Below are 57,671 nucleotides of genomic sequence, written 5' to 3' on the forward strand. Positions count from 1 at the left end.
TTTTAAAAATAACCTTTCGCATCCAATAAAAGTCTCCGCAAGGTATATCAAGTATATCCTTAATACTAAATTCTTCAAAAAGAATAGGTAATTCACAAATAATAATTTGTGTTTGCTTTAAATTTGATCCACTACCAGAAAATGAATCCTTATCTCCCCAAGAATTATTTTTATATATCTGAGTAAATATCTTCCTATGGCTTATTAATTTTAGTCTTAAAATCAAGTATTTTTCTCGTATAAAAACAAAGATATTATAAAATAATGCTATATTTTTAAATATTTTTTTAATTTCTCTGGTATTAGAATTCATATCCAATTCCCTTTGATTAGTTAAATCATAAAAATCTAACTTTTTTAATAAAATTTGTCTGCGCATTAATCTTACAAAAACAATATAATATGAATCTTATTATTTGTCAATTAATTACTTTTTTTTATCTATTACAGGGTTAAATAATTTCTAGTAAACTCTTGAGCTATATCTACATTTTAAAGACTTATAAATTTTTTTAAAAAATATAAAAATATTTTGTTTTTCTGAGAGAATAATTATCAACAAATTTAAAAAATTAAGTATACTTTTATTGTTCATAAAAACTTTATAATGATAGTTTAGTCTTGTCTTTCTAATCATCTCGTTAGAAATAGCTAGATTATTAATATTTTTATTTTTTTCCACGACATATAGTATTTCATTCATTTTATTTTTATCACTAATTTGCTGAGTTTCCTGTCTAGGATGAACTCTATACCGACATATTCTTTTATTAATATGAATATTTTTCCCAAAACTAAAAAATCTTAAAATAAAATCAAAATCCTCTGCATATTTTAGATATTTATTAAATCCACAAGTTTTTTTTATACATTTTGTACTAAATACATGCCCACTCCATGGGCCTAAAAATCCATTAATTTTATAACATTTCTCTAAATCTATTCCCTCTGTATATAATTCAAGTGCATTATTTTCTTTCCAAGGCTGTTCATTATCAGGATAGAGTTCCGAATTTTCATTAATTAATAAAGCTAAAGAACTAGTAAAAGCAATAAATTCATTTTGGGTAAATGCATTTAATGAAGTTAAAGCAAAATCCGATTCCCAAAGATCATCTGCATCGAGCCACGCAACATATTCCGAATTTATTTTTTCAATACTAAAATTTCTTGCTTCTCCCAGAGAACAAGGAAAAGGCGTTTTCCAATAGGTAATATTATTATATTTTTTCACTATATTTTCTGTATTATCCGTACTATGATTATCAATAACAATTATTTGTACTTTTACAGTTTGCATAAGTACGGAGTTTATTGTTTCTTCAATATATTTTTCACCATTTCTTACATTTATAATACAAGTCAATTGATTATCAAAATTATTAGCATCTCTCATTTAAAATTAACCTAAAATAAATTTTTTAAGAGTTTCTATTACGAAAATCGTATCATCTATTTGCATAGATGGATGAAATGGAAGTGAAATAAGACGTAGTCCAAGTTCTTCTGAATTTGGCAGAGAATAACAACTTCGAAATAAAGTATGTGTGTGATTGGGGACATAGTGAAATCCACATTCTATACCTTCTTGTTTTAAAGCTTGCATTATATTTTTTCGATCTATTTTAGGGGGCAATAAACAGCTAAATATATGCAAGCAATCTGTTTTTTTTATATTCTGAGTTAAATAAAAAATATCATTCAAATTATTTTCTTTTATTGCAATTATATAAGCAAGAGAAAGCTCATTTTTCTTTGCAAAAAAAGAAGGAAGTTTTACGAGTTGAGTAGAACCAATGGCAGCATTTATGTTTGACATATGATAACGATATCCTAATGAAGTCACGTCATATTCCCACGCCCGTTGTCCTTTATATCTAAGTTCAACATCTTTTTCGATACCAAGGGAACGCATGACTCTTAATTTATGTGCAAGAACTTTATCTTTGGTAAGAACTGCACCTCCTTCTCCACACGTAATATTTTTTATTCCATCAAATGAAAAACAAATGATATCTCCAGAAGCTCCAAACTGAACACCATCTTGATTTAAAGACCCAAAAGCATGTGCGTCATCTTCGATCACGCGCAAATTATATTTACTTGCAATTTCGTATGTTAAATTTCGATTAAAATCAGTTCCTGAGTATGCTACAGGCATAATAGCGACTGTCTTTTTAGTTATTCTTTTTTGCAGATCTTCGCAATCCAGGTGACAGTCTGGAAAAGTGACATCACAGGAAACAGGAATTAAACCAGCTGCACATATTGCAGAATAAGATGCAACAAAGGTAATTGAAGGAACAATGACTTCAGAGCCTTTGGGAAATGCAAGTGATTCTAAGGCAATATGTAAAGCAGCCGTGCCCGTATTCACACAAATAACTTCATATTCTGAATTTAAAAAGTTTTTAATTTCTTGTTCAAATTTTTCAACATAAGAACCAAGACCAAAATGGGTGCTTTCAAAAAAAACTTTTTTTAGGGATTCAATTTCATAATTATCAACACATGCCATAGATAGTCTAAGCATTTACACCTCAATTCATTTAAATATTAAAACCATTTATAAGGAATGCTTTCATCACTTTCAGATTTTCTAACGACTTCATTAGGGTCATGTGGCATATCAGTACAATTCGCTATTAGAGATTCACAGGCTCCAATTCCTTGGAAACCGTACCAAATAAGGGGGGGTACAGTGACTAAATAAAAATGTTCTATTCCTAAATAAATTTCGTCAATCAATCCATAACTAAATGAATTTTTTCTATCATCAAAGCACACAAGTTTAATTTTGCCAACAGGAACAGCTAAATTTTGTGTCATGAATAAATGTTTTTTCCAGGCTTTAGTCGCATTTTCTTTTATTGTGGAAAAATATACTTCACCAAATTTTGAGAAATGACTAGTATCGCAACGCAACATGTGCATTACCATTCCTCTTTGATCAGAAATTTTTTTTAATGGGTGTATTTTAATATCAAAAATATTTGTTTTTAATATTACATTATTTACGACTTTTTTCCCTTCATCTTGTCCAAATTCTTTTTCTTTCACTTGATATCTCACAGTATTGTTCAATTTGTTTTTTCGTAAACTCTTCAATATTATATTGATTACTATAATAATTTTTATACCAACTTGAAGTAAAGAGAGCTGTTTCATTGAAACTCAAAGTCGGTAGCCAACCAAGTCTATTATAAGCTTTGTCACAACAGAGCTTTAATAATGAAGCTTCTTTTAAATTCATAGAATGATCACTTTTTACAGTTTCTAAAGAAGCATTCTCCCAATCTCTCTGTAATAAATTTATTAGTACTTCAACAAAATAATTCACTTCTGAAGAAGGGCCAAAGTTAAAAGCTTCACCATGAGTTCCCTCTTTTTTGGAAAAGAGATTTGCACCTAACCATAAATAACCACTTAAAGGTTCAAGCACGTGCTGCCAAGGTCTGGTTGAGTTTGGATTTCTAATAGACACTGACCGAAGTTGACTCCATGCACGCATACAGTCTGGCACAATTCTATCTTTGGCCCAATCACCTCCTCCAATAACATTTCCTGCTCGTGTCGTGGAAAAAAATGGAATATTCAAATCTGAAGAATTATAAAAAGATCTTACATATGAAGAAAATGCAATTTCAGCACATGCTTTTGAAGCACTGTAAGGATCTTTCCCACCAAGTTTATCACTTTCTCTATAGCCAAATTCCCATTCCACATTGTCATAGCATTTATCACTTGTTATAAACACCCCAGCTCTTACTGAAGGAATTGCTAAAATTGCGTCTAATATATTTACCATACCCATTAAATTAACTTGGAATGTATTCCTAGGATGATTATAGGATTCACTTACTATAGGTTGGGCTGCAAGATGAAAGACAATATCTGGTTGAAATTCATTTAATGCACTTTTTAAAACATTGTACTCAAGAATATCCGCTTGAAAATCAATTTTAATTTTTTCTTTTAAATTTAAAATTTCATATAAGCTCGGTTGTGAAGGAATGTATAAAGAATAACCTGCAACATCAGCGCCCAATTCAAGAAGCCATTGCGTAAGCCATGCTCCTTTAAATCCTGTATGGCCTGTGACAAAGACTTTCTTGTCTTTATAAGTATTTAAAAATAAATTATTATAAATTAACATTTTTCATTCCAAACTTTCCATTTAGCTGTATTTGATGCCCACAATTCTTCAAGAAGATTTTTATCGCGAATCGTATCCATACATTGCCAAAAACCATCATGTTGATAACCCATTAACTCTCCATCTGAAGCTAGTTTCTCTAAAGGTTTTCCTTCAAGAACAGTTAAATCATTTTCAAGATAATTAAAAATACTTGGTTCCATTACAAAATAGCCACCATTCACCCAACCATCCCCTGTTTGAGGCTTTTCGTGAAAATCAACAATCTGGTTCCCTTGAAATACAATATTTCCAAATCTTGCAGGAGGCCGGACAGAAGTCACTGAAACATATTTCCCATGATTTTTATGAAAATTAAGCAATTCATTTAAATTAACATTTGCAACACCATCTCCATAGGTCATCATAAATGTACCATGCGGCTCAATATAGCTTTGTAATCTTTTTAATCTTCCGCCTGTCATTGAAGCATCACCTGTATCAATAAGATCTATTTTCCAATTTTTTTCACTAGAACGCAAATAACTGACTTGTCCTGAAGAGAGATTAACTGAAATATCGCTATTCAAAGCATAAAAATTTAAAAAGTATTCCTTTATATATTCACTTTTATAACCTAATGCTAAAACGAACTCATTAAAACCTTGGGCTGAATAAATGTTCATAATATGCCACAAAATTGGTTTGCCGCCAATTGTCACCATTGGTTTGGGTTTTAAATAAGTTTCTTCACTTAAGCGAGTTCCTAGGCCACCACATAAAATCACAACTTTCATAAAGACACCTTTTTTATATATTTTAAGCTATAAATCTATTAAAAAACTACTTTTTCCCTATTAAAAAACCAATTGAATTATTAGTTTGTATTTTATTATTAAGATCTTTACTTCTATATAATATATTTAAAAAATTAGCATCTATAATTCCATACTCTTTTAAAGTGAATCCAGACTTCTTCCAGAAAAATATTTTTTCATCTAATGTTCTAAGGACTCCCCAATAAATAGCATCTTTAGGGTGTTTTCTTTTTAGACCAATGATTCGTAGAAAATCGCCCACATAATTTTTTAGATTTTTTTTTGTGAAATCTGGAGTCGACTCTATACTTATTAAATAGCCATTAGTATTTAATAAATTATACAATGATGACAAAAATTTTTGATATTCTTTCTTTTGGGTAAAAGTATACTCAATAAAACCTAAATAAACAATATCATACTTTTCCATTATCATTAAATCAGTTATATTTCCTTCTATTGTTCTTATATTTAAGTTTCTTTGTTTTACTTTTTCTTTTATGAAATCTAGCGATTCACTTTGTATCTCATGTAAAGTTATATTATAGCCTTTTTCTATAAACGGTAATTCAACTATTCCTAAACCACACCCTATAGAAATTATACTTAGTTTCTTTGCTTCTATATTTAATTCATTAGCTACATCATTTATAATTGATTCAAGCATTGTTGAAGTATTTCTTTTTAAATTTTTCCATTCATCATTTACATTAAAGCTTTTTTCTTTTAGTTTATTGTAAAATTTCTTATAAAATAGTGAATTCGGTAAACCATTTTTATTAAGAGTAGCTTTATCCTTGGCGATTTCCAATAGATTAATACCATTCCATTCTGTCTGATACGAATTTTTTGCCATAACTTTCCTCAAAAAATCTCTCTTTTGTATTAAATCTATTATAACATTTTAATACTCAATTTCTAAATTTCAGCAATTACCGTAACCGGAGAACCATCTGCCCCTTCTATTAATAATGGAGCAATAATAACAGATTTTGGTGAAGAAATAAGAGCACTTAACTTCATATCTTCGATAATAAGAAGAGGCTCACCTTCGTAATTTGAATTGAGAAAAGCTTTATGTGCCTCTCCGCCAATTTCTTTGTTAGAAAAGCTAGTTAATGAAATAAAATCGAAACCTATGGCTTTAAGATTCTTTCGATTTTTTCTTAACCATATTCCTACTTCCGGCAAGACTCCTGGATTGTTTTCCCAATAAATATCTTCATTTCTAAATTTCTCAAATGAGGTTTTAATAAAAACAATATCACATTTTTCAGGTATGTGCTTTTCAAGATCTTTAATATTTATAAAATAACCAGGTGCACATTCTAATTCTATTAAAACTGGTTTCTGAAAAATCCAATCTTTTGCTGAATAAGTTTCTAATTTTTTGCCACTCTCGTCAAAATGAAATGGAAAATCAACATGAGTACCGATATGATTGCTAAACTCCCAGTATTGACTATTAGAGGATTGGCAACAAGATATTTTTGAAACGTCTCTTTTAATAAAAGGAGATCTTTTACCATATGAAGGTGTTTTTTCATTTAAAAAATGTGATAAAAAAATGTAGTTTGACAAAGCTTTCCTTTCTAAATTTCCACTAAATAAACCATTCACTTTGAAAAGTATCAACACTATAGTTTTTTTCGAGTCCTTCAATTGCCGCCATTCCCATTGCCCAAATAGCTTCCATAGAACTACCCCCTATATGTGGTGTTGCAAAAAAATTGGGTAAATGTAGAAGTTCGGATTCATAAAAGGGTTCCTGTGCAAAAACATCAAAACCAGCAGCTAATAACTTTTTACTGAGAAGCATTTCTTTCAAATAGGCTTCATCCACAAGATTTCCTCTAGAAGTATTTATAAAAATGGAAGTTTTTTTCATTAAATTCAATTTTTTTGCATCAATAAAATTATGATTTTTTTCCGAATATGGAATATGTAGTGAAATTATATCCGAACAAGTCAACAACTCTTCTAGTGAAACGAAGCGAGCATTATTTACTTTATTTTTTAGTTCATCCAATATATCATAACAAATGATATCACAATCAAAGGGTTTTAATAATTTAATTAAATCCTGCCCAATGCATCCACAACCAATAATCCCAAAAACTTTTCCTGTAAGCTGATAACCAACTATTTGTTGCCAATTCATACTTTTAAGAATTATGTTTGCTTCATAAGATTTTCTAATAAGTAAGAGAGCAAATGACAAAGCTAACTCAGCTACCGAACGTCTGTTGACTCCTTTTATCCAGCCTAAATTGATGTTGAATTTAGCCAAAGAGTGGAAATCTAAATTATTTAATCCAACTCCATATTTTGAAATTACTTTTAAATCTGGAAGTTTAGATAAAACATAATCATCTATTCTTTCAAGAGCAATAATTGCTTTATCGTGGCCGTTTAAAAAATTTATTAAATCAGTGCCGCATAAAGATTTTCCTTCATCGTTAAATTTTATATCTTTATATTTTTTTAGTATTTCAACTCTTAGCAATTCATTTCTTGAAAAAGATCGAGAAGCAACAGCTATTTTATTTATCACATTCATTTAAGCTTTTAACCTTAACTCTTGATATAAAAATTCTCTGCAAATATTTTTAAAAGCAGAATTATTATCGACACTTGTTTTAACTGGTATTCCATCATGTCCTGGCAAAATAAAAATAAAAGACGACTTTGTATTTTTCTTATCTTTTGATAAAGAATCAAAAAAAACCTCCTCATTGAAACAAACATTTGCTATAACTGGAATATTTTTTCTAAGAATGTGCTGCATATTTTTATATATAAATCCATTATTTAAAGAAATTTTCATTGAAATATAGTTAGCAAAATGACACCCCATTGACACAGCTATACCATGGGGCACTGCATAATTAGTCGCAGACTCAATTGCATGTCCAAAGCTATGACCATAATTTAATACAAGCCTTTGATCTTTATCAAACTCATCAATTTCTATTAACTTTTTTTTCATTATTAGCGATTTTTGAATATATTTCAAAAGCAACTCTTTTGATAGAAAAAGTGAATCAAAATCTACTTCAAGATTTTTAAATTCATCTTGTCCATAAATAGCATGAATTTTTATAATTTCTCCCAGACCAGATCTTAAGTCTAAATCACTTAAAGTATCTAAAAATAGCGCTGAAATATATAAACAATTTGGCGGATAAAAATTACCGACAATGTTTTTAATTCCCATACAATTTATTGAAGTTTTTGAGCCTATACAAGAGTCCGCTTGTGATAAAAGTGTTGTTGGGAAAAAAGTCCATTTTAAACCTCTAAAAATAATTGAAGAAAGAAATGCTGAAATATCTTGTACAATCCCACCTCCAATTGCTACAATATTAGTTTCCCTTTTTACATTAGAGCGAATACAATGCTCAATATAAAAAGGAAATTTTTCGAGTGATTTTGAGATCTCTGTTGGATTTATTAATAAATAAGATTGCTTATTATTTATTATAAAATAAAATTTATCTTCATATAATCTGAAAACATTTTCGTCAATAATAAAAAAATGATTGTCAGACGCAAGCTCTAACATTCTTTGAAAGGGATCATGAATAAACTTGACAGTATAATTTCCAAAATGAGAATTAATATTAATAGAGTCTATTTTAGACACGGGTAAAACCCCCATCTATTGCAATATTTTGTGCCGTAAGATACGTATTTTTTGAGCTTGCAAGCCATAAAACCAGTTCAGCAATTTCATTTGGTTTAGCAAGTCTCTTTAAAGGAACTTTACTTACCAAATCTGCAATGCCATTTTGATCCAGAATTTTGTGTGTTAACTCTGTATCTACAAATCCTGGAGCTACGCAATTAGCAAGAATTCCATATTCCGCTAATTCTATAGCCATAGCAGCAGTCATGCCGTCAAGAGCAAATTTACTTGCTGAATATGGCGCACGATACTCCTTGGTGATTTTTCCAAATATTGATGAAATATTAACAATTCTTCCCCATCCTTTCTTTTTCATATTAGGAATTATAGCTTTACAAATTTCAAATGGTGCGAATAAATTTACATGTTGAATTTTCATAAAGTCTTCAGAAGAAACATTTTGGAATTTATCGATTTTATTAATTCCAGCGTTATTTATTAAGATATCTATTTCAAGTGAATTTATTTCATTTAAAAGACTATTTAAGCTCTCTGAATCCAAAAAATTTGATTTTATAAAAAAATATTTACTATTTCCATTTTGTAATCCTAAAGTACGGGTTCCTGTTATATATACTTTTTTTGCATTTGCTTCTAAAAATTTTTCTGCAATTGCAAGGCCAATTCCTCTCGTTCCTCCAGTAATTAAAATTGTCTTATCCTCAAAGCTCATTTTTCACTTCCGCAGTTCTTTCATATTTAAGCATCCCTAATAAATAACCATTAAGGAGATGATCAAGAACCATATGGGCATCTTCAACGGGACCGTATTCACCTTTATTTGATGGTATGTGAATGGAATAATTTGCAATTTCTCGTAAAGCCCCACCGTCAAATCCAGACAAACCAATAGTTATGCCATCATTTGTATTTGCATATTCAACAGCCTTTATTACATTTGGAGAGTTTCCTGAAGCAGAAATAGCAACAACAACATCACTCGGGGACATGTGAATCCTTAATTGCTGAACAAATATTTCATCATAGCCACAATCATTTCCTAATGCTGTTATAATGGCATTATTATCAGTTAAACTTAATGCCTTAAAAGGTTTTTTCCAGCTTCTTGTACCAATACTCAAATCATTCGCAAAATGCGAAGCAGTAGAAGCACTTCCACCATTTCCTAAAAAAAATATATGAGAACCTCTATTTTGTGCAGAAATAATCAACTCAATAAAGTTACCTATTGCTTTGAAATCTAAAGAATTTAAAATTTCGCATAGATAGTTGATATATTTTTTTGAAAATATTTCTGGACTTGATGACTCACGGTATGCTTTTTCTATCATATTAATATTCATTAAATAAATCCTTTAATATAAATTAAAAAATAGAATATTTTTCTTTCCACTTTGAATCAGAACTGTAAATATTATAAACGAGCTGCATAGTCTTTAATGCTTCTTCAGACGAGCCAGAAGAAATAGGGCAATCTGTTAATATACATTTTATAAAATCCGAAACTTCATCATTCCATGATGGATCATTATTATAGCGAATTGTAACTTCCTTGGGATCACCACAATCATTTTCATGAGGATAAACAATAGTCAGTGTTTCCGCCCCATAACTTTTTGTACCAGATAAGATGCCTGATAAAATAAGTTGTCCTTTCTGCAAAGTAACTTCAAGCTGAAATTTATGTCGCCACTGAGTTGCAGATGAATGCAACATTGCAACAATATTATTATCAGTTTTCATTAAAGAATAAGCATTGTCTTCAACATCATGCTGCCAAAAATAATTATGAACAAAACTATAAATCTTAGTAAACTCTCCAGCAAACAATCTCATTAGATCAAGCATGTGAATTCCTTGATCTAATAAAATCCCTCCTCCAGCAATTTCTCTTTTCGTTCTCCAATCAGATTCAAAGCTAAGGATTTTAGACTTCCCATAAATACCTCGCATATTTATGATTTCTCCTAGAGATTTTTCCTTTACAATCTTTAAAGCTTCTTTAACTGATTCATGATAGCGATGATTAAATCCGTACATAAGTTTTAATTTAGGAAATTTTTTTTCTGTTAAAATAACTTGCTCAACATCTTCTACGGTTCGCCCTGGTGGTTTTTCACAGAATACATGAATCCCATTTTCAAGACAATATATTGTTGCTTTAGGAGCTATGTCGTTGGTTAAACATACAAATACTGCATCTAATTTTACTTCATTTATCATTGATTGTAAATTTGCAAAAAAGTATGTCCCATCTTCCATTTGTCCAGACTTTTCAAATTTACGATCGCACACTGCAATGACTTGAGCATAGCTGTTAGAATCAATAAATTGCCTTCTCCTTTTACCAACTATTCCATAGCCAGCTATTCCGATTTTTAGTTTTGAACTCATTATAAAACTACTCCCTTACAAAAATGAGGAAAAAATTTAAATCTGTTTAGATTTTAAAATCAAAACATGTATAGAAAATTCATCTCATATTCATTTCCTCATAAATGCTTAAAATAATTTTACAACGTAAAATGTAATATAAAGGCCATAGTTAGATATTAAGCTAAACTAATGATAATATCAAAGTTCAAAACGTATTATTATATTCTATTGAGGAGTCGTACATGATTCGCTTAGGAACTTGGATTACAATACCGCACCCCAGCATTATTGAAATTATAGCCAAACAAAATTTCAATTGGATATGCACCGATTTGGAGCACTCTCCTGTATCCCGAATTGAGCTACAGACTTCAATTACAATTATTCAAGCAAATGGAAAGAAAGCATTTGTCAGAGTTTCAGCAAATACACATAATGATATCAAGTTTCCTTTAGATGCGGGGGCTGATGGAATTATCATTCCTATGGTAAATTCTGCAACAGAAGCATATGAAGCTGTTCAACATTGTCTATATCCTCCCTTTGGCAGAAGGGGAGCGGGACTTTCCCGTGCGCAAGATTATGGCTTTGGGTTTTCTAATCATTATGAAAAAAATATAAATAATTTAGAAATTTTTGTACAGATTGAACATATAAAAGCAGTTGAAGAAATAAAACAAATTTTAGAAATTAAAAATATCACTGGTGTGTTTGTCGGACCATACGATTTAAGTGGCTCTATGGGCATACCTGGTGATTTTGAAAATCCTAAACTTAAAAACGCAATTGATGAAGTTGCTATAGAAACGAAAAAAGCTGGAAAATTTCTCGGAATACATATTATAAAACCTGAAGCCAATGAGTTAAAAAAATATGCTGAGCTTGGCTATAATTTTTTAGCCCTTAGCCTAGACAGCTATTTTTTAGGACAAAAAATAGCTGACGAAGTTGATAATTTTTATAAAATATTATAGGCTCTAAACATTAATTATAATTTAGGGTACATATAATATGAAAAATAAAAAACATCTTTGTATTATTCCGGCACGCATGGGAAGCTCAAGATTTCCAAATAAACCACTTGCTAAAATATGTGGAATACCAATGATTGGACATGTTGCTTTGAGAGCAACATCAGAACCTATTTTTGATAATGTTGTTGTTGCAACATGTGATAATGAAATAGTTGATTACTGCAACACAATACATATAAAAACCATTATGACTTCAAATAAACATGAAAGAGCAACAGACCGAACTCAAGAAGCAACAGAAAAAATTGAAAATGAATTAAAATTTAAATATGACTTTGTCACAATGCTACAAGGTGATGAGCCTATGATAACACCTGATATTTTAAGAAAAATAGTACAAAAACTAAATGCACACCATGAAATAGATGTCCTAAATCTTATTTCTTCTATTAAAGAAAGCAAAGAATTTTATTCAAATAATTGCGTTAAGATTGTGCAGAATTTTAAAAAAGAAATTCTATACTTTAGTAGAAGTCCAATCCCTTTTAACAATCCATGCTCAATGCATCATACGTTTAAACAATTAGGTATCATTGCATTCAGAAGAAATTTTCTAGATGTCTATAGCAAACTTTCACCAACATATTTAGAAGAACTAGAGTCTGTTGATATGTTACGTTGCTTGGAACACGGATATAAAATTAACACCCTTGAAATTAAAGAGGAACTATATCCTGTTGATGTGCTTGAAGATATCATTCGTGTTGAAAAATATCTAACTACATCTTCAATTTCTATTTAGGAACAAGTATTTTTTTATGAAAGAATTATAATGAAAATCAAGCAACTCTTAAAAGAAATGTTTTATAACTTGGATCTTAAAGTAGTTAATATAAAACCTCATTTAAAGCTAGAGTTATATGAAAAAATGGCTCCTATTTTCAATAAAATTACACCTTTTGGAAAACTTAATTTTTCTTGTCCTAATTCTTTAACTTGTTGGAGAGTTGATACTTTATTAGAAAAAGAACCTGATACTATAGATTGGATACCATCTTTTAAAGAATGTAATATTCTCTATGACATTGGAGCAAATATTGGATTATATTCAATTTGTGCAGGTAAAAAAGGAGTTGCAGTTTTTGCAGTTGAACCTGAATCACAAAATTATGCTCTTTTAAATCAAAATATTTTTTCTAATAACCTACATAACAAAGTTACTGGATATAATTTTGCAATTTCAAATTTAAAAAAATCTGATAAATTATATATAAAAAATATGACTTATGGCGGCGCATTAAACAACTTTGGACACAATGAAGATTTCAATAAAAATGTATTTAATGAAGAATTTCAGCAAGAATCCATAAGCTATTTCGTAGATAACCTCATAGAAGTACTTTCATTTCCCACACCTACTTATATTAAAATTGATGTTGATGGATTAGAAGCAAAAAATGGACCATTTAAAGACATATTTAATTTTACATTTTCAAGAGAAAGCAATAATTCATACACATTATAGCTACCTTCGTAAATAAACTTAATTAACTTTAGAATTGGAAAAAAAGTGAATTATAACTCATTTAGTGAAGAAGATATTAGGCCAAAAGAACTATTCAATACATACCTTAAATTAGCTAAAGAAGACATTTTAAATTTTTTTACTGACAAAGAAAATTTTATAGAAATTAATTGTCCTGCATGCTCTTCAGATGAAAAGAAACTCAGCTTTATAAAGCAAGGATTTGAATATCAATCTTGCTTAAATTGCTTTTCATTATATTTATCTCCACGACCAAACGAATACATGATAAATCTATTTTATAAGCATGGAGCATCAGTTAAATACTGGAGTACTCATTTTTTTAAATATACCTCTGAAATTAGAAGAAATAAACTGATAAAGCCCAAAGCAAATAGCATTATTGAAAATGCAAAAAAATACTTAAATACAAACAAAAATTTAACATTCTGTGATATTGGCTCTGGATATGGACTTCTCTTAGAAGAAATTTCTAAAATGAATTTATTTAGAGATATTTTCGGTATAGAACCATCGCCAAATCTTGCAAATGATTGCCGTTCAAAAGGTTTTCAAATTATAGAAAAGTCTTTGGAAAAAATAGAAGAACAAGAAATCTCAGTAGACTATGCAACATCCTTTGAAGTTTTGGAGCATCTATTTGATCCTCACTTATTTTTAACTTCAGCTAAAAAAATTATTAAAAAAAATGGAATAATGCAATTTACGACTCTTTCTTGTACTGGGTTTGATATGCAAACACTTTGGGAAAATTCAGATAGTATTTATCCTCCTCATCATATAAATTTATTATCAAATATAGGATTAAAAATTCTTATTGAAAGAGCTAAACTTAAAGTTTTAGACTTCTGTACACCTGGAAAATTAGATTTAGATATAGTGAGAAATGCTTATACTAAAAATCCTTCATTAGTTTCAAATCGATTTATTAAAATGCTTTGTGAATCAGAACCAGATATAAGAAGTAATTTCCAAAATTTTTTGCAAGAAAATCATCTTAGTTCACATGTAAATTTTGTTATTACACATCTTTAATATAAGAGAAGAAAATATCATAAAGATCACAATCCCGAGAATCCAAATAGAATTCTGAATACCATTCCTTAATTTTTTTCTTTAAATTTTTTTTCAATTTAAAATGTTTTAAAATTGACAAAACATCATCTTCATTAAATACAATTTTAATAAATTCAGAAAATTTTGAATCTACAAATGGCACCATTGTTAATTGAGTCGAATTGCTTCCTATAACAATTGGTACTTTTCCTAAGCTTAATATATCTAATACCGAACCCGTTGAATATGTAAAAACATAATTTGCATAATAGATCAAATTTTCAAGATTACAGTGTGCGTCAATCCAAATAATTTTTTCTGATATTTCTGTTTTTATGCCTGATTTTTTAAAATTATCCCTTAAAATTGAAGCATTGCACATTGGATGTGCCCGTACAATAATCCCAAAACTATTATCATAACTATCAATAGATTCAGCAATATATGATATAGACTTTAAACTAGAGATGGGATCTATACTTGATAGAATTAAACTGTACTTAAAATTGAAATAAGAACTTTCAACAATTTCATCAGTAAATTTTTTATACCTCAATGTTGGAGCTAATTTAACAATATTTTTAGAGAATAAATTAGAAAATACATCTTCTAATATAGGTAGATATTTAGGACCATTTGATAAAATCACATCTGGGCAGAGTCCATTATCTATTTCTTCTTTTAGGGGAAAATTTGAGAGTTGAGTATCAATCAGAGTCGCATGTTGAAAGCCAACACATGTGCAATTTGGGTAATATTTTCTAATTGCAAAAATACATCTCTTTTCATATTCTAAGTTTTCAAAAGAATTGATAAATATTTTAAATTCATTAGTGCGAAGATTTTTTTTCATTCCTTTTATTATACCTTCTCCACAAACCTCTGCATTCGGGGTAGATAAAAATAACTCTTCTAAAAATATAAAGTCAAAGATACTACTAAATTTTCTTATAAACACTATTCTATAACAAGAAATTAATATTATTTTTAAATACTTAAAAAAAAGATTCATCATATCAAAATAAGAAACCAATTGTTCGGGACAAGCAACATTTGAAAATGTTTTTTTTATAATTTTAACGCATTCATTTTTTTTAATAGAAGAACTGAAAACAGAAATTAAAAGAACTGATTTCTTATCTATTTTATCATTTTCACAAATTCCAGGGAAATATCTATCTACAAAAGGATCCCTTAATGTTGCTTCATCTATGAAAGTAAAAATTGCATATTTAATATTATTTGCACATTCAAATTCAAGTTTTCCGAGTCTCATTTTCATTTTATATAGAATTATAATATATCTTAAAAAACTATAGAAGATATTAAAAAATCCTCTTGAAATCACCTTTAACGCATAGATATACTTAAGTATTTTATTATTATACCTTTTGATATAATAAATTTTTTTAAAATATTCACAATCATTTAAATTATTTAAGCTATTTTCATTTAAATTAATCATTTGAATATAACAAAAGAAATTAAATAAATTGCTACCAATTGAATTTCTTTCAAATGCAGGATGCAATAGAAATTCCTTATGATATCCTTGCGAAATATCCCTGATATAATTCTCAAAATTTACTTGACTTTCTTTAAGAATAGCCGTTTTATATATTTCTTGATTTATAATAATTCTCATTTTAACCTTCATTGCTTATAAATAAAATTCAAGAGTTATTATTAATTAAATATTCAGCGAGAATATCAAAAATAAATTTCTCACTCGTTCCACTTTTTTTTATAAAATCATTTCTGTATCTTAAATATTTTTTTTTAGAATGTAAAAATAAATTATTTTTAATTTTATCAAAATTTTTTATTTTATCTATATAAATATACTTTTTTCCAAAATATTTTGAGAATACAAGAATACATTTACTATGTAATTTAGACATATTTATAATTTCATTCATAGCTATAAAAAGAATTGATTTTTCAAACAAGTTTGCAAAAGATACAGAGGTACTTGAGTGACAAACCACAAGCTCAGAATTTTTAACAAGTTCTAAAGTATTATTTTTAATGACTTCTCTACCTCCAAAATAATTTTTCTGCATTTTTGGATAATATGAACTTGGATGAGCAGCAATAATAACTTTATATCCAGTATAATTTTCTAATTTATAAAAAAAATCGCATAGTGAATTATAATATACGTCAGCATTTATTTTTCCAATATTTTTATAATAAATTAAATCAGAATGAAATGGGAAAAACTCATCCAAAAAAACAATATATTTATCTTTATTAAAATTATTATTCTCATTAATTTTCTCTTTTAGATATTGATCATAATCATTATTATGAGCCCATAAAGTAGGAATTTTTTTCTTAATTAAGTATTTATGAATTGATTCTTTAGATTTTTCTCCTCCCAAAATAAGAAGTTTAGGCCCTTTAGTTACATTATGTGAACTTCTAGAATGAGAGAACAAAAAAAAAGGCTTTAATATTATCGTTAAGGCATTTTTTACAAGGCGCTTTAAAGAAATATCTTTAATAAAAGGTATGCAATTAATATACATATAACAATATTCAATTTTATATTCAGTTATATATTTATATAACCATATATATTTTTCTTCCAAAGGAGGAAACATTATCACAAAGATTTTTTGGCATTGTGATATTCTTAATAAAACCTCTTCAACAAAATTAAACGTATAATAATTACTAATTTCTAATTCATCATCGTTTGATTGAATATATTTCTGATGGTATTCATAATCTGTAATCAATGAAATATCCCAATATTCATAATTTATGCCATATTTTGTAAAAGGCGACAGGTCAAATCGATATGCATCCCTAACATTAAAAGGCCAATACGTTATAAACACAACTTTTTTTGTCATTATAAATTCCTACTTTTCATGAGAGCTTCTGCTAAATAAAAATCTTTATAGCTATCTATATCGCAACTATTCTGCTCTGACATAAATAAAAGTTTTGAATTTTCAGATAAAAATCTTTTTTCTTTAATGAAAAATTCTTTTTTAAATGTATATATTGCTCCATTTATGAAGTAATACTCACTCTTATAATCTTGTCTTCGCATTATATTTACTGGTGGCACTCGAAGATACTCCCATCCTCCATTCTCTTTAATTTTAATACATTCAAAAGGGTGCTCCCACATTTTACTAATACCTATTACGGATGACACTGATAATTCCTTTAAAAGCTTAATAGATTCATTAATATCTTTAAAAGTTCGGAAAGGCGATGTTGGCTGCAATAAAGTAATAATTTCTGGTTTCTGTTTTAAATTGTCTTCTATCCAATTAATTGCATCTAGAACAACATCAACCATACTAGCAGAATCTGTGGCTAAATGTTGAGGTCTTCTATAATTGCAAATAATATTATATTTATTTGCAATCTGAATAATTTCTTCATCGTCTGTGCTTATAAAAGGAGTTAAATTTGCCTCAAGTGCACTTTCTATAGAGTATGCAATTAACGGCTTACCACATAAATATTTTTTATTTTTACCTGGTAAACCTTTTGATCCCTTACGAGCAGGGATTATAGCTAAGGTCTCCATTAAATAAAATTCCTTATTGCTTTAATAATTTTGTCTGAAACTAAATCTATTTCACTTTCAAAAGATTTTACCATAATTGGTATTGAAATGCATTTTGATAAAAGGTTATCTGATTTTCTCCATATCTCTTGATAGCAATCTTTGTAAATAGGATGAAACTTCCAAATATGATGCCAATTTTTAGAAAAATGCCAATTCATTGCATCTGGAACATTTTTTGTTCCAATTCCATCTTCTTTTAATAAAGCAACGACTTTAGCTGCAGTTCCTGCATTTGGTAAAAACAGCATGAGTGTATCTGCCAATTCTCCTTCCGGAGATATGATTTCACGAAATTCAACTGAGTTTGATATTGATTCTGTTAAATTAGATTTCAATCTGCGTTTATTTGCTCTATTTTTTTGTAAAATATAGCTAAGTTTCAACAATTGAGCCGAACCAACTGCGGCTTGCATTTCAGTCATTCTAAAGTTAAAGCCACTTATTCTAGCCGTATCACAACCACGGGATACATTTTGCAGGTTTTGATGCCCATGATCGTGATATTCAGCCATTAAATTATATAATTCTGAATTTTGCGTGAGGATAAAACCTCCCTCACCCGTAGTAATTGTTTTTCCAAAATCTAGGCTAAATATTCCACAATGCCCTATCGTTCCAACAGACTTATTTTTATAAGTAGCCCCTAATGCTTCACAAGCATCTTCCATTACAGGAATATTGTATTTGGAAGATATTTTCATAATTTCATCCATTCGCGCAGGATTACCAAGCATATATACAGGAATAATACACTTTGTTTTTGAAGTGATTGCTTTTTCTAAAGCAATTGGACACATATTTAATGTTTCATCTATATCGACAACGATAGGAGTTGCTCCACATTCAATAATACCTTCAATCGTAGCAACAAAAGTAAAAGCTTGAGTTATGACTTCATCACCAGGTTGAATTCCCATTGCTTTAAGAGCCACAAATTCCGCAGCAGTTCTAGAACTGACGACCTGGCAATACTCTGAAGAAAAGTTTTCAGCCAATTGCTTTTCAAATTCACGTACTCTATATCTACCGCCACGTTGATTCGGAAAGCCATGAGCAAATAAGACTCCTGAACTTTGACTAAATATTTCTTGAATGTTTTTTAGCTCTTCTTCACCAATAATTTCATATCCGGGCATTTTTATATTCCTTGCCTTTATTTATACTTATTTTTTTATTATTTTAAAAACAGCATGTGTTTCTATTGTTTTTTGAGCATCAGAAGGTGTTACTTCTACTTTTTCAATTAGTTTAAATGGACAATATTTAATAAATTCTTCTAATGTAGTAAAATAGTTACGTCCATATTTTTGTTCTCCACCCTGATAAAATGTTAAATTCTGGAAAAAAAATTTGTTTGGTAAGTATTGAAGCATAATTTCAAAAATTTTATCTATTTCATCTAAAATATACCATGTTATTTCTGCAAAAATTATAGCCTCTGAATGAGCATAATTTTTTATATTTGTTACTTCATCTACCATAAATTGAACATCAGGAAAAAGTACCTTAGCTTTATCAATATCTGTTTTTGAAATGTCTACACCTGTAATAAGACAATTAGTATTCTTTTTTATTTCATTTGTGAAATACCCTAGACCACAGCCATACTCTATTGCGGACCTTACTCCAAATTTTCTTAAGTTTATTAATTTGATTTGCCTTGAAATTGATTCAATAATATTGCTTTGGAACCACGAATCTTCAATGTTTTGGTACATTTCATCAAACTCACCAATGAATTTTCCATCTTTTATGACAAAATCGTGATAATTTTTTGTTACCATAAAGCACCCAAATAAAATTTCAAGAATTTTTTTCATTAGAAGCAGTATTAATTTCTCGCATATTTACTTGCATTAGCAAATTACTTTCATAATGTTTTAACATCTCTGGATCAATTCTCACACTTTCCCCTTGATATTGTAAAGTCATAGCAAGTCTGCTTTTTCCGCTGGTGTTTGCAGCACTCCAGTGAATAGTAAGAGAATGATGAATAAGAACATCTCCTGAATTTAATATTTCACTTACTGGTTCTAAATTTGTTGGAATTGATTTTCTCTCAACTGTTTGCGAACTACCGGGCGCATATGAGTTAACATGCGGCAATAACCCAAGTTTGCGCGAGCCTCTCATATATGAAACAACTCCATTCTCTCGACTGCATGGATCAACTGCAAGGCAAATTGTAAGCGCATTTGCAAGTACTAAACACCAATAAAAATTGTCTTGATGAATTGGGCTTGCTAAACCTTTATCTGCTGGTTTTGCAAACATTTCCGAAACTCTTGCAACAGAATTTTCTTCAAGAAAAAATGAAGCAATATTTTTCATTTTTTCGGACACTAATATATTATTAAAGTAAGGATTTATGTGTAACTTATGGACAGAATTAATTATTTCTTTTTTTGAATCCACATAGTTAATATCTCTTCCAGAAAGCAATTTGGCATCATTTTTTGAAAAGTATTCAAAGTTTTAATAATTTCATCAATTTCATTTTTTGAAAAAACATTCGGAATTTTGACAAAACCATCTTCTTTATATCTCCTTAGGAGGGTTTCGTTTAGATTCATGGTGAATCTCCTTATGAGAAAATTTTAAATAAAATTCTACTTAAAAAGTATCAGCAAATTATAAAATTAGCAATATCTTTTGCATATTTGATTCACCTCCATTTTTTTCATAAGAATAGCGATTATTTCATGATTCATTTTTTCTTAGGCTTGGAACAAATTTTATGCCGTGAAAAATAATATAAGGGAGAAATTCTTTATAACTAAGACTCCGTAACCTTAATTCAAGCTCATCTTTTGAAACTGTAAGTGGAATGTTATTTAAACTTTCAAGATCTTTTCTAGTAAAAGGATCCTTACGCCATTTTTCATCGCTAATTGGAAAATTATTATTTTTAGCACAGTATGATATAATACGCAGTCCAAAAAGTTTCTACCAAAGAATAGATTACCAATAACAAAAATTGCTTTTAAAAATGAACTAGGATTAAAGTTTTATAAAATAAATTTTTTCGTGTAAGAGGTATGCAGCACTTCATCTATACTCGAAATAATAAAGGAATGCTGCATATGTCGAAGTTTATAACTCATTTTAATGAAACTTTAAAGGGACTTCTTAAGAAAAAATTAACGACGCAACTTCTAAGAAGACTTGCTATAATTCTGCTCTTTTTAATGGACATTAAAGCGAAAGAAATATCAGCGGTATTGAAGTGCAGCCCCAAAACGGTTTACCAAACAATACGAAAATTTAAATCGGATGGAATAATGAATCTTCTAGAAAAGCCGCGTACGGGTAGGAAAAGTTTGTTAAACTTGGATGAGGTTTCCGATTTAAAAAAGCAGATAAATTTAAAGAACTCGCAGGAATCTCAAGCAAAAGTTGTTCATGTTGAAATTATAAAAAATCTTATATATAAAAATAATGGTAAGAAGTTTAGTAGATCTGGCATTTATTCATTTTGTAAGAAAATAGGTTTAAGAAAAGTCAAACCGAGACCATTACATGTTAAAAATGATCCAGAAGTTATTGCAGAATGGAGAAAAAACTTTCCTAAAGTTTTAGATAAGGTAAAGAGAGAACATCCAGATAAAAAAGTTATCCAATATTTCCAAGATGAAACTAGATTTGGGCAAAAGACAATCACGTCAGGAATTTGGAGTCCAAAAGGGGTTCGCCCTGAGTATAAAAATGAAAATGGTTTTTTAAATTCATGGATATATGGAGCAATAAATACTGAAACTGGGAAAAGATTCGGGCTTGTTCTGCCAACTTTAAACAGTGAGAATATGCAGATATTTTTGAATGCTTTTTCAAGAAAAATAAAGAGAAGTAAACATGTACTAATGATATTGAATGGCTCAAGAGCGCATAATAATTGCAAGATTGTTGTACCGAAAAATATTGCTTTACACTTTCTTCCCCCCTATAGTCCGCAATTAAATCATATTGAAAGATTGTGGAGTTATTTAAAGAGAAATCATTTGTCTTTTAAATTATACGAAAAAATAGATGATATTATTCAAGCTGAGAGCGATGCATGGAATAAATTAACCGATAAAATTGTCAAATCCATCGGATTTTCTCAATCAAGAAAACGATGTGTGGAACAATTTTAATGGACTGCGTATAATTTAACAATTCTTGCAAACAAAGTGTAAATTTTTTATAGAAATGGAGGAAATATAGTACGATATTAAAACTAAATTAATAAAATATCAATCAGTTTTTATTAGACTGAAGAGTATCCTGTATTTAAAAAATAAATATCAATTTATTGTTAGATGAATAAATGTTTAAAATAAGGTATTTCTGGATGGGCACTAAGTAATCATGAAATAGTTTAGCTTGGAGTATGCAATCGAACTCTTAATTAGATTAAAGACTCATTGAAAACTTTTTATAAGATTATACCAATCTTTAGTCCAATTGTCAGATACTCTTGCATATTTTTCACAAAATTTAAGTCTTGCGGACTGTGTTTTTTCTTTGTGCCACCATTCCAAAGGATTATAAGAAATTTCATTTACAAATGTTGCTGCCTCATTTGGAGTTTTATGAAAAATATTAGCTTCAATTAATTCATTGAATGACTGAACCGCATCTTGACAAATTTCAAAAAGATTATAGTCCCAAAAAATAATAACGGGATAATTAGCTGAGATAAGTTCAAGAAAAGTAGTTGAATTATATGTTGTTATAATAAGTCTAGATTCAGAAACATGATTAGAAAATGACTTTATACCTGAATAAATTTCTATATTTGGGAATTTATCTTTCCATCGACTTTGCAAATTCCAACCATAAGCATTATCAAGGGGCTGAATGCGAATAGAAAGATTTTTTTTATTTTCAGTTGTTAATTTTATAATAAATTCGTCTAGTTGATTTAAATAAGTTAAATATGAGTCTGCAATCGGTACGCTATACATATGATATGGATATCTTGGAATTGACATTGGTACTAGCAATATTTTTCCATAAGGATTATACTTAACTTCTCTCTTAAAATGGCTTAACTTATAAGAAGGAGCTGGTAAAATATTTGAAAAATTTTGATCTTGCCAACCAAATGAAATAAATTTGAATGCAATTGACGCTTCATATTCCAAGAAACGATTTGATAGTCCAATACCATAATGTCCACCATGTTGATGCAAAATTATTTTGGCAGATTTTTTTGTTGACTCTGCTACCCAATATTTAAATGCTTCATTGGTATATTGTGAAACTATAGAAAAAATGAATTTAGGATTTTTTGGGTAATTTTTCTGTACATATTTTAAGTACTTTGAATAAGATTCAATGTAACATATTGGTATTTGTTCCGGTAATATTTTTAGTAATAGCTCCAAAAATTCGCTTCTATTATTAAAGTTTCTATTTTCTAAAAGTTTAAGTCTAACAACTTTGTTGATTTCTGAAAAAAATAATTCTTGTTTATTTTTAATTTCATAATAAGGAAATGATTTAAGTAAAAAAAATAGTTTTAAAATATCTTTTGAAATGTTAAAATCAATAAATGCAAATTTATATAAGAATAAAGGAATAATTTTTGAATATAAATTTAAAATAAAGTTTATTAATTTAAATTTAAATTTAAATTTATTTGTATTTTTATCTATGCTAGATTTATAATTAATTATTTTTTTATTCGTTTCTATTAACTCAATACTGTGAATTATATTGTTTAGAATAAATGCGTATAGAAAACTATTATAACTGTCCTGTGGTATCAGTATAGAAAAATCATTGTAATTTTGAGGAGTAAATGAAAATTCATCATAGAGGTCTATATTTGTTTTTAATTTTGAATAAGCGCTATTCACTCTTTTAATTGATAAGTATCTATCATAAAAAACATCAATAAACCCCCTTAGCCAAGGGCCGATAACAATGTGCCAATATTGTTTAGTTTCATTGACACAATGAGTATTATTTAAATAATCCCTAATTTCATTTAAGGATAAGTCATAAATATTATTTAAATAATTTATATTCTTAGATAAATCTTCTTTATCCTGATTATGATGTTTAAATATGTTTTTTTCTTTATTTTTCCAAAAATCTTTTTGCTCATATAAATCGCACCAGACTCCTAATAAAAGAAGATTTTGATCGATATTTTCATTTAGATCATTCGGTGTTTTTATTAGAGTGGTTTTTTTAACTACTTCATTTATAACGCTGAAATTCATTATATTTATTCTCCCAATGATTAAATTTTTCTTTACTTGAACAAGCAACATTGACTCTATTGTCAGAAGCGAATTTATTATATTGATTTGGAAGTAAATCAGGATAAAAATATCTTAAATAATCTTTAAAGAATAAGTTAAGAAGAGAATTTATGTTAGGATCTATCTCATCATATGTTTTTCTTTCTGAGTATAGCAAAAAGTTATCTTCAATGTATACTTGACATTTTGGGTTGCAATTTATAACATATCTATATTTTTTCAAAGGCATTTTTAAAAACATTTTTTTTCAATAAGCGGATTTTCTAATTTTGTTAGGACTACTGATGTATGTATTATTCTAGAATCGAACGCAACAAAATTTCCAGTCTTTATTGGAACTAAAAGCGCTTCTTTTTTAGTCCTTCTGAGATTGTTCCAATCTTTAATTCTAAAATCAAATCTTTTAATAAAAGTATCAATTGGAATTTTATGCTTCATAGGGAGATTATATATTCCTTCACCCCATTCAATCGTATTATCTTGCAGATTTGTACCACATTTTAACTGTCTATTATCATTTCTATGCAAGTAATTGGCTCTTGCTTCAGATCCGCAATCTATATGCCATTCATTATTGCCAGAAGCTCTGAACGAATTTCTTTGCGCTTGAAAATCATTAAATTTGTAATAGTTCTCACCAAAAACCTCATGTATGCATAAAACTATTTTATAATGAAAGCATATTTTATAAATTTCTGGTAATTTTATTTTTTGAGAAGGAGTCATGTACCTTTTTGGAAATATAGATGTTTGGTTTTCTATTTCTTTGAATCTTTTGCTTATTAAATTTTTATAAATATATATCTTATGTATAAATCCTCCTGGTATCTAGCCAGTCAAACTTTAGTGATGAATTGAAAAATATTATCTTTAAATACCTTTGAAGTAAAGTAATTTTTTTTAAGTGGATAATGCGCTATGAAGTAAACGGAATTTAATATTTTTTGTCCAATAATAATTATGTGTAATGCCTCTAAAAATAGTATTAAATGATGACATTTAAATATGTCTGCGATAAGAGTGAGCGAATTTCTAGATTTGGGGTTCCGATGCAGTGCAAAAATTTTTTCAGTACAGTATAAAAGAAAGCTTACCATGGATGCTATAATGAAGCAAACTACAATCAATGGACAATCTACTAGGGTGTGTTCTCAAATATCTGAGAATACTTGATTTTTGGCATGCTTCCCGCAAAAGTTGGATTACCAAGTCTAACGAAAGAGGGAAGCATGTTAAGGTTGATGATAACAGATCAAATGTGGTCGAGGCTAGCCCCAATACTTAAGGAATTTAAAATTCATTTTTCAAATAGAATTAGGATTTTTATGGATGCTGTTTTTTGGAAGCTACGAACAGGAGCTCCTTGGAGGGATCTACCAACGGAGTTTGGTTCATATTCAACAGTATTTAATAAATTTAATCGTTGGTCAAAACTAGGAATTTGGCGCGAGTTATTTTTAAAAATTCGAGGAGAATTAGATAATGAATGGAATTTTATAGATTCAACAATAGTGAAAGCGCATCAGCATTCTGTAAATTCAAAATGCAAAAAAGAAGAATGTATTGGTCGTGCTGTTTGTGGAAATTCAAGTAAAATACATATGATTGCAGACTCACATGGAAATCCTATAGACTTTATTTTAAGTGAAGGACAAGTTCACGACAGTAGAATAGGAAATCAACTCATAGAAGCTAGCAATGCTGAAAATTTAATTGCAGATCGGGCTTACAGTAATAAAAAAATAAGAGAAAAATTAGCAGATAAAAATATTCAAGCCATTATTCCTAAAAAGAAAAATTCTATTGATAAAACAAATGATGGATTTGATATGCATTTATATAAAATTCGACATTTAGTAGAAAATTTATTTGCTAGATTAAAACAGTTCAGAAGCATTGCTTCCCGTTACGATAAAAGTAAAAATAACTTTGCTTCTATGGTTTATATGGGGTGTTGTATCGTTTGGGGAAAAATTTGAGAACACACCCTAAAAAGAACGAGGCGAAAAGCAAACTATGCGCAAGAAGATTGAACTATATCCAGACCTATTTTGTCAATACTCAATCCATGAATATTCTGATGAGTTAAAAAAAATGAGTGAAATTTTAGAGCAACATGAAGAAATACTAGATTGGGTTCACGAGGATCTTCTCCAAGGGAAAATGGTAAGCTATAAAGGTGCGACAGGAAGGTCATCAGAGATGGTATTTTGTGCAGCAATTTTGAAACAGCAAAGACAGTGGACATATAAAGAGCTTGAATTTCATTTAGCAGATTCACAGTCTGGACGAGCTTTTGTAAAGTTACCATTTGGTATATATTACTCAGACTCAGCACTACAAGAGAATATTAAAAAAATATCCTTTAATACATGGGAAAAGATAAATATAATATTGGTAAAATACGCAGAAAAAAAAGGATATGAGAAAGGACGAACTGTACGAGTTGATAGCACTGTGGTGGAAACAAATATACATAGACCAACAGATTCTTCTTTAATTTATGATTGTATAAGAGTTCTATCAAGAAATTTATTTCAGTTAAAAGAATTGAATAAAAATAATAATTTGAAAATATCGAAATTGAAATTTAGTTGCAAACTTGCTAAAAACATGGTTCTTTCAATCCTGAATACGAATAATCAAGAAAAAAGAGAAGAAATTTACAGGGATTTAATAGTGAAGGCTGGTGATAATTATAATCAAATTAATAGTTATATTAAAGTAGCGAAATCTCTTAAAAAAAGCAAAAAAGTTTTAAAAATAATTGAGCAACTTGAACATGCAAAAACTCATTTAGAAGCAATTTTAGCACAAACTATATTTAGGATTATAGATCATAAGGTTATTAAATCAGAAGAAAAAGTAGTTTCAATATTTGAAGAACACACAGATGTTATTGTAAAAAGTCGAAGGGAAGTTGAGTTTGGGCATAAAATATTTTTAACCACTGGCAAAAGTAATTTAGTGTTGGATTGTCAAATTGAACAAGGAAATCCATCAGACGCAATTAAATTCATGGATCTTGTAAACGCACAAAATAAACTTTATGAAAGATTTCCTCGTCAGATTTCAGCGGATGGCGGGTTTTCTTCTAAAGATAATGTATTAAATGCAAAGAAATCAGGTGTTAAAGATGTGTATTTTTCAAAAAGATGTGGATTAAAAATCTTGGAAATAGTTAAAAGTAGTTACGTTTATAATAAATTAAAAAAGTTTCGTGCTGGAATTGAAAGCAACATTTCGGCATTAAAAAGAGGATTTGGTTTAGATCGCGCAACATGGAAAGGTTTATCTGGTTATAAAAGCTATATTTGGTCTGCATTAGTTTCATATAATTTAACAATTCTTGCAAACAAAGTGTAAATTTTTTATAGAAATGGAGGAAATATAGTACGATATTAAAACTAAATTAATAAAATATCAATCAGTTTTTATTAGACTGAAGAATATCCTGTATTTAAAAAATAAATATCAATTTATTGTTAGATGAATAAATGTTTTAAATAAGGTATTTCTGGATGGGCACTAATTAGAAAATCTACTGATAGATTTGAAAAAATGAAGAATTTTCTTCAAAGTTTTGACCATACATTTGTCGATAAAAAATACCTTGATATTGGATCCAGTTATGGCTGGTTTGTTAAGGAATTCAGTAAAATTGGCTTTAACTCAATTGGGCTCGAAAGAGATCCTATTAGCCTAGAAATTGGTTATAAAGTTTATGGAATTGAGAAAAGTCAAATTATACATAACGACATCGTTCTAGGTCTTAGAAAGATGATAGATAATAATCAGAAATATGATATTGTCTCTTGCTTAAGCGTTCTACACCATTTTGTTTTAAATAAAAATTCCACTTCAGCATTAGAGTTAATTAAACTAATCGATAATGTTACAAAGCATGTCTTATTCCTTGATACTGGTGAAGAACACGAATCTGCATTTGAAGGAACTCTAAATAATTGGAATCCTGAGTTTATAAAAAATTGGATTAAGTCAAATACAAGTTTCAAAGAAGTTTATTCCTTAGGTGTGGATCAAGATTGTAAGCCCCCATTTATTGGGTATTATAATCGAACTTTATTTGCATGCATTAAATCATAAAAAATTATTTATTTAAGTGAATTACATGTAGTATTTTGAAAATTTAACACACTTTTTAAAACCAAAACTTCAACCGAGATTGGGTGCGCATCTAAAGTTAAATCTCTCACAATGGCTTCAATTAACTGGTTACCCCTTTAATTGTAATGATCATTTCCAAACTGATTGCAAATCTTTATGTGGACGTGATTCTCACGCATTTCTTTTTTTTGCCGTACCATAGAATTTATCAATAACTATATTTTTTTTGCAACTAGAATAAGAGAGTCTGTAATATCTAATTTTGACAATATATTTTCATATTCCGAATTTAAAGTTTTGCTTGAAAATTGATTCCAAAGAAGATGCCCTCCTGGTTTTTTATTTGTCAACCAGTAAAGATGATTTGATAATGGGTATCTCTGAATTCCTTCAATACTTATAACATTTAAGCCAATACTTTCAACTATAATTCTTAGAGATTCACGGGTATGCAAGATCAGATGTTCACTCCAAAAACTAAACTTCTTAAATTCATCAATATCAAACCATGAAATTAGCGCATCTCTAGCATGAGGAACTTCTATAATTAAATAACTATTTATTTTTAATTTTTCATAAATTGAAGCAAGGATCTCAATGGGATTTTTTAGATGTTCAAATACATGAAACATGCTTGCTACATCAAAATAATTTGATGGAAGTTCATCAGTTTTATTGAATATTGTAAATCCTCTTTCTTGAATAATTTTTTGACAATAATTTTGAGGCTCAATTGCAAAAATGTTTTTTGCAATTTTCTTATTAAAATCTAGAATACCCCCAATTCCGCTTCCAATATCAACCTATGTTTTATTTAATATATATGGGTTAATAAAATTAGAACGCCTTTTATCATATAGATAATTCTCATTTTTTATAGATTCAAATGTTTCTTTTTCCCAATAGGAAAGACCTTCTTTTTGTTCATAATAAGACTCATCGATGTGAGAATCAGAATTGAGAAAAATTACACCAGATTTAATACACTTTAAGACTTTAATAAACTCATTATCCCTTATTCTGGGATAAAAATTAATAATTGATGATTGATCTACTATTTTAAAATCTAAAAGGATTTCTTTAATTGATTTTTTTATCCTCTATTTCCTTACTTTCAAGTATATAAAATATTGTATTTTTCATAATTTCCTACCCGAATAAACAAGAGAATCGCCAATTAAATACTGATTCATTAATTCAAGATATTTAGCCTGAGTATCGTCAAAAAATTTATTAATTTCTAATTCTTCATGGCAATTAATTACTGAAATTTTAGGATACGATAAAGCTTCTGTAGCAGACGCTTGAGGTTTATTATTATAAATCCAAAATACTTGATTAAAAAATGGGTATATTTGAAAACTTGAAATAGAACCTTCAAAACCATGAAGCGCAAATAAATTATTTAAAGATTTTGGAGTAAAATAATGAATATGAGCTTTATGATAATAGAATTTCTCATATGCACAATTCTTATAGTACTTTAATAATGCATCATTATGATTAGGTACTTCAATATTGATAAAACCTCCTCTCTCAAGACACTTAGACAATTTTATTACAAAATCACTTAAATTAATAACATGTTCTAATACTTCAAAGCTGACAATTAAATCATAAATTACATCATTAGGTTCAAACTCTTCGAAAGTAGAATTAAATATTCTTGCCGAGGATAATTTGTTTGCAATAAACTCTGAATCATATTTATTTGGTTCAATACCGTGAATACAACTAAGGGAATTTTGATTAACAAGTGAAATAATCCCACCAAAAGAACAACCAATTTCAAGAAATCTTGTTGAGTGAGTAATCATATGTGCAAATTGCTCATACTGTCGCTTGTTTAATCCTTTATAAATTTCTAAATGATCTTTAGAGTTAGTAAAGTTATTTAGATTTGCTGAAAATTCTTTCCGATAATCTTCTTGATAATAATTACTTTTTTCCCAAAATTCTGGATCTAATATTCCATGACCATTTGTTTTATTTTCCCATAAAATAGCATTTCTTCCATCTCTTAAGACAATATTTTTTTGTTCATAAATATCTTCAGAGTCCTCATAGAGTCCAACTGTATCTAAGAGTTCTCTTATATTTTTTTTTGAAAATCCCATAAATAACAACCCAATCATAGTTTAAAAAAATGTTTTGCTCGATATGTAATAATCAATCATGTTACATAACCTTCTTTTAGTATATCATTTAATGATTCTTTTAAAACATGAATACCTTCAATTAATGCATCATCTTGGATACTTAACGGTGGCCCAAGTTTTATTGTTCCACAACAGGTTCTTATTGATAGGAGTCCTTTTTGCATTGATTTCTCTATAATTCTATCAACTAACTCAATATCTAATTCTTTACTAAATGGATTTCTAATAAATACTGCCCAAACCATTCCTGCACCAAAAATTTCACAAACAATACCTGGTTTTTCACTTTGCCATTGATGGAGCTCTTTTTCGATAATTTTTCCTTTTCGGGAGGATTCAAATACCATATTATCTTCCAATAAAACTTTAATCGCAGCATGTGATGCTGCAGCTCCGATTGGATTACCGCCATGCGTACTGTTTAGCGATGCATCTATGTCAATTAATTCTTTTCTACCAATTACTGCAGATACTGGAATACTTGATGAAAGAGCTTTACCACACCAAATTATATCGGGCTCAACTTCAAAGTGTTCAAAACCGAATAATTTTCCAGTTCTTCCAAATCCAGCTTGCACTTCATCAAACCCTAAAAGAGAATTATTTTGATCGCACCATTTTCTGAGTGCTTGCATATAGTCTTTAGGAAAAAAAACAGCGCACCAGCCCTGATAGGGCTCAGCATAAAAACCTGCAATATTTGATAAATCTACCCCTGAATTTTTTAAGTTTTTAAGGCTTTCATAAAAAAACTCTTCTCCAGACATATTTTTTTCTTCCAGAACCCATGGATATGGGTAAGGCAAATGAAAAATTTCAGGATGAACATATTTAATCCATTTTTTTCCTCCAAGCTTTCCGCCGAGAGTTTGTGAACCCATTGTTTTACCATGAAATGCTCCCTCAAAAGCAATAATGAGTGTTTTTTCTGGATGTAGATTTGCTCCATATAATCGTAGCATTTTTAATGCGGCTTCTGTAGCTTCTGATCCTGTCGATAAAAGAAGCACTTTATTTAAAGCTCCTGGCGTTATTTCAATTAAAATATTTACAAGCTTTGCTCTTAATTCAGTCTGGTAATAATAAGCATTTAAAAGCTTATCGCTTACAGTTTTTATAATTGCTTCACAAACTTTAGGATGCGAATGACCTATGTTAGCAACAAAAATTGTTGAAGTGAAATCTATCCATTTATTACCAGAGACGTCATATATTTGAAAGTCTTCTGCTTTATGCCAAACTACCGGTAATTGATCATTCATAGATAAAGGCTCAGACTGTAGGCATAGATTAATGATCGAAAGAGTTTTTGGATTTGGTATTTGGGTAACAATATTACGATATTTTGTTGTAATCTTTTCCACATTGATTGGATTTAACGAAAATTGATACATTTACTTTTTCCTTTATTCCTTTTTCTATAATATTTCTACAAGTTCTATATAATTTCCTTCAGGATCTTGGCAAAAGCAAACCTTTGCGTTTTTTGATGGAGAAATTTTAGGAGAAGAAATAAAATTAACATTATTTTCCTTTAGAAAAACATATGTTTCATCTATATTCTTTACAGTTAATGCAATATGCGCAATACCGACATCAAATATTTTTCTATGCAAAGACTCTTTTTTAATTTCTAAATTTAAATAATTTAATAGTTCTAGCATCCATTTATCAGGAGCAATAATCTTTAAGATATGTACTTTTACTTCATTTATTCCAAGTATTTCTGAAATAAACATTCCATCTTCAACTTCTTCGCTTAATATTTTAAAACCTAAAATATTAAGATAAAACTTTTTCATTATATCCATATTCACTACAGGAATACCAGTATGCCTTCCTGCAATCACTATACTTCCCATAACTCCCCTGATATTTTTATTTAAACAGTCTTGCTTCCACAATTTCACAAATAATATGAGCGATCATAATATGACATTCCTGTATATTAGGAGTATGATCAGAAGGCACTCTAATTGCAATATCACATAGCGCGGCTAATTTTCCTCCTTGGTTTCCTGTCATACCTATAATAGACATTCCTTTACTTTTAGCAACTTCTACAGCATTCAAAACATTTTTTGAATTTCCACTCGTAGATATTCCCCATAAAATGTCATTTTTGGTTCCAAAAGCTTCAACTTGTCTCGAATAAGAATAATCATAATTATAGTCATTAGAAATTGCTGTTAAAGAGGAAGTATTACAATTTAATGCAAGAGCAAAAAGTGCTTTTCTATCAATTAAAAACTTTGATACAAATTCTGCAGCAATATGCTGACTATCTGCGGCACTTCCACCATTACCACAAATAATCAATTTATTTTTATTTTCAAAAGCAGTTACGATTAAATCAATTGATTTTAAAATATTTAGTTTAATTTCTCTATTTATACTGAGTTTTGTTTCAATCGATTTTTTAATTAGCCCACTTATTATTTCTATTGTCATTGATTACAACCTAAAAATTAAAAGAATAAAAAGATATATCACTTATATTATATTCATTAATAAAATCTCTTAACTCGCCTTCAAAATCATCCCAATAATTAAAAAACGTATCAAGTTTTAAATTTCTATTACCTAAAACAGTTTCAATAAATTCTCTTTTAATTGAATTTTTATAAAAAAATCCTGTAAGTATAAATTCAGAGTAATTGATTTTATTAATATCAGATAATAGCTTATTATTAATATATATATTATTTTCTAAAAATACCTTTTCAAGAGTTGCCATGTCAATGAATATTGATTTCTTTTTAAATGAATACTTTAGCTTTTCTGGTAAAAATTTACTTAGATCATTACTAACTCTATTAAATCTTTCTGGAGTTCCCATATCTCTAATATATTCAATTGATTTGTATGCGTAAATATCAATTTTATTTTTCACAAGAAGAGGAATAAAATCTCTCTCAAAGTTTTTTGGATTATTTTCTTCAATATAAGACAATAATTCTACGTTTAATATAGATATTGCTGCATTTACATTATTTAGATAATAACTACCTTGAGGATGAGGTCGTACTAATAGAGCGATTACTTTCAGAGTTATTTCATCAAACGATATAAGATCTGCATCCATTGGATGAAAGTTAGAGTGAACAGTAAGAGTGCATTGTGCTTTTTTTCCCTGGTGAAAAGAACAAAATCTTTCTAAATCTATATCAAAAACAAGATCTCCGCTTACAAAAATTAAATATTTCGTATTTATACTTTTTTTAATAAGAGACAGACACCCCGAAGTGCCAAGAGGAGTTTCTTCTATAACAACGTCAATTAAATTATTATATTTTTTATAAAGTCGTTCTTTTATAACTTCTCCCCTAAATCCAGCAAGTACTATAATTTTTTTTACTCCATATTCTAGAAAAAAATCAATCTGCCTAAGTAATACTTGTTTTCCAGCAATTTCAACAAGTGGTTTTGGGATATCTGGAAAAAGAGATTGAATTCGTGTACCTTTGCCACCAGCAAGTATAGCAACACAATAGTCTTGATAATTTATACTTTGATTTTTTATCAAATTATATCATCCTTTAATGAAAACAATTTGTTTGTCCTCCATCGACAGTTAAAATAGAGCCCGTAATAAAAGACGCTTTTTCAGAACAAAGAAATAATGATGCATTTGCAACATCTTCTAATGTACCAAATCGTTTCATTGGGACATTTTGCTCAATCATTTTTTTTACTCTGGACGGATCAGCAATCATTTTTTTATCCCATGTTCCACCAGGAAAATAAATATTACCAAGTGCAAGACAATTAACTCTAATTCCTTTGTTTGCAATTTTTTTAGAAAGATGTTTCGAAAATGAGTGTAATGCAGATTTTGCAACTGAATAATCTATTGGAGCATCAAAGGCTTCCTGACCACAAATTGACCCAATGAACAATATACAACCTTTAGCATTTTCAAGCAAAGATAGAAACTCTCTAACAGTATTAACAGCTGAATTAAAATTTTGGTCAAAAATATTATTAAAAGGACTATACTCAGGTATGGTGTCTAAAGAACTGTTTCCAGTTCCAACATTACAAACTAATATATCAAGTGTTCTAAATTCAATTTCTAGTTCTTGCCTTAGAGACGCAATAGATTTAGGCAAAGTAAAATCGCATGGTTTTACAATTCTATTATTCATATAATTTTCGGGAAATTGTGTATTTTGAAATGAAGCAAGTGTTCTTGCTGTATAACAAACATTTGCTCCATTTTTTAAAAATTCATTTGCAATTCCACAGCCAATACCTTTAGATGAGCCTGTAACTAGAACATTTTTATTTTGAAATGGTTGATGCGCCATAATTTACTCATTTTTATTATCAGTTATTTTCTTTTAGGAATTTTAATATTTCTAAATTTTTATTTTGAATCTGAAACTCTAAGAATTCAAAATCATTAATTGTATCAATTTCAGTACAAAAGGGAGTTTCAAAAGCTAGTATTTTATTACCATGCATTGAATTATTCTCTAATAAGATTGCTGTATTCAGGATATCAACATATCCATTAGGAACATATACTTTTTGAACTAACTGCCTTGGAACGTTTAAGTAATTTGAATGACCAGCTAAAGGTTCAAAATAGTTATTAGTTTGGTCTTTTATAAACCATTTAAAAGGTGTTTCTGGCGCTTCATGCGCAGAGCGCAGCGAAGTTGCTTGAGCATTATTAATAAACATATCAATCGATGAATTTAAAACACCTATTTCTCTAATTGGAGTTGTTACTCTTAGATGCATCCAATAATCTGGAATTTCAATTTTTTGTTTATTTAACCAATGAATTGCATGAAGCATAAACTCAAGATCGGTTGATGAATCTAAAGAGATTTCTTTAGGTCTCAAAAAAGGAACTTCCACCCCATATTTTTTTGCAATAAATGCTATTTCTTCACAATCAGTAGAAATAATTATTTTTTCAATATGTGTGCAGAGTTTCGCTGCGGCAATGGAATAGGCGATTAATGGAATACCAGCAAGAGTCTTTATATTTTTTTTAGGAACCCCTTTGGATCCTCCTCGTGCAGGTATAATTGCATATATTCTCATAAATTAAGCTCTAAATAATTATTAATTATTTTCTTAATCCAGTTATACTGCTCTATAAATATAGAAACTCCCTGGTCATCTCTGTAAGCTTGCATTATTAAAATCCCACTGTAATTTATTTTTTTTAGTTCATTAAATACATTTTCAAAACAAGCGTCTCCTTTTCCAAAAAAAACAGATTTTCCATTTTTAATTCGATCTTTAATATGAATATTAGTAATTAATGACCCATAATTTTTAAATTCTTCACAAGGATTATAGCCTATTGAAGCGCTATTACCTATATCATAATTTACTTTAACATTTTCAGAAGGAAACATTTTTAAAAGGTTATAAAAATCAAATGGATTTAAATCAGTTTCAAGTGCAAGACAAACAGAATTTTTTTCTGCGTCTATTAGGCATTCTGATAGAGAGTTTACAAATTTATTTTTATCCTGCTCTGTATTTAACGATGAAGAATCTACACAAGGAATTACAATGTTTTTAACCCCTAATTTTGGAGAAATACTAATAAGATGTTTTAATATTTCTATGCCTTCTCTAACTTTATAAGAGTCATTGTTATGAAGTGAACATTCCATAAAAAAATCAGCACATATACTTAACACTTCAACATTAGTTTGTTTTGAAATTTTAAGAATCTCTTCTATTCCGCCAGTGTAAATTAAAGGGTTTTTTTCATAATCGTTGCAATCTAAAATAAATTCGATACAATCTAAGTTTAAGGTTGAAGCTAAAGGAAATTCATCCTGCCAATATCCGATAGGATGAGCTTGAAATCTTTCCTTGTATTTTGGTAAAAGGCGTCCTTGCATTATCCCTACTTTAACTTTTCTCAAAACCATTTCTCCAATTTTTCAAGAGCAATCCAAAATCCCTCACCCTCATTTTTATGGCCTTGCCAAATTTCAGGAATAAAAGAAGCTGTTGGACAATATTTATCAAATAAATAAGCGAGTTCTGTAAAATTGACTTCACCCTCTCCAATTTGTAGACCTTCTCCATCTACACCTTCAGCATCCCCTAAATGAATATGAGCAGTATGTGGTGCTACTAAGTCTAAATATTGTTTCATTGTATACCCGTGAAAGTTACAGGTCAAATGTGCGTGTGAATAATCTAAGCACATTCGATAATTAAACTCTTTACAAAACCAATCACATTCTTCTGGAAATTTAAAAAGATTTTGATACTGCTGTCCCCCCATATGCCATGGAAATGGAGCCATTGTTTGCGGTATTAATTCTACTTCAGAATCTTCAAAAATTTTAAAACTTTTTAATAAATTATAATAAAGAGGCATTCGAGCTTCATCAGGAAGGGGGGCATTTTGGGTAAAACCTCCAACGTTTGCAACAATTAAAGGCTTTTTTTCATTCGGAAAATATTTTTTAAGTTCTTTAGTTATTGCAACAACTCGCTTCATATTTTCTATAGATTTCTCTTTGTAACTTAAATCTGATGAGCATAAGTCAAGAAGATGATCTCCAGAAAATAATTCAGGTGCATGAACAACAAATCCTTGGGAATACTTCCTCTTAAAAAATCTGGGAATATTTTCATCTATATCTTTATAACTTAAATGAAACTCGATGAGATCAGGATTTGAATTTTCAATAATACTTGCAAAGTCATGATACCTAACAGGCACCCCCCATGGCCTTTTAAATTTATAAATTTTAGGCTTAACTCTTTTTTCATCAGGAAGATCTGTATCATATAGAAACTCACCTGCTGAAATATTTCTTGTAGATTTATTATTGACTAAGTATTGTAATTTATAAGGTTGAAGACCTTTACCGGGGCTCAAAAATTGAAACATATCTTCAGATAGAATTGTTCCTTCATTAATATCAACCTTTGCCACAATGCTTTTTGCAAGGTTTTCTCTATTTATAAGTTCGCCTTGGCTTATCTTTCTTTCATAACATTCATACCCTAAAGATGCTTCTACATTTCTTATACATCGAACCATTTCTTTCATTTCGTGGGGTAATAAACTAATTCTGTGATCATTACCCTCCATTTTTTTATCAAATGTAAAATGTTTTTCGATAATTTTTGCACCTAAAGCAACTGCAGCAATGGGAACTTCTATACCTCTTTCGTGTCCAGAGTACCCAACAATTGGCGTCATTCTTTGTAACTGTTTTAAATATTCTAGATGAACATCTTTATATGGAGTAGGATAAGTTGAATTGCAATGTAATATTGCATAAGAAGCGTTTATTGAATTTAGAAGATCAATTGCTATTTGTATTTCATTCTGAGTGGACATGCCCGATGAACAAATCATGGGTTTTTTGGATTTTGCAATTTCTTTTAAGAGCTGATGATTTGTAAGATCTGCCGAGGCAACTTTAAAAATAGGAATATCAAAATTATTTAGAACTTCAACGCTAGGGATATCCCATGGTGTACAGAAAGCAATTATATTTTTTTGTTTACAATAATCGAATATTTCTTGCATTTCATGATTTTTCAATTGGAATTTCTCTAAAAGATCAATTGTATATTGCGTGGAAAGATCTGCTTCTGTATTTTTTAATGAATAGTTTTTACCATATAAAGATTCCATATTTCTCATTTGAAATTTAACTGCATCGACTCCACAATCAATTGCTGCTTCAACGAGATCTTTGGCTAATTTTAAATCACTATTATGATTATTTCCAATTTCAGCTATAATAAATGTAGGATTATTAATTCCCACTATTCGATTTCCAATTGAAAAAGTTTTATTTTGAGAAATATTTTTAATCATGAAATCCTTCCTTATAATCTATGCATTTGTTCTTATAACCCATGAGCGAACACCTCGGTCTTCAAATATAAAATCTTTGACTAATAAATTTTTATTTTTAAGTGCAGAGCAAAGATTACCTTTTTTGTCAATTTTTGATTGGAATAAAAAAAATCCTCCTCCACCAGCTCCTAGGATTTTACCGCCGACAGCACCATTTTGTAATGCGAAATCGTAAATTTCATTTACATAAGGATTTGAAATTTCATCTGCAAAATTCTTTTTTAGACACCAACATTCGTGCAATAAAACGCCAAATGCATCCAAATTTCCTCTTAATAATGAAGATTTCATTTCGTAAGCAATTTCCCTTGTTCTATGAGCTAAATTAATAATATGACTTTTCTTCATTTGTAATTTTTGCTGTTCATGTATTTTACCAATTGGGTGTTCTTCTCCAGAAAAACATAAAACAAATCGAGCTTCTAATTCATTGAGTACATCATATGGGATTTTAAGTGAAAATACTTCATTTTTAGAAGCGCTAAATTCTATAAAGTTAAATCCTCCAAAAACGGAGGCATATTGATCTTGCCAACCTCCAGATATGGATAATTCAATTCTTTCTGCTTGAAAGGCTAATTCTGCTATTTCATAACGATTTAATTTATCTTCTCGAAATTCATTAAATGCAGCGATTACCGAAGCTAATACTGCTGAAGATCCACCTAATCCAGAGTGAGGAGGAAAATCACAAGAAATTTCAAGATTAAATCCAAATGGTGGTTTTAAAAGATTTATAGCAGCCTTAATAAGATCTAACTTACCATCATATTCTATATTTTCAATATTTTGATATGTAATATGTTGATTAAAATCATGAGAGATAATGGAGATGATGCAATCATTTCTTTTTTTTAAAAAACAATGTGCATACAAATTAATTGTTGCATTGAGGACTGCTCCAGTATGCTCTAGAAAAAAAGAACTGAGATCGGTACCTCCTCCACCAAAGCTTACTCTGACGGGAGATTTGCTTCTTGCAATGATATCTTTTGATTCTATATACTTAAGACTTTGTGGAAAAATCACATCTATTACTTTTTTATTTTCAATTATAGGTATGAATTTTTTACCTTGATCAAATAATTTTAAAGCTTTTTCTCGAGAATAGTTAGTTTCCAAATAAATAAAATCCTTATTAATATATTTATCTGGTAGATCATTTGATTCTGCTCCATTTATATAAGCTCTTCGAATATCACCATCTGTTAAAACTCCTATAATCTCATCAGTATCATTAGTAATTAATAAAAATCCCTTCGTATTTTTTTCTAGTTGATTTAAACAGCTGAATATGGATGATGCACTATCTAATTTCAAAAATAAATTTTCTAGCATTATTTTTTTTCCTATTAGATATAAAACTTTTAATTAAATTAGGAAAATATTTTTTATTTACCAGATTGATCTTCCTCCATCCATAATTAAGTTTGAACCATTCATGTAAGAGGAAGCATCAGAGCTTAGAAATATAATTGCTCCTTGATATTCATCTGCATAAGCCATCCTTCCAAGTGGAATTCGATCTTGGATATTTTTTAAAAAAGTAGAATTTTGTTCGTTTAAAATACCTCCAGGAGAAAGAGCATTACATCTAACATTTTTATCCCCCCAATAACTAGCAAAATATTTTGTTAAACCAATTAAACCGTGTTTCACAACAGAGTAACTAGCTGGTTTAACATCTTGTTCAGAATCTAAAAGATTTTCTTTTCTATAGAGTCTTTGATCAGGGGCAATGATTCCTAAATCTGAAGAAATATTAATAATATTTCCCTTTTTTCGATTTGCCATACAAGTACCAAATACTTTAGAACAAATTACAGCGCCAGTTAAACCAACAGAAATATCTAAATTCCAAGATTCTAAATCTAAAAATTCTAATCTATTACGCAGATTTAATTTATTAGTAGAGTCCTCAACCTTAGGATTTCTCGCAGCATTATTTATTAAGACATTTACGAAAATATTTTTTCCTTTTAAAATATTATATATTTCATTAACACTGATTTCAGAAGTAACATCCATCTTGAAAAAAAGACAGGTAGTGTTATATTTATTTTCTATTTCTTCAGAAATTCTTTTTAGGGAATCAGTGTTTATATCTGTTAATATAGGTTTGCCACCAGCAAGTGCAATCGCTTCCGCATGTTTAATACCTAATAATCCAGCCGCCCCGGTGATAAGAATATATTTATCTTTTAAAGAAAATAAAGAACTTAAATTATGCATATAATAAGTCTCCATGACAATTATGTTTGAGATATTTATAAGATATTAAATTCCTATACCAACTTAATTATATTATCAACCCCTTTAAGAATACCAGGTCTGTGGGAAACGATAACAACTGTACAAATACCTTTAAAATTATGTATTGATTCTGCAATGCTACTTTCCGAAGCATCATCTAAGTTAGCTGTGGCTTCGTCAAGCACAAGTAGTTTGGGGTTATTCAGCAATGCTCTCGCTAAACAAAGCCGTTGCTTTTGCCCAGCAGATAAACCTGCATGATCTTCACTTATTTCGTAATCAAACCCTTTTTCTAGAACAAGCTCCTTTAAGTTCGCTTTTTCACAAGATTCAAGAATTTCTTCATCTATAACATCTCGTTGTATTCCATATATCACATTTTCACGTAAAGTCCCCTTAATAAGAAAAGGTTCAGGACCTACATAACCAATCATATTGTCAGAGTTTTTAAAAAAATCTTGAACAGGAGCTTGATCAATTTTAATTTCTCCTTTTTGCGGAATTAAGATATTTAGTAAAAGCATAAGGATAGTGCTTTTACCAGCTCCACTTGGTCCTATAATCCCTATTTGTGAACCTGGTTTTACAAAAAAATTTAAATTTTGAATAACATTTTTTTGACTGGGAGAGTAACAAAATGAGACTTCATTAAATAAAATTGACGGTGGTATTGATTGCTGCTTTGTTTCCACTTTTTCTTTATTTAATTTCGGTGTTAATTGATTATTATTGGATGTTCTAATTAAATTATATCTGCTACTTTCTCCATAAAATTTTATATTATTTGAAAACTTTAACGCTTCTTCTTTTTCATTTTGAGGATAGTCGTGAAAATATTTCATCGTTGCTTTAAATTGTGGATAGTATATGTTTAGTATTCCAAATAATCCAACTAATGAAGATAAATTTTGAATAAATCGAATTAATAAATAGAGAAATGAAAGGAGAACCAAACCTGGTGTTTGCCAAAAAATTTGGCTCATACAAATAATTATAATAAGAAGAATAATCCCTAAAAATGGTGATAAAGTTACTGCTAAGTTATTCAAAAAATTTGTTCTAATAGAGAAAGATGAATAATTGATCGCACTTTCCACAAGATCTTTTTGTTCTTTTAATTGAGTCCTCATGACACTTATAAAAAGTAAATTTCTAGAAACTTTTTCAATACCAGAAATTAATTTATGCTGTTCCGCTGGAACAGCTGAAGCAGTTTTTCTGACACTATTATTTATCTTTCTAATAAGAAAACCTATGAGAAAAATCCCTAATAAAGCTATGATTGATTCCTTCCAAGTGGTAATAAACATAAATAATAAAACGCATATACATTGTAATAAAGATGATAACAAAGAAATACTAGATGATATAAAAGAGGAAGCTTTAGGAAAGAGTTCCGATATTTTAAAATTAACTTCAGAAGCACTATTTATACTTTTTGAAGACTTAAATAGCATATCATGAATAACTAAGTTTCTGAGTCTGCAATTTATAAAATCTAAAACAAATGAAATACTATTGCTGGAAAAGAGTTGTCCTGTAAATCGAATTATTCCAATCAATAATAATAAAATAATAATATACTCGGAAGAAAGTCTTGGTATAGTATATCCATAAACTTTTATATTTTCATTAATAAACCCTAAATTTACAAGAAATAATTGAATGAATAATGATATTGATAAATCAACAAACCCTAATAATATTGAAGAAAAAAATCCAATACATAACCAAATAACAGCTTTTTTACCAATGAATTTTAATAATAAATTTAATTTTATTAACATGAAATTATAGCCAAAATAAAAGTTATAAGAACCAAGAGATTTTAACAGCTAAATCCACTAAAATCAATTATTCTAAAATGTTAAAGTATCCACTATACTCTATTTAATTCAAAATGATCATGTAAATGATTAAAAACGATTCAGGCTTGATGCGCAAGAGATTTTAGAACTTTTTTAACTCTTCGCCTCAACAGCATCCCCATTCGTAACGGCAGGCATGAAACGAGCGACTATTTTCTTGAGTGCATCCATGCCCGATTCTTTTGTCATATAAAATACATTTTCATATTTAAAACCACCATCACCTTGATCAACAATGTTGCTGCTAAAAAAGATAAAGGGTGTGTTTACTTTTTCTTCACGCAAGGCAACCAAAAAGTGGGGGCCAGTCATTCTCGGCATGCGCACATCGCTTATTATTGCCACAATTCTTTCGGCAATCGCTTTTTTATCTTCTTGTTGGAAATACTCTAGAGCTTGAAGTCCGTCTTCTGCCTCTACCGATTCCCAGCCCGATTGTTTCATTGCACGTTTAACCAGTCTGCGAATATCTGATTCGTCATCCACTATGAGAACGAGCGGCTTCGCACTGCCTGTGTATTTTTGCGTTGTCCCTATCTCGGTATTTTCTGTTCCTTCTTCTTTTTGTGACTCTTCTTCTTGGAAACAGGTTAAGCCGATACTAAATAAAATATGTGACTCTTGCAGCATGGCTTCAAATTTTGCACTGCCGGGCATTTTATTTGCAAATTTTTCGAGAGTCGCAATTTCTACTTTTTGTTTACCACCAGGGATACATGAGCATTGCGCCGATATCGTAACAAAATCTTCATTCCCGTTGATATCAATATAAATTACACTGTTACCTTGTGTTATAACGTCACAAAGTTCTGCAAATGCCGCATTTAACCACATTATAAAATTTACTGGGTTTGCTACAACAGTGGGATCATATGTGTCATCTTTACGAATTTTATAAGTAATACCTTGCGTCGTAAAGCGATGAACATTCAGCATTAAGGCATCATCTACCATGCTCATGACATTTGATATTTGTGTTTCAGATAATTTTGGATTGGAAAACTTTCTAAACCAGACAGCGAGATCTTGAATGTCTTGCATATATTGCAAGGCCTTTTTTAAATCATCCTGCGCTGTGTTATTTGTATTTAAGGCGGGTAAAATTTGTGTTTGTAAAATCCCTCGGCACATTGTAATTGGATTTATCAACTGATGAGCAATATCCGCACCAATTTCTGAGATTGTATTCATACGAACTGAATAATGCAGTTCTGCTTGGGTTGTCATTAAGTCAGCTAATTTATCACGCATTTGTGCATGTGTATTCTGCAGTTCATCATACATTTTAGTTAAACTTAAATCTGAAATTTCCATGCAAATTAATATTTCATTGTTTGCTATCGGTATTTTGTGCAATTTAATTTCAGCAGGAAAAGAACCAACCGGACCTCTCCGTACTTGCCTTTGATAGTCATAGGCCTGACCTAATTTTAAGGCAATATTGAATAATTCATAAATTAAAGGCTGATCTTTTGCTTCAAAAAGATCATCTATATTTACTTTTGCAGCAGATTTTCCAACGCCACCGAACCATGTTTGTTTCTTAAAAGTAGCATTGCACCAATACATATATCGATCGCCAGAATTAAATAAGGCAATACCGGTTGAAACATTTTTTAGAATTTGCGAAGCAAGAGCTTTGTCCAAGTCCTTGCTTAATTCTGAAGCCATTTTTATTGAGAGTCCTCAACTTTAAAATAGTGGAAACTCCTTAGTCTTTTATCAAAGTCTTTGAATCTTTTTTCAAAGCGCATCAGGCAAACGATTTCAGTCATTTTTCCTGGATTTACATTAACTATATAGTGATGCAGTCTTTCAAAAATTAATTTTATTCCTAATCCTCCGCTATCGCGTTTTCCTATATGTTCTGTTTTTTGATTTTCATCTAAATACTGCATGACTGTTTTTTTACTCAATGAACCAAATGGATCTGCAACGGATAGTCCGAAAACTTCACCATCAAATCCCCATTTAATTCTGACAGATTCTGTATCAATTAACTCAAAGGGAGCACTTCTATCAGCTGTTTTTAATCTTGGGTTGGCATCAAAAACGGCATTAAGTAACAATTCATCTGCTAAATCACAGACCCTTTGCGCATATTGATCAAAACGATCAGAATTGCCACCAATTTTTAATATAAATTCTTCCAATATTTTAATTGCATCTCTTTTATCACTTTGGGATTTAATTCTTTTTTCTTTAAAAACAGCAGGGAAATTTAAATGTTTTTCAAGGCCTGGATAATCTTTTGACTCAAATTTTTTAAGCAACATAATCAATTCACGCGCATCGAATTCACCATTATTTGTTGCAACGAAACATTGAATATTGGAACAATCAATTAAACTCGGAATAACTCTTTGTAAAGATTCTTGCAGAATAACGACAATTCGACATTCAGGATAATTTGCAGAAAAGTCTTTTAAAAAATCGATCTTTTTAGCTTCAGCAAACAAAAAAAATCGATCCTTTCTTTCATTAGTTGCAAATACTTTTGCTTCTTCTTCACTTGTGCAAGGTTGAAAATTTACACCTGCTGAGCGAGTGAGCATCCCCAGTTTATTTTGAAAAGCAATTGAGTCGGGTAAAAAACAGACAACTTTCAAGCTGCCTCCTTCTTAAACCTTTGGGGATTTGATGAGATAAAATAAAAATACTCACTTGGTTCAAAGTCAATTTCGAGATCAAGACCATCTTTATTTTTTAAAACCAAGCTAAACTCATCATAATTATCTAAAATTGGAATTTCATTTCCTAAAGTCAATAATAAAACTTCATGGGTATCATTTGATGGACAATAAAAATTTGCATAAATACTTTGTACACGGGTTTTGTCACTGAGAAAATCACTGATATTAAACTGTTCGACCAACCATCTTGGCGCATTTATATATACAAAAGTACAATCAAAAGTATCAAGGATTTTATACCAAGCAAGAATTCCACATGAGTTTGCGCGTTTTACTTTAGAAAAATCGAGGTTGACTTCTTTTTTTGAAGCTGAATTTTTAACTGCTTGTTCAAGCCCTTGCTTAATTAATTCCACTGAGGATTCTTCATTAAGGAGGCCAGAGAATTCAACTGTTGTATTATTAACGACCACTTCCATTGATCATACCTCAAAGCAGTTGTGTTCATATAGATGTCAACATATCGGACTTCGAGTGACTCTCTTTAGCTCCTTCGAAACTTGCTACATTGACGCCTCAATCCTATAAGTATTAGGTCGGCCTTTCTAATTACATTAGGAAAGGAAAATCCTATTCATTCGTTTTCTCTTTTAGGAGATTCTACTATGTCTACACGTATAGAAACAGATAGCATGGGCGAAATTGCAGTCCCACAAGATGCTTATTGGGGAGCTCAGACGCAACGCAGTTTTCAAAACTTCAAAATCAGTGGAGAGCGTTTTCCTCGAGTATTTATAAGAGCTTATGCGCTTGTCAAGAAGGCCGCCGCACAAGTAAATGCAGAATTGGGAGAGCTCGCAAACGAAAAAGAGAAATTGATCAGTCAGGCAGCTGACGAAGTCATTGAAGGAAAATTTGACGATCACTTTCCGCTCGTCGTATGGCAAACGGGATCGGGTACTCAATCCAATATGAATTTCAATGAAGTGATTTCGAATAGAGCGATTGAAATTGCAGGGGGAGTGATTGGGAGCAAAAAACCAATTCACCCAAATGATGATGTTAATCGCGGGCAAAGTACGAATGACAGTTTCCCAACCGCAATGCACGTTGCAGCAGCAATTGCTGTGCATGAAAATTTTATTCCTGCAATCGATAAAATCATTGCAACCTTCGAAGCCAAAGCCAAAGAATTCGCAGACATCGTTAAAATTGGCAGAACGCATTTACAAGACGCCACACCTTTGACTCTTGGTGACGAAGTGAGCGGTTGGGCTATGCAACTTAAAATGTGCAAGAAAGCAGTTCTGAACTCAATGGAAATGGTTTATGAGCTTGCTGCAGGAGGCACAGCTGTTGGTACAGGCTTGAATTCTCATAAAAGTTATGCAAAAGGAATCGCTAAAAGATTATCTGAATTTACAAAAATTCCTTTTGTCACTGCACCGAATAAATTCCAAGCTCTGGCTGGACAAGAAGCTCTGGCAAACCTTTCAGGTGCACTGAATACAACTGCAACTGCATTTATGAAAATTGCCAACGATATACGATGGCTTGCAAGTGGTCCACGCTGTGGAATAGGAGAGATTTCCATTCCAGAAAATGAACCAGGCAGTTCCATTATGCCAGGCAAAGTAAATCCGACGCAAAGTGAAGCGGCTACGATGGCCTGTTGCCAAGTAATGGGTAATCATGTTGCTGTAACTGTAGCTTCGAGCCAAGGAAACTTTGAATTAAACGTCTTTAAACCTGTTATTATTCATAATATTCTGCATTCTATTCGCCTCTTGGCGGACTGCTTTGTTGGTTTTGAAGAACACTGCGCTTCTGGCATAAAAGCCAATAAAGAGCGAATTAATGATCTTATGCATAAATCACTTATGCTTGTGACAGCGTTAAATACCCATATTGGATATGATAAAGCGGCTTCCATTGCAAAAACCGCGCATAAAAATGGTACGACTTTAAAAGAAGCTGCGCTTTCACTTGGCTACCTAACAGCAGAACAATTTGATGAATGGGTTGATCCTAAACTTATGCTTTCACCACATGGAAAATAAGTATTAAACGGCTCATATTAAATAAGAATTAAAATGGCTCATATTATTCAAATAGGAGCCATTTTAATTTATTCAACACTCACCCATTGAAGTATGAGCACCCCAGGTTTTCCTGATTCGCCATTTGTCCCAGGAGAATTTGGATGACCATTTTCATGATGTCGACTGCCTTGTCCTGGTAACGATTGCAAACTGCGACTACCGCCATTCCCCCCAATACCGATTTTATAAGGAATTTCCTGTCCAGGTTGCACATGCAAGATTTTCTCTTGTACCAATGCAGAGTATCCATCTTTGCCTTTCCCCCCATTTCCACCAAATCCACCTTGGTAAGGAGCGTTTGGATTGTGTCCATTGGCGCCCACTCCCCCTTGGCCACCAAGACCTCCCACTCCTCCGTCGCAATACTGGTCAAAATCAGCTAAAAAACTAGAAATATTTTTATTATTTTTAATATTTTCTTTATTTTTCAATGCTAATAAAAATTTAAACTCACCAAACTCTGTTTGCTCTCCTAATTTTCCATTTTCTCCTCCGATAGAAGCTGAGTTTGCAGGATGAAGCCGATGAGGATCGTTTTGAAAAGGTGTGCACTTTATTGATAAGTTATAAGAATAACAACTTTGCCCAGGTCTTCCTGGGTTTCCTCTTTCGCCTGAAGCAACTTCTCCATTGGCATCGCCACCTGCGGAACCATTCCCCCCAAGTGAGGTATTTCCCCATGAACCTTCGAAAGCTCCCCCTCCTTCTCCGCCAGCTCCTCCACCGCCTCCACCATTGCCACCTGAGCAACCTATAATTTTGACTGAATAAACATTTTCTGGCACTGCCCATTTCCCTGTAAGAGAAAAATAAGTACCATCGTTATTCTTGCTTGGTTTTAAGATTAATTGATTGGATTTTGCGACCAATTGAGGCCTTGGAGAACTTACATAAATGACATTCTCTTTAACATCTCCATCTTTTTTTGTGCCACAACTCGCCAACAGAGCCATTGAAAGAATATAAGAGAAAGCAATCTGGATTTTCATTTTTACTCCTTTAGTTATATAGAAATTCAAACCACAGCTTGATTATTCATTAATAAAAAAATATACTGCAGATAATTTCTGATATAATTAACAGATTAATCATCTATTATTTTAATTATAAGGAGTTTATATTCTTTATGATTGCTATTTAGAAAAGTCGGGCTATAAGCTAAAATGTCTTAATTTGATACTGCAAAAAGGACTTTTGCTTGTATTTTTAGCATTATTTGTATCGGATCAACTATTGGAGAAGAATGCTTTATGTCAGGAATTGAGGAAATTAAAAATATTTTAACAGCCCCCATATCTGTTTCATATCAAAATATTGAAGAACTCATTAAACATATCAATGACGAGCGCGTTCGCTTAACTCAAGTGGTTGGTGAAAATGGCTTAAACTCTCCTGATTTAAACATATTCTCCAATGATATTATGGAAGAAATTCGCATTCGCTTCACTGGTAAAAAATCCCCCCTCCAAGAGTGGCTTAAATCTCTGCGCAATATACCTGCTGAAGAGCGTAAAAATGCAGGGGCTAAAATCAATGAACTGAAAGCGGAAATTGAAAGCAGCTTTAAAACTTTTTCAGAGAGTTATAGAATTCAAGTTGAAAATAAAAAATTAAATTCGGAAACGGACGATATCACATTGCCATTTAGCCAATTAAATCTCGGCTCCCGTCATCCCGTAATAACTGTTATGCGCGACCTTATGGTGCCCTTTCAACGCATGGGGTTTTCTGTCGTCGATGGTCCAGAAATAGACAATGACTTTTATAATTTTGAAGCCTTGAATGTTCTAAAAGATCACCCTGCACGGGAAATGCAAGATACATTTTTTCTTGCGAGTGAATGGGTTTTAAGAACACATACGAGTAATGTACAAAGTCATGCTATGAAAGAACGAAAATTACCGTTAAAAATCGTTTGTCCTGGCTGCGTTTATCGCAATGAATTTGACATGACTCACTTACCTGCATTTCGTCAAATTGAATGCCTTGTTGTTGATAAAGGCATTCATATGGGACATTTACGTCACACCATCAATGAACTCTTAAATGCAGCATTTGGTCGCTCCGTTAAATTACGTTTCCGTTCGAGTTATTTTCCATTTACAGAACCAAGTGCAGAAGTTGATGTTGAATGTCAACAGTGCTTTGGTACAGGCTGTCGCAGTTGCAAGCATACCGGTTGGTCAGAAATCGGCGGCTGCGGGGTTGTAAATAAAAAAGTTCTTGAAAGCTGTGGGATTGACTCTTCCGTTTACGGCGGAATTGCTTTTGGTTTTGGCGTTGATCGTATTGCAAAAGATCGTTTTGCAGTTTCAGATTTGCGTTCATTCATTGACGGCAATGTGTCTTTCTTAAAGTCATTCGGACTCGTTTAAAAAATACAGCAATAAGGTAAATGTCATGCTAGCAAGTTTAAATTTTGTCGAACGTTTCTTAACTCTCCCTAAGATTACTAAAAATATAAATATCAATGGAAAAAATATATTAGAAACTCTTTATGATCTCGACAAAATCGCTCCACTTTTAACTCGCCAAGGATTTGAAGTTGACAGTATCAATGTTTGGGGCTCAGGACTTGAAACCGTTGTCGTAGGATATATTGAAAAAATTGAACCACATCCGACTGCCGGAAAATTACAAATATGTCATGTCGATGTCGGAGAATCGACCTTGAGACAAATTGTCTGTGGAGCGCCCAATGCACGAGCTGATCTCTATGTTGCCGTAGCTCTTCCATCTACAAAACTGCCAAATGGTTTAGAAATTAAACCATCCAAAATCCGTGACGTCGAAAGCAACGGAATGCTTTGTGCACGTGAGGAACTGAACCTCCCTACCAATAAAGAAATTGATGGCGATGGAATTTGGGAACTCGATATTGATGCACAAGGAGGAATTTCAAGTAAAGTTCTTAAAAATAAACTGGGCTATCCTGTATTTCATGCTCTCAATATGATGGACACCTTACTTGAATTAAGCGTGACACCTAACCGTCCGGATATGCTTTCCCATGAAGGTGTTGCACGTGAGCTTATCGCAGGATTTAGCTATGCTAAAATTCCATATAGTCTCAAAAAAGATGCTGAATTTGCCAATAAAATCTCTTTAACAGAAGAAAATATTAAAGCAGATGCGCTAAAAAATGCTTCTGCAAAATGCGGCGATATTTCTTTTTCATGTGAAAATCACTTAGATATTCCTGCTTTTTTTGTTTTAATTGACAGTATTGAAGTGAAAGCAAGTCCTGCTTGGTTGAGAAATTTACTTGAAGCTCTTGGCCAAAATTCAATCAACAATATTGTTGATACATCTAATTATGTTCTGCTAGCTTACGGTCAACCAAACCATGCATTTGACTTAGAAAAACTCTCAGCACAAGAACCTAAAGCTAAAAAATTAATTCTCCGCAATGCAAAAGCAGGCGAGAAGTTCATTGGTCTTGATGGCAAAGAAAGAAATTTAGATACATTCGATGGAATTGTCGCAGATATTGAAGGAGCACAAGCAATACTTGGCGTTTTAGGAGGCGAACATTCAAAAGTTTCGAGCCAAAGTAAGAAAATAGTTGTTGAATTTGCTAATCCAAATTCTGTAGCTGTGCGTAGAACATCGCGTCGGTATGGCCGCCAAACAGATGCAAGTTTTTTATTTGAAAAAGGTATAGATGCAGAGCAACGCTACAAAGCTGCAATTGAATTCTTTGCAATCATTTCAACAGAAAGCCATAGTAAACCACTTTATTGCGGATCCGTTCATTCAATTGATATGCATAAAAAACCTATGCTATTAACCCACGCTAACACTATTGAAATAGATTATAGTTCTCAGGATCAAGAGAAAGTTTTAGGCGCGCATATTTTACCATTTAAAGAGCAGCTCAGTATTATTTCTTCACTTGGCTTTACTTTAAATAAACAAACTGATGAAAAATATAAAGTAACAGTGCCCAGTTGGAGAAAGCAGGATATTGCTGGAAATGCTGATTTAGTAGAAGAATTCATACGCATTGTCGGTATAGACTCCATTCCTTCATCTCCATTTCACTCAGTCGCAATTGTCAATCATGATGATCCACAGTTTGCCTTCAATGAAAAAATAAGTTCACGTTGTGCAGCTCTCGGCTACAATGAAGTTATTAGCTTACATTTTATGCGTGCAGATGATTATAAAAAATTAGGAATAAGTTCTATTAATTCATTGGGTGAACCTGTTGCTTTAATGAATCCAATAATAGGCGATGAGCCACTTATGCACACAACACTTATTCCTGATTTATTAAGAAAAGTTGGGCGTAATATAAGTTATGGAGTGAAAAGTGGGCAACTATTTCACTCCTGTCGAACATTTCAAAATCATGACAATGAGGGTGAAAGAGTTTTTCAGTTAAATGGTGAAAGGATTGGGCTACAAAATGAACTGGCAGAAGTATTCGAGCAAACTTTAGAATATCATTATTCTCGAGGTTATTCTTATTCAAGAGAGCCCTCTCAGAACAAGCGGCCGGTGGAAACTCCACGTTTAGCAGGAGTGTGCTTTGGCAATAAAATTGATAAATCTTGGCAAAATACAACTGAAATTCAGTGGTCTCTTCATGATATAATGGCTCATATTCAAGAAATTTGTCGATGCGTCGGAGTTGACATATCATTTATTAAATTATCAGATAAAGAAACAAACTCAGATACTAAAGTTCATCCAATAGCAAATGCCCTTCACCCAGGCAGAAGAGTTGGATTTTATATACTCGATGATAATAATGAATCTGTTTCACTTGGCTGGGCTGGTGAACTACATCCAAATACAATGCGCAATTATGAAATCGAATCGCCTTGCTATGTCTTTGAATTAAATGTTGCGTTATTAATGCAAAAATCTTTTCTGCCAAAGAAAGTGATTCAAAAAGTTGTAAGTGCGCAAAAATTTCCAATTATTACAAGAGACTTTGCTTTCTTGTTCGATGATAAAGTCACTGGAAAAGAGCTCTATACTGTAGTGGCAGAATCTATAAATGAAATTATTAGAAATGAAATACCTGCTCTTTTGAATTCAATTCAAATTTTTGATATTTATCGTGGGAAGGGCATACCTGAAAATAAAAAATCATTAGCTTTTCAAATTTCACTCGAGCCAACTGAAAGAACCTTTACCGACAAAGATATAAATAAATTGTCAAAAGCGATTATTCACGCTGTCACCGATAAATTTAAAGCAGATTTAAGAGGGGCTTAAGTCTCTCTTTTTTTTATAAAGGACCTAATAATTCCAAAAAATAATAAATTCTTAAAAAAAGTCATTATTTTGACTTTTTTTAAGAATAAAGCGAAATAAAATAAAATTTTTAAAATTAAAAAATATATATTTTAAAATGTTAATATAAGAAACAACAAAGAAGGATTCTTAACTTGAAATACTTCATTCTTATCTTTTTTTTAAATCATATTTTTGCTTATTCAAGTGAGAAAATAATCAAAGTGGGTTATTTTGAAATACCACCATACGCTTATAAAAATTCTAAAGGAATTTTAGATGGCACCGCTGTTAATGATATTATAAAAAAATTAAACTTAGGAAATAATTATAATATCCAATTTTATGGTTTTCCGCTTGCGCGGGGCTATCATGAGTTAAATGCTGGAAATATTGACCTTTTACTTCTTACTACGAGTCGAACATTTTTAAACAAATCAGAATATGCTCACTCCGTGCCAATTTGTGAAATCCATGAATATATTTTTGTTAATAAAATCTCTGAAATCAAAGAATTCAGAAGTTCAAATATTTTTAAAAATAAAACTATAGGTGTTAGAGTAGGTGTAAACTTACCAGATTATTTTGAACAAAAGAAAAATAACATTATAGTCTCTGAGTCTTCTGGTGAAAAGGCAATAAATACTCTATTACAAAAATTATTAAATAATAGAATCGATATTCTGTATTTAAGTAATCCCAAAGCAGGGATCCTTGAAGCAAAAAAAATGAAAGCTCTAAATAAAATTAGATATATTCAATTGGGAGATCATACTTATGAAGTCTATGTAGGCTTTTCAAAAAAATTAGACCCAAAAATTAAAAACAAAGTAAACGATATAATAACAAAAAATCAAGATAAACTTAAGAATATGTGCATAGTAAATAGCGATTAATTCCATTGATAAATATAGAATGATTGTCAGATAGAAATACGACCAAAAGATTCTTTCTATTCAAAGTAAAAAATTAATTCCTGACTGAGTTGTAAATAAATTCTGAGTTTTGGTCCCATCTGGATATGCTTTGATCTTCCAATCATAATAGCCAAAACTACAGCTAAAAAAGAAATACTGATTTGTACGCAATTTTTTATCGAACGAATATTTAAGAATTGGAGTTATGACAACGGAGTTTGCATCGGATGCAATCAATTTACGAGATACATAAACAAGCGAAAGATCTAAGCCTAACTGCCAATTTCGCGTAATAAAATAAACTGGCTGAATATCAACACTCAAACGATTTGCCAAACGTGAAGTTTGAGTGCCATCATGCTCTAAGGATTTTTTATCATCTGCTATTTTTAAAACAGGCAATTCTGAAGCGTAGGTATTATTTAAAAGAATAATGCCAGATAATACACCAGCATAAGGTGTAAAATAAAACTCTGAAGAATCAAGAATGCCAATTGTATTTTGTGGGTAATTAGGAGGGACTCTTCCTTTACCCATATATGAACTTGAAACAGCATTATTATATGGTCGAACATTTTTATCTGTAGGAAGAGATTGGAACCAAACAGTTGTATGTCCTTTTAAACCGTCTGCTAAAGGTCTAGAAAAAATTCCGCCTACCATAAACGAGGAAGAATTCACAACAGTATCTAATTTTACATTATTGCTATCATTTTCTTGTTTAGTTAATTCCTGATAATAGCGAAGAGCAAAAACAGGTTGAAAGATTTTACCTTCAGATAATAAAAATTTTCCAGAAAAGAAAGCAGTAATTATTAAATCATGCTCTTGAAAGAGTTGTGGGTTATTATCGCTATCTAAGACTTGATTGCCATTAATATCTCTTCCCGTCGTAAATAAAGATTCATTATTTAACGCAATTGACGCCTGAAAAACTTCATTTTCATAACCAAATCCTTGAAGTTCTATTTGATTAAAAGGATTGTCCAATTGGAATAAATAAATATTTTCGAATTCGAATGTTCTTCTTCCTATCCAAAATGAAGACATTTTTGTATTGCTCGGAAAACTTAAGTAAAAATCTCTTAAATGAAATTTATTTTGTTCATAATCTTTTGGATATAAATTATAAATAAATGATGAGTTCCAATAATAATCTACTCTTGTTTTTAAAGAAACCCAGTCGCGCAATTCCAATGAAAATTTAACCGACAGGGAGTCTATACTGTAAGCAGCAGCACTAGCAGCTTGATTTTCTGAACTTTGATCTGGTGAGTTTCTCAAAGAAAAACTTTTGCCCGCTGATCTAAGGGCTCCTCGCCCCCTAAACCCGAAACTCATACCCCAAGAGTCTGAAAGAATTATATTTTCATCCGCATAGAGATTAGATGTTTTTAATACACTTAAAATAATTATAGCGGATATAATCCATACCTTGTTCATGAAAATAAACTCTTTTGAAAACATTTGATTATAAAATACAAGTTGATTCACCCGAGATTGATATGTGATTATACTCAAAATACTCTAACAAGCCCCCCTTGACCGAGTAAGTTCAGATACTATGTTCATAATGAAAAAATATTTCAACCTATTGGGGTTGTCTCTCTTTTTATGAGGTTCGTAAATGATTGCAAAGATTCAGGAAATTATTGAACAACAAATTCGCCCAGCACTCCAGTCTGATGGAGGAGATATAGAGCTGATTGATGTTGAAGATGGTATCGTTAAAGTAAGGCTTGTAGGCGCTTGTTCTCATTGTCCTTCTAGCGCAATGACCCTATACCAAGGAGTGGAAAAAATGCTTATGGAAAAAGTGCCTGAAGTAAAAGGCATCGAGCAGGTCTGGTAAAAATGACTGAAAATACAAAACAAATACTTGATACAGTTCAAGAGCTTGAATCTGTATTGTCTTTTTCTGTGCAAAAATCCTTAGGCAATTTCACTTGGAAAGAGAGAACTCACTCTGTTGAAGAAGAGAGTGGAGTTTTTAAAATCCGCTTTTATTCCGACGGGTTAAACTTAGCAGAGAAAACTGCAATTGAATCCATAATCAAAGAAAACTTGGGCAAAAATAATTATAATTTTTCAGTTTATTTTGAGCGCAAGGAAAAACCAGCAACACAGCCACAAAAGGCTCCCCAAGCTCACTCTCATAGCTCAGAAGCACATGAGCATGCAAAACCTCAGCAAAAACCAGATATGCGCCCTCCAACAGGAAAACGGCCAATCTCTGGAGTCAAAAGAATCATTGCCGTGGCAAGCGGAAAAGGGGGAGTGGGCAAAAGCACAGTGAGTGTAAACTTAGCCTTAGCACTTTATAATCAAGGATATAAAGTGGGAATACTCGATGCTGATATCTATGGTCCGAGTGTCCCAACAATGCTAAATATACACAAAGACCCTTTGGTAAATGAAAATAATAAAATTATTCCACCTGAATCCTTTGGCTTAAAAGTCATGTCATTTGGTTTTTTTGCTCCTGAAGAAACGGCCGTTATTTGGCGTGGCCCCATGATCATGAAAGCCTTGCAACAGTTCTTCTGGGACGTTGAGTGGGGTGAACTTGATTTTTTAATCATCGATCTCCCTCCAGGAACAGGTGATGCTCAGTTGACTTTAGTGCAAAGCATTCCAATTTCAGGAGCGGTTATCGTAACAACTCCACAAAACGTTGCTCTTCTCGATGCTGTCAAAGGCATAGCAATGTTCCGTAAAACAGATGTTCCTATTATTGGTGTCGTCGAAAATATGTCAACTTTCTCATGCCCAGCATGCGGAACTGAGACACATATTTTTGGTGCTGGTGGTGCTGATAAAGTTTCTGAAAAGTTTGAGGTTCCCGTCTTGGGACATGTGCCTCTTATTCAAGAAATCCGTGCCGCTGGTGACTTAGGCGAACCCCTCACTTCACAGCCTAAGCATGCTGTGCGCATGCGTTTTGCAGAGATTGCAGAAAAGGTTGTAAAAAACACTCTGGCAATGGAAAATAAAAAATAATTAATTTTCAAATTAAACTTTGATTATATGAGGAAGCCATCACAAAGTTTAAAAAACGGCCTGTCCCGGAAATATATTCGTAAGTGTGTTCAAGTTCAGCAGGTATAAACACCGTTGCTGGACTTTTTATTAATTGACTCTCATTATTTATTGTTACCTTAGCGACAAGACCCGTTCCATCAGAATTATTCCCCATAAAAACAAAAATACTGTCACAATGATGTGCATGCGTATCGACATGAGGTTCATAACTTTCTGCATAGTCTTCTTTAAAAAGACGTTCGATGATATAAACAGGAGATCTTTCATCCACTCGAAAATCAATGTGAACCCAACGATCACCTACCCCATGCCTGTGATATTTTAACTCTTCCGCAGATTTTAAAAAGGGTGTACCTATTTTAAAATCATTTAAATATCTTTTTTGATTTTCTCGAATATATTCCTTCGCAGCAAGTGTCCTTTTCATAGCAAAAGGTTCAGGTGATAAATTTTCATATGCTCGATAGTTTTTTGAGCTTGCTTTCGTATGGTATTTTGAAGTGTGAATAAATACATTTTTACCCACGATGGGTCTATGAAACTCAGGTGTAAAATGAGCAATTCTTGAAACAATATTTGCTAAATATTTGGTTTCTTTAAAATTATAATCAGAAGAATGAAAAAATTCTTTTAATGACGTACTCATTTGAAATAAATCACAAATACCAGCTCGCTCTCCTATACCAAGAACACTAACATCGATAACAGTTGCCCCAGCCTCTATAGCGGCATGAGCATTAGCTAATGCTAAGCCCAAATCATTGTGGAGATGCACTTCTATTTCGCATTTAAATTTATTGACTGCCAAACTAACCATTTGCTTACATTTGTTAGGACTCCACGCACCGACTGTGTCGGCCAGACTTAAACGATCGACGCTCTCTTCACTCAACATTTTTGCAATTTCTTCAATGAGATCATGAGATGTACGAGAAGCATCTTCTATCGTAAATCGAACTTTTAAACCTAATTTTTTTGCATAACGAATGGAAGATTTAACTTGCTCTTTTACCCATTCCTTTGACTTATTTGTAAACTTAGTCTCCAGTGAT

At 30.8% G+C, this 57,671-nt stretch carries 55 protein-coding genes (2 of these 55 only partly in view); 14 read left to right on the plus strand and 41 right to left on the minus strand.

The window, feature by feature from the left end; genetic code table 11:
• From EZS29_RS12240 to EZS29_RS12300, 13 genes are all read right to left on the minus strand, one after another.
• Positions 1–379 carry the beginning of a class I SAM-dependent methyltransferase gene (locus EZS29_RS12240; protein WP_130611095.1) on the minus strand. Its footprint begins 428 nt before the window's first position, so the window shows 379 of its 807 coding nt (coding positions 1–379); the start codon lies at positions 377–379; its stop codon lies beyond the left edge, outside the window.
• Between the two features lie 84 nt (positions 380–463).
• Positions 464–1,396 carry a glycosyltransferase gene (locus tag EZS29_RS12245; RefSeq protein WP_130611098.1) on the minus strand — a complete coding sequence of 311 codons (933 nt, stop codon included), beginning with the start codon at positions 1,394–1,396 and terminating at the stop codon, positions 464–466.
• A 6-nt stretch (positions 1,397–1,402) separates the two neighbouring features.
• The gene (locus EZS29_RS12250) at positions 1,403–2,533 is read right to left on the minus strand and encodes a DegT/DnrJ/EryC1/StrS family aminotransferase (RefSeq protein WP_130611101.1); all 1,131 of its coding nucleotides are present in this window, start codon (positions 2,531–2,533) and stop codon (positions 1,403–1,405) included.
• A gap of 23 nt (positions 2,534–2,556) precedes the next feature.
• Entirely contained in the window at positions 2,557–3,060 is a 504-nt protein-coding gene (locus EZS29_RS12255; protein WP_216678674.1) for a dTDP-4-dehydrorhamnose 3,5-epimerase, read from the minus strand.
• The gene (gene rfbG / locus EZS29_RS12260; protein WP_130611104.1) at positions 3,032–4,156 is read right to left on the minus strand and encodes a CDP-glucose 4,6-dehydratase; all 1,125 of its coding nucleotides are present in this window, start codon (positions 4,154–4,156) and stop codon (positions 3,032–3,034) included. The genes EZS29_RS12255 and rfbG overlap by 29 nt, the downstream gene beginning before the upstream one ends.
• Entirely contained in the window at positions 4,150–4,932 is a 783-nt protein-coding gene (gene rfbF, locus EZS29_RS12265) for a glucose-1-phosphate cytidylyltransferase (protein ID WP_130611107.1), read from the minus strand. Before rfbF ends, rfbG begins: the two co-directional genes overlap by 7 nt.
• A 46-nt stretch (positions 4,933–4,978) precedes the next feature.
• Positions 4,979–5,809, minus strand: a complete 831-nt coding sequence (locus EZS29_RS12270; protein ID WP_130611110.1) for a class I SAM-dependent methyltransferase — start codon at positions 5,807–5,809, stop codon at positions 4,979–4,981.
• Positions 5,810–5,871: 62 nt separating this feature from the next.
• A complete protein-coding gene (locus EZS29_RS12275; protein ID WP_172603929.1) occupies positions 5,872–6,534 on the minus strand; it encodes a cyclase family protein in 663 nt (220 codons plus the stop codon).
• A 22-nt stretch (positions 6,535–6,556) separates the two neighbouring features.
• Positions 6,557–7,513 (minus strand): phosphoglycerate dehydrogenase, encoded by a 957-nt coding sequence (locus EZS29_RS12280; protein WP_130611116.1) that lies wholly within the window; start codon positions 7,511–7,513, stop codon positions 6,557–6,559.
• Positions 7,514–8,599, minus strand: coding sequence for an AroB-related putative sugar phosphate phospholyase (cyclizing) (locus EZS29_RS12285; RefSeq protein ID WP_172603930.1), 1,086 nt, complete (start codon positions 8,597–8,599; stop codon positions 7,514–7,516). It abuts the gene before it with no gap.
• On the minus strand, positions 8,592–9,314 hold the full coding sequence (locus tag EZS29_RS12290) for an SDR family NAD(P)-dependent oxidoreductase (protein ID WP_130611122.1): 723 nt from the start codon (positions 9,312–9,314) through the stop codon (positions 8,592–8,594). The genes EZS29_RS12285 and EZS29_RS12290 overlap by 8 nt, the downstream gene beginning before the upstream one ends.
• Positions 9,304–9,945: a D-sedoheptulose-7-phosphate isomerase gene (locus EZS29_RS12295; protein WP_216678675.1), complete on the minus strand. Its 642-nt coding sequence runs from the start codon at positions 9,943–9,945 to the stop codon at positions 9,304–9,306. The genes EZS29_RS12290 and EZS29_RS12295 overlap by 11 nt, the downstream gene beginning before the upstream one ends.
• Positions 9,946–9,967: 22 nt before the next feature.
• On the minus strand, positions 9,968–10,996 hold the full coding sequence (locus EZS29_RS12300; protein ID WP_130611125.1) for a Gfo/Idh/MocA family protein: 1,029 nt from the start codon (positions 10,994–10,996) through the stop codon (positions 9,968–9,970).
• A 224-nt stretch (positions 10,997–11,220) separates the two neighbouring features.
• On the opposite strand from EZS29_RS12300, the gene EZS29_RS12305 reads away from it, so the two are divergent.
• Genes EZS29_RS12305 through EZS29_RS12320 form a run of 4 tightly spaced genes read left to right on the plus strand, consistent with a single transcriptional unit; the run spans position 11,221 to position 14,533 of the window.
• On the plus strand, positions 11,221–11,952 hold the full coding sequence (locus tag EZS29_RS12305) for an HpcH/HpaI aldolase family protein (RefSeq protein WP_130611128.1): 732 nt from the start codon (positions 11,221–11,223) through the stop codon (positions 11,950–11,952).
• 37 nt (positions 11,953–11,989) lie between these two features.
• Positions 11,990–12,754 (plus strand): 3-deoxy-manno-octulosonate cytidylyltransferase, encoded by a 765-nt coding sequence (gene kdsB, locus EZS29_RS12310; RefSeq protein ID WP_130611131.1) that lies wholly within the window; start codon positions 11,990–11,992, stop codon positions 12,752–12,754.
• A 30-nt stretch (positions 12,755–12,784) separates the two neighbouring features.
• Positions 12,785–13,477, plus strand: a complete 693-nt coding sequence (locus EZS29_RS12315) for an FkbM family methyltransferase (protein ID WP_130611134.1) — start codon at positions 12,785–12,787, stop codon at positions 13,475–13,477.
• Between the two features lie 45 nt (positions 13,478–13,522).
• Entirely contained in the window at positions 13,523–14,533 is a 1,011-nt protein-coding gene (locus EZS29_RS12320; protein ID WP_130611137.1) for a class I SAM-dependent methyltransferase, read from the plus strand.
• Here EZS29_RS12320 and EZS29_RS12325 read toward each other — a convergent pair.
• Genes EZS29_RS12325 through EZS29_RS16010 form a run of 7 tightly spaced genes read right to left on the minus strand, consistent with a single transcriptional unit; the run spans position 14,520 to position 20,722 of the window.
• A complete protein-coding gene (locus tag EZS29_RS12325; RefSeq protein WP_130611140.1) occupies positions 14,520–16,199 on the minus strand; it encodes a hypothetical protein in 1,680 nt (559 codons plus the stop codon). The two genes, EZS29_RS12320 and EZS29_RS12325, sit on opposite strands and share 14 nt — an antisense overlap.
• Before the next feature lie 28 nt (positions 16,200–16,227).
• Positions 16,228–17,415 (minus strand): hypothetical protein, encoded by a 1,188-nt coding sequence (locus EZS29_RS12330; RefSeq protein ID WP_130611143.1) that lies wholly within the window; start codon positions 17,413–17,415, stop codon positions 16,228–16,230.
• Positions 17,415–18,107, minus strand: coding sequence for an acylneuraminate cytidylyltransferase family protein (locus tag EZS29_RS12335; protein ID WP_130611146.1), 693 nt, complete (start codon positions 18,105–18,107; stop codon positions 17,415–17,417). The genes EZS29_RS12330 and EZS29_RS12335 overlap by 1 nt, the downstream gene beginning before the upstream one ends.
• Positions 18,107–19,285 (minus strand): DegT/DnrJ/EryC1/StrS family aminotransferase, encoded by a 1,179-nt coding sequence (locus EZS29_RS12340; RefSeq protein WP_130611149.1) that lies wholly within the window; start codon positions 19,283–19,285, stop codon positions 18,107–18,109. Before EZS29_RS12340 ends, EZS29_RS12335 begins: the two co-directional genes overlap by 1 nt.
• A 27-nt stretch (positions 19,286–19,312) precedes the next feature.
• Positions 19,313–19,933 carry a methyltransferase domain-containing protein gene (locus EZS29_RS12345; RefSeq protein ID WP_172603931.1) on the minus strand — a complete coding sequence of 207 codons (621 nt, stop codon included), beginning with the start codon at positions 19,931–19,933 and terminating at the stop codon, positions 19,313–19,315.
• 19 nt (positions 19,934–19,952) lie between these two features.
• Complete coding sequence (locus tag EZS29_RS12350) at positions 19,953–20,564, minus strand: phytanoyl-CoA dioxygenase family protein (protein ID WP_172603932.1); 612 nt, start codon at positions 20,562–20,564, stop codon at positions 19,953–19,955.
• A complete protein-coding gene (locus EZS29_RS16010) occupies positions 20,543–20,722 on the minus strand; it encodes a hypothetical protein (RefSeq protein WP_172603933.1) in 180 nt (59 codons plus the stop codon). Before EZS29_RS16010 ends, EZS29_RS12350 begins: the two co-directional genes overlap by 22 nt.
• A gap of 510 nt (positions 20,723–21,232) precedes the next feature.
• Between EZS29_RS16010 and EZS29_RS12355 the strand changes: the two genes are divergently transcribed.
• Positions 21,233–22,282 carry an IS630 family transposase gene (locus tag EZS29_RS12355; protein ID WP_172603934.1) on the plus strand — a complete coding sequence of 350 codons (1,050 nt, stop codon included), beginning with the start codon at positions 21,233–21,235 and terminating at the stop codon, positions 22,280–22,282.
• A gap of 267 nt (positions 22,283–22,549) precedes the next feature.
• Here EZS29_RS12355 and EZS29_RS12360 read toward each other — a convergent pair whose 3' ends face one another.
• Positions 22,550–24,361 carry an LIC12162 family transferase gene (locus EZS29_RS12360; RefSeq protein ID WP_172603935.1) on the minus strand — a complete coding sequence of 604 codons (1,812 nt, stop codon included), beginning with the start codon at positions 24,359–24,361 and terminating at the stop codon, positions 22,550–22,552.
• A gap of 273 nt (positions 24,362–24,634) precedes the next feature.
• Entirely contained in the window at positions 24,635–25,129 is a 495-nt protein-coding gene (locus EZS29_RS12365; protein WP_130611163.1) for a hypothetical protein, read from the minus strand.
• 503 nt (positions 25,130–25,632) lie between these two features.
• On the opposite strand from EZS29_RS12365, the gene EZS29_RS12370 reads away from it, so the two are divergent.
• From EZS29_RS12370 to EZS29_RS12380, 3 genes are all read left to right on the plus strand, one after another.
• Positions 25,633–26,382 (plus strand): IS5 family transposase, encoded by a 750-nt coding sequence (locus EZS29_RS12370; protein WP_172603936.1) that lies wholly within the window; start codon positions 25,633–25,635, stop codon positions 26,380–26,382.
• Positions 26,383–26,419: 37 nt separating this feature from the next.
• Positions 26,420–27,769, plus strand: coding sequence for an ISNCY family transposase (locus EZS29_RS12375; RefSeq protein ID WP_130611169.1), 1,350 nt, complete (start codon positions 26,420–26,422; stop codon positions 27,767–27,769).
• Positions 27,770–27,964: 195 nt separating this feature from the next.
• Entirely contained in the window at positions 27,965–28,510 is a 546-nt protein-coding gene (locus EZS29_RS12380) for a methyltransferase domain-containing protein (protein WP_130611172.1), read from the plus strand.
• Between the two features lie 236 nt (positions 28,511–28,746).
• Here EZS29_RS12380 and EZS29_RS12385 read toward each other — a convergent pair whose 3' ends face one another.
• From EZS29_RS12385 to EZS29_RS12460, 16 genes are all read right to left on the minus strand, one after another.
• On the minus strand, positions 28,747–29,328 hold the full coding sequence (locus EZS29_RS12385; protein ID WP_130611175.1) for a class I SAM-dependent methyltransferase: 582 nt from the start codon (positions 29,326–29,328) through the stop codon (positions 28,747–28,749).
• A gap of 342 nt (positions 29,329–29,670) precedes the next feature.
• A complete protein-coding gene (locus EZS29_RS12390; RefSeq protein ID WP_172603937.1) occupies positions 29,671–30,648 on the minus strand; it encodes a class I SAM-dependent methyltransferase in 978 nt (325 codons plus the stop codon).
• Between the two features lie 56 nt (positions 30,649–30,704).
• Entirely contained in the window at positions 30,705–32,084 is a 1,380-nt protein-coding gene (locus tag EZS29_RS12395) for an aspartate aminotransferase family protein (protein WP_130611181.1), read from the minus strand.
• A gap of 24 nt (positions 32,085–32,108) precedes the next feature.
• A complete protein-coding gene (locus EZS29_RS12400; RefSeq protein WP_130611184.1) occupies positions 32,109–32,552 on the minus strand; it encodes a VOC family protein in 444 nt (147 codons plus the stop codon).
• Between the two features lie 16 nt (positions 32,553–32,568).
• A complete protein-coding gene (gene gmhA / locus EZS29_RS12405; protein ID WP_425460370.1) occupies positions 32,569–33,114 on the minus strand; it encodes a D-sedoheptulose 7-phosphate isomerase in 546 nt (181 codons plus the stop codon).
• A gap of 37 nt (positions 33,115–33,151) precedes the next feature.
• Positions 33,152–34,216 (minus strand): nucleotidyltransferase family protein, encoded by a 1,065-nt coding sequence (locus tag EZS29_RS12410; RefSeq protein WP_130611190.1) that lies wholly within the window; start codon positions 34,214–34,216, stop codon positions 33,152–33,154.
• Positions 34,217–34,229: 13 nt separating this feature from the next.
• On the minus strand, positions 34,230–35,000 hold the full coding sequence (locus tag EZS29_RS12415; protein WP_130611193.1) for an SDR family NAD(P)-dependent oxidoreductase: 771 nt from the start codon (positions 34,998–35,000) through the stop codon (positions 34,230–34,232).
• Between the two features lie 19 nt (positions 35,001–35,019).
• Complete coding sequence (locus EZS29_RS12420; RefSeq protein ID WP_130611196.1) at positions 35,020–35,748, minus strand: acylneuraminate cytidylyltransferase family protein; 729 nt, start codon at positions 35,746–35,748, stop codon at positions 35,020–35,022.
• Positions 35,745–36,590: a sugar phosphate isomerase/epimerase family protein gene (locus EZS29_RS12425; protein ID WP_216678676.1), complete on the minus strand. Its 846-nt coding sequence runs from the start codon at positions 36,588–36,590 to the stop codon at positions 35,745–35,747. Before EZS29_RS12425 ends, EZS29_RS12420 begins: the two co-directional genes overlap by 4 nt.
• On the minus strand, positions 36,587–38,515 hold the full coding sequence (locus tag EZS29_RS12430; protein WP_130611199.1) for an N-acetylneuraminate synthase family protein: 1,929 nt from the start codon (positions 38,513–38,515) through the stop codon (positions 36,587–36,589). The genes EZS29_RS12425 and EZS29_RS12430 overlap by 4 nt, the downstream gene beginning before the upstream one ends.
• Before the next feature lie 18 nt (positions 38,516–38,533).
• A complete protein-coding gene (locus EZS29_RS12435; RefSeq protein ID WP_130611203.1) occupies positions 38,534–39,895 on the minus strand; it encodes a GHMP family kinase ATP-binding protein in 1,362 nt (453 codons plus the stop codon).
• Between the two features lie 57 nt (positions 39,896–39,952).
• On the minus strand, positions 39,953–40,789 hold the full coding sequence (locus EZS29_RS12440) for an SDR family oxidoreductase (protein ID WP_130611206.1): 837 nt from the start codon (positions 40,787–40,789) through the stop codon (positions 39,953–39,955).
• Between the two features lie 53 nt (positions 40,790–40,842).
• On the minus strand, positions 40,843–42,597 hold the full coding sequence (locus tag EZS29_RS12445; RefSeq protein WP_130611209.1) for an ABC transporter ATP-binding protein: 1,755 nt from the start codon (positions 42,595–42,597) through the stop codon (positions 40,843–40,845).
• Between the two features lie 174 nt (positions 42,598–42,771).
• Positions 42,772–44,349 carry a hybrid sensor histidine kinase/response regulator gene (locus EZS29_RS12450; RefSeq protein WP_130611212.1) on the minus strand — a complete coding sequence of 526 codons (1,578 nt, stop codon included), beginning with the start codon at positions 44,347–44,349 and terminating at the stop codon, positions 42,772–42,774.
• A 2-nt stretch (positions 44,350–44,351) separates the two neighbouring features.
• The gene (locus tag EZS29_RS12455; protein ID WP_130611215.1) at positions 44,352–45,287 is read right to left on the minus strand and encodes a hypothetical protein; all 936 of its coding nucleotides are present in this window, start codon (positions 45,285–45,287) and stop codon (positions 44,352–44,354) included.
• Complete coding sequence (locus EZS29_RS12460; protein ID WP_130611218.1) at positions 45,284–45,790, minus strand: hypothetical protein; 507 nt, start codon at positions 45,788–45,790, stop codon at positions 45,284–45,286. Before EZS29_RS12460 ends, EZS29_RS12455 begins: the two co-directional genes overlap by 4 nt.
• Before the next feature lie 186 nt (positions 45,791–45,976).
• On the opposite strand from EZS29_RS12460, the gene fumC reads away from it, so the two are divergent.
• Positions 45,977–47,371, plus strand: a complete 1,395-nt coding sequence (gene fumC, locus EZS29_RS12465; protein WP_130611222.1) for a class II fumarate hydratase — start codon at positions 45,977–45,979, stop codon at positions 47,369–47,371.
• A 68-nt stretch (positions 47,372–47,439) separates the two neighbouring features.
• Here the strand turns inward: fumC and EZS29_RS12470 are convergent, their stop codons facing one another.
• The gene (locus EZS29_RS12470) at positions 47,440–48,402 is read right to left on the minus strand and encodes a hypothetical protein (RefSeq protein WP_130611225.1); all 963 of its coding nucleotides are present in this window, start codon (positions 48,400–48,402) and stop codon (positions 47,440–47,442) included.
• Between the two features lie 261 nt (positions 48,403–48,663).
• Between EZS29_RS12470 and pheS the strand changes: the two genes are divergently transcribed.
• From pheS to EZS29_RS12485, 3 genes are all read left to right on the plus strand, one after another.
• Positions 48,664–49,788, plus strand: coding sequence for a phenylalanine--tRNA ligase subunit alpha (gene pheS / locus EZS29_RS12475; protein ID WP_130611228.1), 1,125 nt, complete (start codon positions 48,664–48,666; stop codon positions 49,786–49,788).
• A gap of 25 nt (positions 49,789–49,813) precedes the next feature.
• The gene (gene pheT / locus EZS29_RS12480) at positions 49,814–52,642 is read left to right on the plus strand and encodes a phenylalanine--tRNA ligase subunit beta (protein ID WP_130611231.1); all 2,829 of its coding nucleotides are present in this window, start codon (positions 49,814–49,816) and stop codon (positions 52,640–52,642) included.
• 173 nt (positions 52,643–52,815) lie between these two features.
• Positions 52,816–53,556, plus strand: coding sequence for a substrate-binding periplasmic protein (locus EZS29_RS12485; RefSeq protein ID WP_172603938.1), 741 nt, complete (start codon positions 52,816–52,818; stop codon positions 53,554–53,556).
• Positions 53,557–53,616: 60 nt separating this feature from the next.
• Here EZS29_RS12485 and EZS29_RS12490 read toward each other — a convergent pair whose 3' ends face one another.
• Positions 53,617–55,020: a hypothetical protein gene (locus EZS29_RS12490; protein ID WP_130611238.1), complete on the minus strand. Its 1,404-nt coding sequence runs from the start codon at positions 55,018–55,020 to the stop codon at positions 53,617–53,619.
• A 184-nt stretch (positions 55,021–55,204) separates the two neighbouring features.
• Between EZS29_RS12490 and EZS29_RS12495 the strand changes: the two genes are divergently transcribed.
• Positions 55,205–55,429 carry a NifU family protein gene (locus EZS29_RS12495; RefSeq protein ID WP_130611241.1) on the plus strand — a complete coding sequence of 75 codons (225 nt, stop codon included), beginning with the start codon at positions 55,205–55,207 and terminating at the stop codon, positions 55,427–55,429.
• 2 nt (positions 55,430–55,431) lie between these two features.
• Positions 55,432–56,577 carry an Mrp/NBP35 family ATP-binding protein gene (locus EZS29_RS12500; RefSeq protein WP_130611244.1) on the plus strand — a complete coding sequence of 382 codons (1,146 nt, stop codon included), beginning with the start codon at positions 55,432–55,434 and terminating at the stop codon, positions 56,575–56,577.
• Positions 56,578–56,584: 7 nt separating this feature from the next.
• Here EZS29_RS12500 and EZS29_RS12505 read toward each other — a convergent pair whose 3' ends face one another.
• Positions 56,585–57,671: the 3' portion of a 2-isopropylmalate synthase gene (locus EZS29_RS12505; protein ID WP_130611247.1), read on the minus strand. It continues 305 nt past the right edge of the window; only the last 1,087 of its 1,392 coding nucleotides appear in the window; its start codon lies off the right edge, out of view; its stop codon occupies positions 56,585–56,587.

Source organism: Fluviispira sanaruensis, assembly GCF_004295685.1.
In the GTDB taxonomy this organism is placed as follows: Bacteria; Bdellovibrionota_B; Oligoflexia; order Silvanigrellales; family Silvanigrellaceae; genus Silvanigrella; species Silvanigrella sanaruensis.

Excerpts from the sequence above, each read along its gene's own strand:
- EZS29_RS12245 (WP_130611098.1), bottom strand. The coding sequence starts at position 1,396 with ATGAGAGATGCTAATAATTTTGATAATCAATTGACTTGTATTATAAAT.
- EZS29_RS12250 (WP_130611101.1), bottom strand. The coding sequence starts at position 2,533 with ATGCTTAGACTATCTATGGCATGTGTTGATAATTATGAAATTGAATCC.
- rfbG (WP_130611104.1), bottom strand. The coding sequence starts at position 4,156 with ATGTTAATTTATAATAATTTATTTTTAAATACTTATAAAGACAAGAAA.
- rfbF (WP_130611107.1), bottom strand. The coding sequence starts at position 4,932 with ATGAAAGTTGTGATTTTATGTGGTGGCCTAGGAACTCGCTTAAGTGAA.
- EZS29_RS12270 (WP_130611110.1), bottom strand. The coding sequence starts at position 5,809 with ATGGCAAAAAATTCGTATCAGACAGAATGGAATGGTATTAATCTATTG.
- EZS29_RS12280 (WP_130611116.1), bottom strand. The coding sequence starts at position 7,513 with ATGAATGTGATAAATAAAATAGCTGTTGCTTCTCGATCTTTTTCAAGA.
- EZS29_RS12290 (WP_130611122.1), bottom strand. The coding sequence starts at position 9,314 with ATGAGCTTTGAGGATAAGACAATTTTAATTACTGGAGGAACGAGAGGA.
- EZS29_RS12295 (WP_216678675.1), bottom strand. The coding sequence starts at position 9,945 with ATGAATATTAATATGATAGAAAAAGCATACCGTGAGTCATCAAGTCCA.
- EZS29_RS12300 (WP_130611125.1), bottom strand. The coding sequence starts at position 10,996 with ATGAGTTCAAAACTAAAAATCGGAATAGCTGGCTATGGAATAGTTGGT.
- EZS29_RS12305 (WP_130611128.1), top strand. The coding sequence starts at position 11,221 with ATGATTCGCTTAGGAACTTGGATTACAATACCGCACCCCAGCATTATT.
- kdsB (WP_130611131.1), top strand. The coding sequence starts at position 11,990 with ATGAAAAATAAAAAACATCTTTGTATTATTCCGGCACGCATGGGAAGC.
- EZS29_RS12315 (WP_130611134.1), top strand. The coding sequence starts at position 12,785 with ATGAAAATCAAGCAACTCTTAAAAGAAATGTTTTATAACTTGGATCTT.
- EZS29_RS12325 (WP_130611140.1), bottom strand. The coding sequence starts at position 16,199 with ATGAGAATTATTATAAATCAAGAAATATATAAAACGGCTATTCTTAAA.
- EZS29_RS12330 (WP_130611143.1), bottom strand. The coding sequence starts at position 17,415 with ATGACAAAAAAAGTTGTGTTTATAACGTATTGGCCTTTTAATGTTAGG.
- EZS29_RS12335 (WP_130611146.1), bottom strand. The coding sequence starts at position 18,107 with ATGGAGACCTTAGCTATAATCCCTGCTCGTAAGGGATCAAAAGGTTTA.
- EZS29_RS12340 (WP_130611149.1), bottom strand. The coding sequence starts at position 19,285 with ATGCCCGGATATGAAATTATTGGTGAAGAAGAGCTAAAAAACATTCAA.
- EZS29_RS12345 (WP_172603931.1), bottom strand. The coding sequence starts at position 19,933 with ATGGTAACAAAAAATTATCACGATTTTGTCATAAAAGATGGAAAATTC.
- EZS29_RS16010 (WP_172603933.1), bottom strand. The coding sequence starts at position 20,722 with ATGAATCTAAACGAAACCCTCCTAAGGAGATATAAAGAAGATGGTTTT.
- EZS29_RS12355 (WP_172603934.1), top strand. The coding sequence starts at position 21,233 with ATGTCGAAGTTTATAACTCATTTTAATGAAACTTTAAAGGGACTTCTT.
- EZS29_RS12360 (WP_172603935.1), bottom strand. The coding sequence starts at position 24,361 with ATGAATTTCAGCGTTATAAATGAAGTAGTTAAAAAAACCACTCTAATA.
- EZS29_RS12365 (WP_130611163.1), bottom strand. The coding sequence starts at position 25,129 with ATGACTCCTTCTCAAAAAATAAAATTACCAGAAATTTATAAAATATGC.
- EZS29_RS12370 (WP_172603936.1), top strand. The coding sequence starts at position 25,633 with ATGTTAAGGTTGATGATAACAGATCAAATGTGGTCGAGGCTAGCCCCA.
- EZS29_RS12375 (WP_130611169.1), top strand. The coding sequence starts at position 26,420 with ATGCGCAAGAAGATTGAACTATATCCAGACCTATTTTGTCAATACTCA.
- EZS29_RS12380 (WP_130611172.1), top strand. The coding sequence starts at position 27,965 with ATGAAGAATTTTCTTCAAAGTTTTGACCATACATTTGTCGATAAAAAA.
- EZS29_RS12390 (WP_172603937.1), bottom strand. The coding sequence starts at position 30,648 with ATGGGATTTTCAAAAAAAAATATAAGAGAACTCTTAGATACAGTTGGA.
- EZS29_RS12395 (WP_130611181.1), bottom strand. The coding sequence starts at position 32,084 with ATGTATCAATTTTCGTTAAATCCAATCAATGTGGAAAAGATTACAACA.
- EZS29_RS12400 (WP_130611184.1), bottom strand. The coding sequence starts at position 32,552 with ATGGGAAGTATAGTGATTGCAGGAAGGCATACTGGTATTCCTGTAGTG.
- EZS29_RS12415 (WP_130611193.1), bottom strand. The coding sequence starts at position 35,000 with ATGGCGCATCAACCATTTCAAAATAAAAATGTTCTAGTTACAGGCTCA.
- EZS29_RS12420 (WP_130611196.1), bottom strand. The coding sequence starts at position 35,748 with ATGAGAATATATGCAATTATACCTGCACGAGGAGGATCCAAAGGGGTT.
- EZS29_RS12430 (WP_130611199.1), bottom strand. The coding sequence starts at position 38,515 with ATGATTAAAAATATTTCTCAAAATAAAACTTTTTCAATTGGAAATCGA.
- EZS29_RS12435 (WP_130611203.1), bottom strand. The coding sequence starts at position 39,895 with ATGCTAGAAAATTTATTTTTGAAATTAGATAGTGCATCATCCATATTC.
- EZS29_RS12440 (WP_130611206.1), bottom strand. The coding sequence starts at position 40,789 with ATGCATAATTTAAGTTCTTTATTTTCTTTAAAAGATAAATATATTCTT.
- EZS29_RS12445 (WP_130611209.1), bottom strand. The coding sequence starts at position 42,597 with ATGTTAATAAAATTAAATTTATTATTAAAATTCATTGGTAAAAAAGCT.
- EZS29_RS12450 (WP_130611212.1), bottom strand. The coding sequence starts at position 44,349 with ATGGCTTCAGAATTAAGCAAGGACTTGGACAAAGCTCTTGCTTCGCAA.
- EZS29_RS12460 (WP_130611218.1), bottom strand. The coding sequence starts at position 45,790 with ATGGAAGTGGTCGTTAATAATACAACAGTTGAATTCTCTGGCCTCCTT.
- fumC (WP_130611222.1), top strand. The coding sequence starts at position 45,977 with ATGTCTACACGTATAGAAACAGATAGCATGGGCGAAATTGCAGTCCCA.
- EZS29_RS12470 (WP_130611225.1), bottom strand. The coding sequence starts at position 48,402 with ATGAAAATCCAGATTGCTTTCTCTTATATTCTTTCAATGGCTCTGTTG.
- pheS (WP_130611228.1), top strand. The coding sequence starts at position 48,664 with ATGTCAGGAATTGAGGAAATTAAAAATATTTTAACAGCCCCCATATCT.
- pheT (WP_130611231.1), top strand. The coding sequence starts at position 49,814 with ATGCTAGCAAGTTTAAATTTTGTCGAACGTTTCTTAACTCTCCCTAAG.
- EZS29_RS12490 (WP_130611238.1), bottom strand. The coding sequence starts at position 55,020 with ATGAACAAGGTATGGATTATATCCGCTATAATTATTTTAAGTGTATTA.
- EZS29_RS12495 (WP_130611241.1), top strand. The coding sequence starts at position 55,205 with ATGATTGCAAAGATTCAGGAAATTATTGAACAACAAATTCGCCCAGCA.
- EZS29_RS12500 (WP_130611244.1), top strand. The coding sequence starts at position 55,432 with ATGACTGAAAATACAAAACAAATACTTGATACAGTTCAAGAGCTTGAA.